46 protein-coding genes, 1 tRNA gene and 1 pseudogene (1 of these 48 only partly in view) are annotated in these 43,510 nt (G+C 69.0%); 31 read left to right on the forward strand and 17 right to left on the reverse strand.

Annotated elements, in window-relative coordinates:
- A protein-coding gene (locus tag NZH93_RS19560; RefSeq protein WP_259624551.1) for a DUF5919 domain-containing protein crosses the window boundary here: on the reverse strand, positions 1–255 show its beginning. The gene continues 489 nt to the left of window position 1, outside the view; the window shows 255 of its 744 coding nt (coding positions 1–255); it begins with the start codon at positions 253–255; the stop codon falls past the left edge of the window.
- Between the two features lie 160 nt (positions 256–415).
- On the opposite strand from NZH93_RS19560, the gene NZH93_RS19565 reads away from it, so the two are divergent.
- The 12 genes and pseudogenes from NZH93_RS19565 to NZH93_RS19615 all read left to right on the forward strand — a co-directional run bounded on the left by NZH93_RS19565 (position 416) and on the right by NZH93_RS19615 (position 8,723).
- Complete coding sequence (locus NZH93_RS19565) at positions 416–868, forward strand: hypothetical protein (RefSeq protein ID WP_259624552.1); 453 nt, start codon at positions 416–418, stop codon at positions 866–868.
- A gap of 15 nt (positions 869–883) precedes the next feature.
- Positions 884–1,081 carry a hypothetical protein gene (locus NZH93_RS19570; protein ID WP_259624553.1) on the forward strand — a complete coding sequence of 66 codons (198 nt, stop codon included), beginning with the start codon at positions 884–886 and terminating at the stop codon, positions 1,079–1,081.
- Positions 1,081–1,338: a hypothetical protein gene (locus tag NZH93_RS19575; RefSeq protein ID WP_259624554.1), complete on the forward strand. Its 258-nt coding sequence runs from the start codon at positions 1,081–1,083 to the stop codon at positions 1,336–1,338. The genes NZH93_RS19570 and NZH93_RS19575 overlap by 1 nt, the downstream gene beginning before the upstream one ends.
- Positions 1,335–1,745 (forward strand): helix-turn-helix domain-containing protein, encoded by a 411-nt coding sequence (locus NZH93_RS19580; RefSeq protein ID WP_259624555.1) that lies wholly within the window; start codon positions 1,335–1,337, stop codon positions 1,743–1,745. The genes NZH93_RS19575 and NZH93_RS19580 overlap by 4 nt, the downstream gene beginning before the upstream one ends.
- 693 nt (positions 1,746–2,438) lie before the next feature.
- Entirely contained in the window at positions 2,439–2,678 is a 240-nt protein-coding gene (locus NZH93_RS19585) for a hypothetical protein (protein ID WP_259624556.1), read from the forward strand.
- Positions 2,679–2,721: 43 nt separating this feature from the next.
- A pseudogene (locus NZH93_RS51465) lies at positions 2,722–2,880 on the forward strand (FtsK/SpoIIIE domain-containing protein); the annotation flags it as partial.
- A 126-nt stretch (positions 2,881–3,006) separates the two neighbouring features.
- Entirely contained in the window at positions 3,007–3,819 is an 813-nt protein-coding gene (locus NZH93_RS19590; protein ID WP_259624557.1) for an FtsK/SpoIIIE domain-containing protein, read from the forward strand.
- Positions 3,816–5,420, forward strand: coding sequence for a replication initiator (locus NZH93_RS19595; RefSeq protein ID WP_259624558.1), 1,605 nt, complete (start codon positions 3,816–3,818; stop codon positions 5,418–5,420). The genes NZH93_RS19590 and NZH93_RS19595 overlap by 4 nt, the downstream gene beginning before the upstream one ends.
- 14 nt (positions 5,421–5,434) lie before the next feature.
- Positions 5,435–5,641 (forward strand): helix-turn-helix transcriptional regulator, encoded by a 207-nt coding sequence (locus tag NZH93_RS19600; RefSeq protein ID WP_259624559.1) that lies wholly within the window; start codon positions 5,435–5,437, stop codon positions 5,639–5,641.
- Positions 5,638–7,008 (forward strand): tyrosine-type recombinase/integrase, encoded by a 1,371-nt coding sequence (locus NZH93_RS19605; RefSeq protein ID WP_259624560.1) that lies wholly within the window; start codon positions 5,638–5,640, stop codon positions 7,006–7,008. The genes NZH93_RS19600 and NZH93_RS19605 overlap by 4 nt, the downstream gene beginning before the upstream one ends.
- Before the next feature lie 83 nt (positions 7,009–7,091).
- Positions 7,092–7,646, forward strand: coding sequence for a hypothetical protein (locus tag NZH93_RS19610; protein WP_259624561.1), 555 nt, complete (start codon positions 7,092–7,094; stop codon positions 7,644–7,646).
- Between the two features lie 42 nt (positions 7,647–7,688).
- Positions 7,689–8,723, forward strand: a complete 1,035-nt coding sequence (locus tag NZH93_RS19615; RefSeq protein WP_259624562.1) for a hypothetical protein — start codon at positions 7,689–7,691, stop codon at positions 8,721–8,723.
- A gap of 207 nt (positions 8,724–8,930) precedes the next feature.
- Here the strand turns inward: NZH93_RS19615 and NZH93_RS19620 are convergent.
- Positions 8,931–9,003 (reverse strand) — tRNA-Arg (locus NZH93_RS19620).
- Between the two features lie 91 nt (positions 9,004–9,094).
- Here NZH93_RS19620 and NZH93_RS19625 point away from each other — a divergent pair.
- A complete protein-coding gene (locus tag NZH93_RS19625; RefSeq protein WP_259624563.1) occupies positions 9,095–9,841 on the forward strand; it encodes an FkbM family methyltransferase in 747 nt (248 codons plus the stop codon).
- A gap of 61 nt (positions 9,842–9,902) precedes the next feature.
- Here the strand turns inward: NZH93_RS19625 and NZH93_RS19630 are convergent, their stop codons facing one another.
- Positions 9,903–13,094 carry a penicillin acylase family protein gene (locus tag NZH93_RS19630; RefSeq protein WP_259624564.1) on the reverse strand — a complete coding sequence of 1,064 codons (3,192 nt, stop codon included), beginning with the start codon at positions 13,092–13,094 and terminating at the stop codon, positions 9,903–9,905.
- Positions 13,095–13,244: 150 nt separating this feature from the next.
- On the opposite strand from NZH93_RS19630, the gene NZH93_RS19635 reads away from it, so the two are divergent.
- Positions 13,245–13,877, forward strand: coding sequence for a peptidoglycan recognition protein family protein (locus NZH93_RS19635; RefSeq protein WP_259624565.1), 633 nt, complete (start codon positions 13,245–13,247; stop codon positions 13,875–13,877).
- A 172-nt stretch (positions 13,878–14,049) separates the two neighbouring features.
- Positions 14,050–14,697, forward strand: a complete 648-nt coding sequence (locus tag NZH93_RS19640) for a response regulator (protein WP_106185564.1) — start codon at positions 14,050–14,052, stop codon at positions 14,695–14,697.
- A gap of 53 nt (positions 14,698–14,750) precedes the next feature.
- On the opposite strand, the gene NZH93_RS19645 is transcribed toward NZH93_RS19640, so the two are convergent.
- The 4 genes from NZH93_RS19645 to rpmB all read right to left on the reverse strand — a co-directional run bounded on the left by NZH93_RS19645 (position 14,751) and on the right by rpmB (position 17,564).
- On the reverse strand, positions 14,751–16,193 hold the full coding sequence (locus tag NZH93_RS19645; protein ID WP_259624566.1) for a diguanylate cyclase: 1,443 nt from the start codon (positions 16,191–16,193) through the stop codon (positions 14,751–14,753).
- A 117-nt stretch (positions 16,194–16,310) separates the two neighbouring features.
- A complete protein-coding gene (bluB, locus tag NZH93_RS19650; RefSeq protein ID WP_259624567.1) occupies positions 16,311–16,964 on the reverse strand; it encodes a 5,6-dimethylbenzimidazole synthase in 654 nt (217 codons plus the stop codon).
- A 71-nt stretch (positions 16,965–17,035) separates the two neighbouring features.
- The gene (gene rpsR / locus NZH93_RS19655) at positions 17,036–17,272 is read right to left on the reverse strand and encodes a 30S ribosomal protein S18 (RefSeq protein ID WP_259624568.1); all 237 of its coding nucleotides are present in this window, start codon (positions 17,270–17,272) and stop codon (positions 17,036–17,038) included.
- Between the two features lie 52 nt (positions 17,273–17,324).
- Positions 17,325–17,564 carry a 50S ribosomal protein L28 gene (rpmB, locus tag NZH93_RS19660; protein ID WP_259624569.1) on the reverse strand — a complete coding sequence of 80 codons (240 nt, stop codon included), beginning with the start codon at positions 17,562–17,564 and terminating at the stop codon, positions 17,325–17,327.
- 46 nt (positions 17,565–17,610) lie between these two features.
- On the opposite strand from rpmB, the gene NZH93_RS19665 reads away from it, so the two are divergent.
- The 3 genes from NZH93_RS19665 to rpmF are packed head-to-tail and all read left to right on the forward strand — an operon-like array spanning position 17,611 to position 19,093.
- Positions 17,611–18,681, forward strand: a complete 1,071-nt coding sequence (locus NZH93_RS19665) for a CobW family GTP-binding protein (RefSeq protein ID WP_259624570.1) — start codon at positions 17,611–17,613, stop codon at positions 18,679–18,681.
- Positions 18,678–18,929: a type B 50S ribosomal protein L31 gene (locus NZH93_RS19670; RefSeq protein WP_259624571.1), complete on the forward strand. Its 252-nt coding sequence runs from the start codon at positions 18,678–18,680 to the stop codon at positions 18,927–18,929. The genes NZH93_RS19665 and NZH93_RS19670 overlap by 4 nt, the downstream gene beginning before the upstream one ends.
- The gene (gene rpmF, locus NZH93_RS19675) at positions 18,929–19,093 is read left to right on the forward strand and encodes a 50S ribosomal protein L32 (RefSeq protein ID WP_259624572.1); all 165 of its coding nucleotides are present in this window, start codon (positions 18,929–18,931) and stop codon (positions 19,091–19,093) included. The genes NZH93_RS19670 and rpmF overlap by 1 nt, the downstream gene beginning before the upstream one ends.
- On the opposite strand, the gene NZH93_RS19680 is transcribed toward rpmF, so the two are convergent.
- Together NZH93_RS19680 and NZH93_RS19685 are read right to left on the reverse strand one after the other, a co-directional pair.
- The gene (locus NZH93_RS19680; RefSeq protein WP_259624573.1) at positions 19,090–21,738 is read right to left on the reverse strand and encodes a tetratricopeptide repeat protein; all 2,649 of its coding nucleotides are present in this window, start codon (positions 21,736–21,738) and stop codon (positions 19,090–19,092) included. The genes rpmF and NZH93_RS19680 overlap by 4 nt on opposite strands.
- A 52-nt stretch (positions 21,739–21,790) precedes the next feature.
- Complete coding sequence (locus tag NZH93_RS19685; protein ID WP_259624574.1) at positions 21,791–22,456, reverse strand: histidine phosphatase family protein; 666 nt, start codon at positions 22,454–22,456, stop codon at positions 21,791–21,793.
- Positions 22,457–22,547: 91 nt separating this feature from the next.
- On the opposite strand from NZH93_RS19685, the gene NZH93_RS19690 reads away from it, so the two are divergent.
- The 6 genes from NZH93_RS19690 to NZH93_RS19715 all read left to right on the forward strand — a co-directional run bounded on the left by NZH93_RS19690 (position 22,548) and on the right by NZH93_RS19715 (position 27,657).
- Positions 22,548–22,868 carry an EthD family reductase gene (locus NZH93_RS19690; RefSeq protein ID WP_259624575.1) on the forward strand — a complete coding sequence of 107 codons (321 nt, stop codon included), beginning with the start codon at positions 22,548–22,550 and terminating at the stop codon, positions 22,866–22,868.
- Positions 22,865–23,695: a 3-hydroxyacyl-CoA dehydrogenase family protein gene (locus tag NZH93_RS19695; RefSeq protein WP_259624576.1), complete on the forward strand. Its 831-nt coding sequence runs from the start codon at positions 22,865–22,867 to the stop codon at positions 23,693–23,695. The genes NZH93_RS19690 and NZH93_RS19695 overlap by 4 nt, the downstream gene beginning before the upstream one ends.
- 10 nt (positions 23,696–23,705) lie before the next feature.
- Positions 23,706–24,857, forward strand: coding sequence for a GNAT family N-acetyltransferase (locus tag NZH93_RS50725; RefSeq protein WP_259624577.1), 1,152 nt, complete (start codon positions 23,706–23,708; stop codon positions 24,855–24,857).
- Between the two features lie 20 nt (positions 24,858–24,877).
- Positions 24,878–25,489 carry a trimeric intracellular cation channel family protein gene (locus tag NZH93_RS19705; RefSeq protein ID WP_259624578.1) on the forward strand — a complete coding sequence of 204 codons (612 nt, stop codon included), beginning with the start codon at positions 24,878–24,880 and terminating at the stop codon, positions 25,487–25,489.
- 63 nt (positions 25,490–25,552) lie between these two features.
- On the forward strand, positions 25,553–26,248 hold the full coding sequence (locus NZH93_RS19710) for a response regulator transcription factor (protein ID WP_259624579.1): 696 nt from the start codon (positions 25,553–25,555) through the stop codon (positions 26,246–26,248).
- Positions 26,249–26,250: 2 nt separating this feature from the next.
- Positions 26,251–27,657 carry an ATP-binding protein gene (locus NZH93_RS19715; RefSeq protein WP_372506709.1) on the forward strand — a complete coding sequence of 469 codons (1,407 nt, stop codon included), beginning with the start codon at positions 26,251–26,253 and terminating at the stop codon, positions 27,655–27,657.
- A gap of 251 nt (positions 27,658–27,908) precedes the next feature.
- Here the strand turns inward: NZH93_RS19715 and NZH93_RS19720 are convergent, their stop codons facing one another.
- From NZH93_RS19720 to NZH93_RS19730, 3 genes are read right to left on the reverse strand one after another with little or no spacing between them, the layout of a single operon-like run.
- Positions 27,909–28,793, reverse strand: a complete 885-nt coding sequence (locus NZH93_RS19720) for a carbohydrate ABC transporter permease (RefSeq protein WP_259624581.1) — start codon at positions 28,791–28,793, stop codon at positions 27,909–27,911.
- Positions 28,790–29,755 carry a carbohydrate ABC transporter permease gene (locus tag NZH93_RS19725; RefSeq protein ID WP_259624582.1) on the reverse strand — a complete coding sequence of 322 codons (966 nt, stop codon included), beginning with the start codon at positions 29,753–29,755 and terminating at the stop codon, positions 28,790–28,792. The genes NZH93_RS19720 and NZH93_RS19725 overlap by 4 nt, the downstream gene beginning before the upstream one ends.
- Before the next feature lie 4 nt (positions 29,756–29,759).
- Positions 29,760–31,061 carry an ABC transporter substrate-binding protein gene (locus tag NZH93_RS19730; protein WP_259624583.1) on the reverse strand — a complete coding sequence of 434 codons (1,302 nt, stop codon included), beginning with the start codon at positions 31,059–31,061 and terminating at the stop codon, positions 29,760–29,762.
- 272 nt (positions 31,062–31,333) lie between these two features.
- Here NZH93_RS19730 and NZH93_RS19735 point away from each other — a divergent pair, with 272 nt between their 5' ends.
- The 4 genes from NZH93_RS19735 (at position 31,334) to NZH93_RS19750 (ending at position 36,770) form a co-directional block, all read left to right on the forward strand.
- The gene (locus NZH93_RS19735) at positions 31,334–33,331 is read left to right on the forward strand and encodes a beta-galactosidase (RefSeq protein WP_259624584.1); all 1,998 of its coding nucleotides are present in this window, start codon (positions 31,334–31,336) and stop codon (positions 33,329–33,331) included.
- Between the two features lies 1 nt (position 33,332).
- Positions 33,333–34,130, forward strand: a complete 798-nt coding sequence (locus NZH93_RS19740) for a DeoR/GlpR family DNA-binding transcription regulator (protein WP_259624585.1) — start codon at positions 33,333–33,335, stop codon at positions 34,128–34,130.
- A gap of 8 nt (positions 34,131–34,138) precedes the next feature.
- Complete coding sequence (gene galT / locus NZH93_RS19745) at positions 34,139–35,227, forward strand: galactose-1-phosphate uridylyltransferase (protein ID WP_259624614.1); 1,089 nt, start codon at positions 34,139–34,141, stop codon at positions 35,225–35,227.
- A 70-nt stretch (positions 35,228–35,297) separates the two neighbouring features.
- Complete coding sequence (locus NZH93_RS19750; RefSeq protein WP_259624586.1) at positions 35,298–36,770, forward strand: S1C family serine protease; 1,473 nt, start codon at positions 35,298–35,300, stop codon at positions 36,768–36,770.
- A 141-nt stretch (positions 36,771–36,911) separates the two neighbouring features.
- On the opposite strand, the gene NZH93_RS19755 is transcribed toward NZH93_RS19750, so the two are convergent.
- Genes NZH93_RS19755 through NZH93_RS19775 form a run of 5 tightly spaced genes read right to left on the reverse strand, consistent with a single transcriptional unit; the run spans position 36,912 to position 40,324 of the window.
- Positions 36,912–37,316: a hypothetical protein gene (locus NZH93_RS19755; protein ID WP_259624587.1), complete on the reverse strand. Its 405-nt coding sequence runs from the start codon at positions 37,314–37,316 to the stop codon at positions 36,912–36,914.
- Entirely contained in the window at positions 37,316–38,410 is a 1,095-nt protein-coding gene (locus tag NZH93_RS19760) for a molybdopterin-dependent oxidoreductase (RefSeq protein ID WP_259624588.1), read from the reverse strand. The genes NZH93_RS19755 and NZH93_RS19760 overlap by 1 nt, the downstream gene beginning before the upstream one ends.
- A complete protein-coding gene (locus NZH93_RS19765) occupies positions 38,407–39,021 on the reverse strand; it encodes a methyltransferase domain-containing protein (protein WP_259624589.1) in 615 nt (204 codons plus the stop codon). Before NZH93_RS19765 ends, NZH93_RS19760 begins: the two co-directional genes overlap by 4 nt.
- Positions 39,018–39,686 (reverse strand): TIGR04282 family arsenosugar biosynthesis glycosyltransferase, encoded by a 669-nt coding sequence (locus tag NZH93_RS19770; protein ID WP_259624590.1) that lies wholly within the window; start codon positions 39,684–39,686, stop codon positions 39,018–39,020. Before NZH93_RS19770 ends, NZH93_RS19765 begins: the two co-directional genes overlap by 4 nt.
- Positions 39,683–40,324, reverse strand: a complete 642-nt coding sequence (locus tag NZH93_RS19775) for a glycosyltransferase family 2 protein (protein ID WP_259624615.1) — start codon at positions 40,322–40,324, stop codon at positions 39,683–39,685. The genes NZH93_RS19770 and NZH93_RS19775 overlap by 4 nt, the downstream gene beginning before the upstream one ends.
- A gap of 152 nt (positions 40,325–40,476) precedes the next feature.
- Here NZH93_RS19775 and NZH93_RS19780 point away from each other — a divergent pair, with 152 nt between their 5' ends.
- Genes NZH93_RS19780 through NZH93_RS19790 form a run of 3 tightly spaced genes read left to right on the forward strand, consistent with a single transcriptional unit; the run spans position 40,477 to position 43,458 of the window.
- On the forward strand, positions 40,477–41,721 hold the full coding sequence (locus NZH93_RS19780) for a hypothetical protein (RefSeq protein ID WP_372506705.1): 1,245 nt from the start codon (positions 40,477–40,479) through the stop codon (positions 41,719–41,721).
- A 4-nt stretch (positions 41,722–41,725) separates the two neighbouring features.
- The gene (locus tag NZH93_RS19785) at positions 41,726–42,445 is read left to right on the forward strand and encodes a response regulator transcription factor (RefSeq protein WP_259624591.1); all 720 of its coding nucleotides are present in this window, start codon (positions 41,726–41,728) and stop codon (positions 42,443–42,445) included.
- Positions 42,445–43,458, forward strand: a complete 1,014-nt coding sequence (locus tag NZH93_RS19790) for a sensor histidine kinase (protein ID WP_259624592.1) — start codon at positions 42,445–42,447, stop codon at positions 43,456–43,458. Before NZH93_RS19785 ends, NZH93_RS19790 begins: the two co-directional genes overlap by 1 nt.
- Positions 43,459–43,510: the final 52 nt, after the last annotated feature.

The following is a 43,510-nucleotide window of genomic DNA, read 5'->3' on the forward strand; positions in this document are numbered from 1 at the left end:
CCGGTGTGCGTAGACCTGCACCACCTCGGACTCGTTGATCTCCTTCTTGGTGTCTGGCGCGACGGCGTCCGGCCACAAGTAGGTCTCCGTCTCCCTCACGAGGGACGCGATGGCGTGCCGGTGGCGCGGGTAAGGGGTCCTGTCCCTGGTGACCCAGCGTTCGACCGTCTTGGGGTCCACGCCGGTGGCTTTGGCCACGTGGTCGAAGTCCAAACCGTTGCGCAGCAACGAATCCCGTAGGCGTTGGTTCGGCATGGCCACCCCTTCGTGACAGTTTGGGACGTCTTCAAGGTAGCAAGGACGTCTGTAGTTGTCCTGCTATGCGGTGCTGACGTCCCTCCAAATGGACGAATGTCATAGGGGTCGAGAACGTCTGACCGCAGGTCAGGCCGACGCGGATGGCAGGAGACAGCCGATGGCGATCACAGGTGGGAGCAGGCTTCCGGCGGGGCATGACTTCGTGTTCCCTCGCGGGGCGCTCGTGATGGGTGTGGAGCCCGTGCTCAAGTTTCAGTCTGCGGATGAGCGGGCTAAGGGGCTGCCGGTCGAGCAGGAGAAGGACAAGGAGAACGGGCTCCTGGTGTGGTCGGTGCTGGTCATCGATCAGGCAGCGGAGCGCAAGACGGACGCCGTGGTCACGGTGAAGATCGCGGCTCCTCATCAGCCGGTGCCGCCGAAGGCGATTCCCGGCACGGATGTGCGGCCGGTGCTGTTCGAGGGGCTGACGGTTACGCCGTGGATCGATGACAAGGGCTGCCGGGCGGGTGCTGCTGGGGAGCGTCATCGGTGCCGGGCGAAGCTCGGGTACAGCCTGCGGGCTACCGGGATGAAGCCTGCTGTTGCCAAGAGCGCTGCCAAGGCTGCGTGAGTCGTGGCGGACTTAGTGCGGGTGCACGTGACCGCGAATCTTCCCATCCGAGTCGAGCCGATGGTGTTCGCCGACCGCGTGGAGATCCGGCTCGGCAACGCATTCCCGGCGGTTCTGGTCGTGGACCGTGAGGCGCTGCCTCGGCTGGCTGGCGCGATCAGTGAAGGGCTGGCGGCGTTCGATGCCCCGGCCAAGAAGAAAGGGCTGGGCTGATGGGGTTCAACGTGACGTGTTCGCCGGGGCGGGATGCGGCGGCGGGGATGGTTCACATCACCGAGGAACTGCCCGCGTTGGTGATCTACCTCGACCCGGTCAACGTGGCTATCCAGCTCCCGCCGTTCGCTGGTGGGTCTGAGGTGTTGGCGAAGTTCTGCCGGGAGTTGTCGCGGGAGGCGGGCAAGCTCGCTGATCACCTCGACAGCCGGGAAGGGCGTCATGCGCTCGTGGAGAACCCGGCGGTGCAGGGATGAGCGGGGCGGTTGGTCGGCCGCAGCCTCGGCGGGCTGAGTACGACCGGATTGTGGGTGCTCATCTGCGGGCGCTGCGGAAGGAAGCGGGCGTTCTGCCTGGGGTGATGGTGGAGGAGTTCGGGGTTTCGACCGCATTGATCTCGAAGGTTGAGCGTGGGAGTCGGGGGCTGTCTTCGCAAGGGTTGGGGATCTACTGCGACGTGCTCGACGTCAGTCCGCTTGATCTGCTCGTGGACGTGGCGGAGCAGTACCGGGCGCAGTGCGACCCGTATCAGCCTGCTCGCTATCGGTCGGTCCGTAGCTCGGTGCGGGTGCTTGACGGCCTGGCGCTCTACGCCGATCTGCCTGAGCGGTACTTGCCCGCGGGAGCTTTGCGGTTGGCGACGTCGGCTCTGAACGGGGTCTGAAGCCTGGTCCGGGGTGGGATCGCCTGCCCTGGGCCTCCCATCGAGGGGAGGTGAGTGATGAGGCTGCTTGAGCGCTTGATGTCGTGTGACCCGGCTGAGCGTCGGATGGCCGAGATGCGGTCGGTGCGGGTGCGGGTCGAGAACAAGCGGTGCTTTGGCAAGTGTGGGCGGTGCACGTGGATTCGGGCGACCGCCGACTACTGCGGGGACTGTGCGGCCTGGCTGGTTGAGAAGCGTCTTGTGCCTCGGCGGTGTCGCTGGAGGCGGCGCTAGAAAGTCCTGTTAGGACAGAGCGTGTGATCTTGTTGGGTCACGCGGTGATGCCGCACGTCTTGTTGCGGCGTAACGAGAACGTAAGACGCAGGAGCGGAACACGGCTACCAACCTCGCCGCTCCTGCGCTGTCCACCACGCGTAACGGAGTGAACGAGATGAGCGTAAAGCCTAGGCGTATTGCTGCGCCAGAGGGGGTCTCGCGGGGCCGGTGTGCGACGTGCAAGCGCTTCGCCCGGTTGCTGCCCGGCCAGACCGAATGTGACTCGTGTGCCGGTGTGTTGGGGCTGGATTTCGGCGGCTCTGTTCGGCGGGGCGGTGACGTTCGATGAGGGGGAGCAAGTGGGTTGATCCGGCTCCGTTCGAGGGCTACCGGCCTAGGGTTCCGTGGTGGGCTTACCTGCCTGGGTGGACCAAGGTCGTGGCGGCACCGTTCGCGTTGGCGTGGGTAGCGCTGTGGCTGATCGTGCGCCTGGTGCTCGTTGCTGTTCGGTACCCGGTCACGGTCGTGACGTCGGTGGCGGGCTACTGGATGTACGCGACGTGGGGCCTGTCGCCGTTGGTGCTGGCTCTGCTGTCGTTGATCGCGGGCTCGTTCATCTGGGCGGGTCTGGATCTGCCCTCGTTTTCTGCGGCACGGCTGGTACCGCGTCCTCACTGAATGGCGGCGGGCCACGATCTACGTGCCGCAGTGGCGGACCGTGATGCGGTTGTCGGATCTTGCGAAAGACAAGCGGGGCAAGGAGTTCCGGCCTCGGCTGCGTCGTGTGCGGTCCGAGGGATGGCGGGACCGGGTTCGGGTGCGGATGATTCCGGCGCAGTCTCCGGAGCAGTGGGAAGCGCGGCGGGAGAACCTGGCGCACTCGTTCAACGCCCGGTCCTGTCGAGTGCGGGTGCTGCGGCCTCGGTTGCTTGAGTTGGACTTCATCCACTCTGACCCGCTGTCTCGTCCGGTGCCCGTACCAGCGCTTTCGGTGGATGAGTCCGCGGTGAACCTCAAGAAGATCGTGGTTGGCCGTACGGAGACCGGTCGGGCCTGGACACTGCGGCTGCTCGGCGCTCAGCTCCTCGTCGTGGGCGTGCCCGGTGCGGGTAAGGGCTCGGTGTTGTGGTCGATCGTGTGGCAGCTCGCGCCTGCCGTTCGTGCTGGGCTGGTGCGCCTGGTGGGCATCGATCCCAAGGGTGGGATGGAGCTGGGACAGTGCCCGGACGCCTTCGACAAGGTCGTCTACGACAACGGTCCGGACGCGGTCGCGTTGCTGGAGGAGATCGCGGCTGAGGTCAAGGAACGGGCGGTGCGGTATCGGGGCGTTCGTCGGCTGTGGGCGCGGTCGACGGGGGAGCCCTTCACGGTCCTGATCGTGGATGAGCTGGCCGACTTGATCGCCTACCAGCCGGACAAGCAGCTGCGGGAGCGCGCTTCGCGGGCCATCCAGACGATCACCTCCCAAGGGCGTGCACCTGGCTATGCGCTCGTGGGCCTGGTCCAAGACCCGCGTAAGGAGGTCGTGTCGTTCCGGCACCTGTTCAGCACCCGTGTGGCGCTCCGGCTCGATGAGCCACAGCAGGTGGACATGGTCCTAGGGGATGGCGTTCGGCAACGGGGTGCGGCGGCTCACGAGATCAGCGAGAACACGCCCGGTGTCGCGTGGCTGAAGACCGATGGACAGAGGGAACCGGAGCGGGCGAGGGCCTTCCACGTCACCGACGCGGACCTGATCGAGCTGGGCGCGTACTTCACACGGGCCACTGTCCACGACTTCCCCGGCCTGCCTGCCGGTGAAGGGAGCGCGGCGGCATGAGCGAGTACCTGACCCGCGCCGACCGGATGAAACAGCCTGCGGCGCTCGATGTGGCTCGTGCTGTGGCTGAGCAGCACGGCGTCTGTGTCCGTCCGCTGGCCAAGGAACGGATCGACCTGGACACCGGTCGTGTGGAGATCATCCCGATTCCGTGCGGCTCAACCGTGGCCAGTGCGTGTCCGACCTGCGCGGAGAAGAACCGGCGACTGCGGATGGCCCAGTGCCGTGAAGGGTGGCACCTGACCGAAGAACCCGACTTCACCCCGAACGAACCGACCGCCGATCAGAAGCAGCTCACGGAGTACCGGGCGGACCTGGTCAAGGTCTACCGCCAGGTGATGGAGGAGGACGACGAAACCGGCGCGGAGGAGGTCCGGCAAGAGGTCGAGCGCGTCGACGCGGAACTTCGGCAACTCGGAGTGCGTGGGAACCTTCCGTCACTGGAACCGCGTCCTCGGGCTGCTCGGAAGCGGTCCACCAGGCGGCGGCAGGATGCGGCGAATTTGCCTCGGCGGCCCGTGCAGAAACGCACCGTGGGCAAGGTCTTCGGCGAGAAGTACCAGCCCTCGACGTTCCTCACGCTGACCCTCGACAGCTACGGCAAGGTCCGCTCGGACGGCACTCCCGTTGACCCCGACCGGTATGACTACCGGCGGGCCGCTCGGGACGCTGTGCACTTCGCCGCGCTGCTGGACCGGTTCGTGCAGAACCTCCGTCGATGCGTCGGCTGGGAGGTTCAGTACTTCTCGACGGTGGAGCCTCAGCGGAGGCTGGCGCCGCACTGGCACGCGGCCATCCGGGGCAGCATCTCCCGCGCTGAACTGCGGGCGGTCGCCGAAGCCACCTATCACCAGGTCTGGTGGCCTGCGCACGACGAGATCAAGTACAGCGGCGAACACCTCCCGGTCTGGGACGTGCGAGCCAAGGGCTTCGTTGATCCCCAGACGCGCACGGCCCTGCCTACCTGGGAGGAAGCCCTAGACCAGGTGGAGGAGCCCGCTCACCTCGCGCGCTTCGGGGTCCAGGTGCATTCCAAGGGCATCCTTGGCGGCACCCCGGAGGCTGGGCGGCACATCGGCTACCTCACGAAGTACCTGACCAAGAGCATCAACGAGTGCCACGAGGCGGGGACGGCTCGACAGGAACGGCATACCGAACGGCTTTGCGACGAGTTGGCCGTGACGCCGTGTTCCCCGCAGTGCGCGGTGTGGCTGCTCTACGGCGTCCAGCCTCGGAGTGCTCGGCTCTCGATGAATCCGGGGCTGTGCAAGGGAAAGGCGCACAAGCGGACCACGCTCGGCGTCGCGGGGAGGCGTGTCCTGGTGTCCCGGAAGTGGTCTGGGAAGTCGCTCGCTGACCACAGGCACGACCGGAAGACGTTCGTTCGGCAACTGCTCGCGGACGTCGGGATCACGCAGGACGACCAGCCCACGCGGGTCGTGTGGAACAACGTCCAGCCCGGTGATCCGAACGTGCCGCCGCGACAGCACATGTTGTTGCGGGCTGTGTCTGAGCGCATCCGGTGGAAGGCCGAGTACACGGCGGCGTTACTCGCGTCCGCTGGTCCGCCAGATCCTTCGGCAACTCCGCACGCTGCGTAAACGAGGGGGGAACCATGTCCGGCAAGGTTCGACAGATCGCAGAGTTGATGTCCGTTCCGGAGATCTTGGAGGCCCTGGGAGGGGTCTCGCGGGACACGTTCTACAAGTGGCGGCAGACCGGTAAGGGGCCGCGTTGCTTCTCGCTGCCCAACGGTGAGCTGCGGTGCAAGCGCGTGGATTTCCTTACCTGGCTTGACGATCTCTACGGGGCGGCGGCATGACTACCACGTTCAAGGTCAAGTTCTGGGAGATCAAGCGGCGTGAGGGGCGGAAGCGGCCGTACCCGGTGCGGTGGTTGACGGACAAGGTCGAGCACTCGGAGTGGTACGCCGCGAAGGCGCTGGCTGTCAGCCGGCTGTCCGATCTGACTCGGGCCGCGCGCAACGGTGAGCCGTTCGACATCGAGAGTGGCTTGCCGGTTGGTGAGCTTCGGCGGCGGAACTCGTTGTCGTTCCTGGAGTTCGCACAGTCCTATATGGATCTCAAGTGGAGTGACGCGGCTGCGACGACGCGGGCCAGCACCGTGGAAGCCCTCGCTACTGCGGCGGCTTCGTTCGTCCGCGATGGCGCTGGTAGGCCGGAGGTCGTGGAGCTTCGAGGTGTGTTGGTCCGGACGCTGTTGCCTCCGACCACGCGGGATCGGGACGTGTCCGGCTCCGACCTGGAGGTGATCGACTGGCTGAGGCGCAACTCTCGGCCGTTGTACGACCTGACGGACTCGGTAGCTGTGCGGGCGGTGTTGGACGCCCTGGCGGCGAAGCTGGACGGCAAGGCGGCGGCTGCCTCGGTGTACCAGCGCAAGCGGGCGGTTCTGTTCAACCTGCTGTCCTACGCCGTTGAGCGGGAGTTGATCCCGGACAATCCGCTGAGTCGAATCAAGCGGAAGGTCTCCAAGGTCGTCGACCAGGTGGACCCTCGGGTGGTGGCGAATCCTCGCCAGGTTGAGCAACTGCTGACGGCCGTGACTTACGTGGGCAAGCGCAATAAGGACCGGGGTGCTCACCTGGCGGCGTTCTTCGCAGTCGGCTATTACGCGGCGGCTCGTCCGGCTGAGGGGCTGGGGCTGCGTGAGGACGATTGCACGCTGCCTGACAGCGGTTGGGGTGCTCTGGCGTTGAGGGAGTCGCGACCGGCGGCGGGGAAGCGGTGGACGGACTTGGGGGAGGTGCACGACCGGCGGGGGTTGAAGCATCGGGCGCGCAAGGAAGTCCGAATTGTGCCGATTCCGCCGGTGCTGGTCCGCATCCTGCGTGATCACCTCGAGCGGTACGGAGTCGGTCCTGACGGGCGGCTGTTCCGGTCTCCGAACGGTGGGGTGGTGTCGTCCTCGACGTACTACCGGGTCTGGGACGACGCTCGTCAGTACGCGCTCGCGCCTCCTCAGACGGCCTCGCCGTTGGCTGGCCGGCCGTATGACCTGCGGCACGCTGCGGTCTCGCTCTGGCTGAACGGCGGGGTACCAGCTACCGAGGTAGCTGAGCGAGCTGGTCACTCGGTGGAGGTCCTGTTGAAGGTCTACGCAAAATGCGTAGACGGGCAACGTGAGACCGTCAATACCACGATCGAGGGACTTTATACAGATAGGTGACCCGATCTATTTCGGGTAAGCTGTGGCAGAAGAGACAAGTTGTCTCGAATCATGTTGAGGAAACTGTTTGAGCTTTTTTGAAAGTGGGTTTTGTGGTGACTTATGGCATGTCTACTGGATTGAGCGAAAATAGCGATGGGTCGGTGATGGCAAATGTTCAGTCGGAAGTCCTTGCATCATCTGGTCCCGGTACTATCCTGCTGCTTCCGGACAAGATTTCTGGCGGATATGCACTTTATCGAGATGATGTTGCCGGTGTAGTGAAGACGGCGCGATCGAATGGTATCGACGTCGAGTTTGCATATACGCAGGAGCGGCGCAAGTATCTAAGCGAATTCAGTGCGAGTGAAGTTGTTTCGGCAATTTTTCTTGGGGTTGCCGGGAATTTGACTACTGACGTCACTAAGAGTATTTATTACTTGGTTAATCTGCGCGCAATGGCCGCTCTTCGCTCGTTCGGAGGGCACGGTCCTGTTGAGTCTGAGCATGTCCACCTGCATATGGATAGGTTTGAACAAGACGGAGAGTGGAGGGTTATTGAAGGGTTTGACTTCAAGGGGCCGGTGGGTGATGTGGAAAACGTTCTCAGGGAGCTGATGTCTCGCGGGGATAAGGTAGATGACTCTAGGTCAATCTAGGGTAATGAAGAATAGTCTTGAGGGGCTCGGCTAGGGGTCGTTGTGCGTATCAGATCTCGTGTAATCAGCTACTCCGTACCGCTTCCGCCTGCTGCTGGCACGCCGCGGGCTGAGTTTCTTCGCTGGCAGGGCGGCAAAGAGCTGATGCAGTCGTTGCATGAGTATGGGAAGTCGCTACTATTGCTTGGTATCGATCTGATGGGCGATATTGGCAAAATTCCACTTCCCCGAGGTATTGAAGGCCTGCCTGTAACTGTTCATCTCAATGGTAAAACCCATCAGGACTCTTGGAGGCTTGCTGGAATTTCCGTAAATAATTGTGGTCGGATGCATCTATCGTTTCGATTCCTCGGAATTTCTGCGCTTGAACCTAATGAGAATTCTTATTTTGGATCCCTTCGTGATCTGCCAGTCTGGAAGGCTGCCGAATCGGCGGCAAGGAATTCATTAAACCTTGCGGTCGATGCATATAACTGCTTGGAAGATAGTGATATTGCCGACCCTGCCCATCAGCATGTGCATAATATTGCCGCATTTGTATCCGGCTACTTCGGATGTAAAATTAGATTTGATGAAGATGTATACCTGGATACCTGTGCCTTGTCGCTTGTGCATCACCGGTGGGGGAATTCTGTCGGATTCACTAGTCGAAGAGTTTGCTCCATTTGCCGTGAAGACTTGGATGAGTGTGCACATCTTTTGGATGTAGAGTATCCAGTATTGGTTCAAAAATTGGAAGGAATCTGCAATGTTTGCGGCACTGAAGGATGTTCGCATGTAAACGGGGAAACTGTTGAGTCCTATCCAAGCCCTGTGATCGATGCTATGGATCTTCGAGAGGTAAGTGTTGTGCCTCGGCCTCGTGATCCGCACGCCAGGCCCGTTGGTATAGAAATAGACCTTGAATTTCTGGAGCGACTTTTGGGGCATGATCCATCTGGTCGCGATGTCAAATGCACCAGATGTCTGTACCAATGTGACGGCTTCTATGACCCATGGCTTAACGACTCTGGAGACGCAGTCCTGGCTACGCCGTACTCCCAGGGGCTGGTGAGGCGGAGGGGGCGTCGCCAGTGATGGCTCCCGAGCCTGGTTGCGTAAGCGGGTTGGCCTAGGGGAGGGCCTTGCTGTTCCGAGCGTGGATCCCAGTCCGTGGTGAGTCCGTAAACGGTGGCAAACCGGGGCATATTCCGGCCGACAGTGGCATACGGCTCACCCGCTAAAAGATCAAGCCCCGAGCGCGTTGCCGCTGCTCAGGGCCTGATTCACCCGGCGAAAGGTGAGTGCCCCCGGCAGGATTCGAACCTGCGACACACGGTTTAGGAAACCGATGCTCTATCCCCTGAGCTACGAGGGCGGGGCTGTGATCGGGGTCAGTTTAGCGGTCAGATGTTGATCGACTGTGGTGGGGGGCCCGGTGTGGGGGTGGGGTGCCTAGTCTTGGGTGGGTGACGCAGAAACTTACTGATGTGCGGGGGGCGGCTGTTGCTGCCGGTCTTCGTGTGCTGGCCAAGGTGACGCCGTTCGTCGAGCCCGAGTTGGTGGGGTTGCGCGGGGTGGTCGGGGTTGGGGATGTGTGCATCGACATCGGGGCCGCGTTGGGGTTGTACACGGTCACGCTCTCGCAGCTCGTTGGTCCACAGGGGACTGTCCACAGCGTCGAGCCGCTCGTCTTCGCGCATCCGGCGCTGTCCTACGTGCTCCGGCCGCGGGAGGGGCGGAACGTGGTGCGGCACTCGGTTGCGCTGGGGGTCGAGGAGGGGCGGGAGGTGATGAGCGTTCCGGTTCGGCACGGGGTGCCGGTGACCGGGCGGTCGTTCCTCACGGCCGGGGCGAACGGGTTGGGGTCGAACGTGGAGTTCGCGGAGCACCTGGAGGTCGTGGTGCGGACGCAGACGTTGGACGCGTTCGTGGCCGAGCAGGGGATCAAGCGCCTGAACTTCGTGAAGGCCGACGTGGAGGGGGCGGAGCTGCGGGTGCTCGAAGGCGGGGCGTGGGTGGTGGAGACGCTCCGGCCGAAGGTCCTGCTGGAGATCGAGGAACGGCACGTGGCGCGGTTCGGGTACTCGGCGCGGGACGTGGTGGCGTGGCTCGCCGAGCGGGACTACGACATGAGGGTCTGGCGGCAGGGCGGGTGGCGGTCGGTGTCCCGAATCGTGCCCGACGTGCGCAACTACCTGTTCGTACCGCGCTGACCTGCGAAAAGCGGAAGACCCCGGTCCCTGGGGGTGGACCGGGGTCTTCCTCGGAAGTGGTCTACTGCGGGTAGACCTCGAGTTCGTAGAGCGAGTATCCGTAATTAGTGCCGCGTTGGGTACCCGTCATTCGTACGAACCGCGCGTCGGTTGGGGTGAAGGACACGTTGTCCGTCACGCCGTTTCCTTCCGCGGTAACGAAAACCTGCCGCCACGCCACCCCGTCGGTGGACACCTCGATCCGGTACGCCTTCCCGTAGGACGCCTCCCACCGCAGGAACGCGCGCCCGACCCGCTGGACCGAACCCAGGTCGACCTGGAGCCACTGGGAGTCGCTCCAGTCGCTCGCCCACCGGGTGGCGGGGTTGCCGTCGACGGCGTTGGCGGGCGGGGAGTTGTACGCGCCCCGCTCGTAGCTGCTGGCCGTGGCGGTCCCGCCCCGCGCCGCGTTGGCCAGCGCGGTGCCGCGGCGGGCCGGGAACTGGACGACCTGCTGGTACGTCGGCCGGTTCTGCCACTGGATCTTGTCCTGGGTGATGCCGCCCATCGCGCGGTGGATCACCGAGTCGGCGCACCACTGGTCGCCCGCCGCGCAGTCCGCGTCACCGGGGTAGACCTGGTTGGCGGGCACGGCCGCCGCGGCGCGCAGGCTGTCCAGCAGCACGGTGCGGCACGCGGTCACGTCACCGCCGCCGCAGTACGTGCCGGTCAACGGGCCCGCGACCTGGTCGCCCAGCACGCGCCTGATGTCCTTGTCGACGAAGCTCCACCAGCCGTACTGGAACGACGAGCCCTTGTGCGGCGCGGCGCCGTGGGCGTCGGACGGGGCCTCGTCGACCTGGACGGCCCTGACCAGCTCGGCGTACAGGTCGGCGCCCAGACCGGGCTGGAACTCGGCCTGGACCAGTCGGGGCCACCACGCGTCGAGCACGCGGATCGCCTCGGCGTGGGCGTAGACCTTGCTGCCCCTGGTCGTCTCGCGGCGCAGCGAACCGGACTGCTGCCACGCCCTGAGCTTCTGCACGGTCGCCGCCAGCGCCGGGTCGGTGACCGCGGCCTTGTCGATCACCCGCAGCAGGTCGGGGAGCACCTGCTCGGCGCGCAGGTCGGCGCCCGCGGCCTCGGCCATGACCTTGGTGAGGGACGCCCTGGTGGCCTTGCCGCCGTTGGCGATCAGCGCCTTGACGCGGCCATCGAGCAGGTCGCCGCGGTGCACCGAGCCGTTGCCGAAGCCGGACGACGTGAAGTCCAGCGCCTGCTTGTTGTTCCAGCTTATGTAGTAGTCCTGGTTGAGGGACTGGGGGTGCTCCGCCGTCGGCGTGTAGCGGGCGCTGTTGGTGTTCGGGTCCCAGTCCTGCCACTCGTACTGCTGGGACGCCTTGATCGGCAGGTTCGGGTCGACGCCCGCCTTGCGCACCGGGTTCGAGCCGGAGTTGAAGTACGCGGTGTCCTTGGAGTCGACGTAGAACCAGTTGAACGCGTACCCGATGTGGTCCGCGGCCTTCTGGAAGTCCTGCGCGGACCGGATGGCGCTCGGGTCGTTGAACTCCTGGAACCCGATGATCGGGTCCACCTCGTGCAGGTACGTGGACCGCAGCGCGGTGTACGCGACGGGTTTGCCGCCGACCGCCGCGCGGCTCTGCACCAGGCCGTACTTCGTGCGGTACACGACGAGCGTGTACGACCCGGCGGCCGTGCCGTCGGCGACCGTGGGCTTCCAGGCGTTCTTGCGCTCCAACCGCTCCATCGCGACGCACTGGCCGCGCAGCAGGTAGTGGTTGGACGCCTTGGTGGCGGGCCTGCCGTCGGGCTCGCACAGGTCGACGGCGAACGTGTCGACGATGTCCTGGGACGCCGAGGTGGCGCTCCACGAGTAGTCCTGGCCGCGGCCGAGCTGCACGTACATGCCGACACCGGCGAAGGACACGCCGCGCGCGCTGATGCCGGGGCCGTTCAGCTCCTGGAGCATCAGGAGCTGCGGCGCGAAGTAGCCGGTCTGCGGGCCGAACACGGCGATCGGGTTGCCGGTGTCGGTGTGCGCGCCGGACACGACGAGCGCGTTGGACATGCCGTGCTTCTTGTTCAGCAGGTCCGCGGGCAGCACGCCGTCGGAGAAGATCCCCTTGGCGGGGGCCAGATCACCGGCGGGAACGTCCACAGTGGACGCCACCCCGGTCTGGTCGTACACCATCGGCTCCGGCGTCACCGAGCCCGCGTCGGGCATCGCCACGCCGACGGGGTTGGCCGGGCTCGCGGAGTACGGGAACCGCTGGCCGTCGTGCAGGGTCAGCACGGCCTCCGGGTCGTTCTGCTCCCGGAACGACTTCCACACCTGCTCGCCGACGGTGGCGCCGTACTTGTTCTGCGCCGCCAGGCGGACCAGCGCGGACTGGACCTCACCGCCGCCGCCCGCGCCGAACAGGCCGCCGACGACGGCCGCGATGGCGACCATGTCGGTGGGCTTGAACGGCTGGATGTCGTTCCAGTTGGTGATCGCGTCGGCGTGCGCGGTGAGCACGTACTCGCCGGGGAAGTTCCGCGCGGCGATCGACTGCGCCAGGTAGGCGTTGATGCCCGCGATGTAGTCGTTGACGTCCTGGTTCGCCTGCGCGCCACGGGGTCCGCTCGCCGCGACCCGGTCGATCTGGGCCTGGAGGTCGGCCTCGGTGTAGGCGATCTGGCCGTAGAAGCTCTGCTCCAGCACGCGGTTGCCCTGCGCGCCGCCCGCGAACCCGGTGAGCTGGCTGCGGCCCAGGTGGCGGAACACGTCCATCAGCCACAGCCGGTCCTGCGCGGCGGCGTAGCCCGCGCCGAACTCGGTGCCGGACCTGGTGGTGCCGTAGATGTGCGGCATGCCGATGGCCTTGTCGCGGATGATCGTCACGTCCGCGCGCGGCTTGATCGTGCTCTCGACCTGGTCCGGCGCGACGCCGAAGGAGGCGTCGTTGAAGAACGTGCTCAGTTGTTCGTTGGTCAGCCCCTGGTAGCCGGTGGAGAGCGCGTCGTACTTCGGCAACTGGTCGGCCGCGTGGGCGGGCCGGGTCCCGAAGACCTTGTGGCCGAGGATGTCGGCGAGGGTGGCGTTGCCGTTGTTGCCCGGCGGGAGGATGTCGTTGCACTGCCCGAGGCAGTAGTCGTCCGGGGCGAACGCGGTGGTGGTGAGCGGCTCGGGAGCCGCTTGCGCTGGTGCGGTGATGACGGAGGCGGTCGCGAGCAGGGCGACCACCACCACGGGTAGGGCGGCTCTCCGCATGACGCGAAGCTCCTTCCATGCAGGGCTGGTGTGGCGCACGTTACTTTTTCCGCAACTTTTCTGAAAGGGTTTCACGTTCTTTTGCCCCAATCGGCTGGTAGTCGCTGTTACCACTTGACCGACTAGGCCGATACTGGGAAAAACTTGTACATGGTGCGACGACGAACGCTGCTGGGCGGAGTGGCCGCCTCCGGGCTGCTCCTCGGCTTCGGCGCCATTCCCGCGAGGGCGTCCCTGCTGCCCGTCCGCACCTGCGCCGACTGGGGCGCCCGCCCGCCGTCGAGCCCGACGACCGTGCTCCGCCAACGGCCGGTGCGCATCCTCGTGCACCACACGGCGACCGAGAACGTCACGGACTACTCGGAGGCGCACGCCTACGCGCACGCCAGGTGGATCCAGGACCACCACATGGACGACAACGGCTGGCTCGACTCCGGCCAGCACTTCACGAACAGCCGCGGCGGCTTCCTGATGGAGGGGCGGCACGGCAGCCTCGACGCGCTGCACGCGGGCGACCGCATCGTCGAGGGCGCGCACTGCCCCGGCCAGAACTCGATCGCGATCGGCATCGAGAACGAGGGTTTGTACACCACCGAGGAGCCCCGACCCGACCAGTGGGATTCCCTCGTGTCGTTCTGCGTCTACACGTGCGAGCAGTACGGAATCGCGCCGACGGAGATCGACGGCCACCGCGACCACTACGCGGACACGCAGTGCCCTGGCGACAAGCTCTACGCCGCTCTCCCGAGGCTGCGGCAGGAAGTCGCGCGTGTGCTGGGCTGACCGTGTTTCTTCCTGGCAACTGTGAACGCGGTGGTGAGAGCCTTTCCACGGCCGCGAACGCTGGGCAAACGTCCTACCACATGGTGAGATAACGTCGAATTAACGCCAGCTTGCGCAATGGTGCGCGATGCTGGGCCTGTATGAACACGAAACGCCAACTCGGGGAGGCGTCGTGATCAAGGTGATGCTGGCCGACGACGAGGACCTCGTCCGGTCCGGGCTTCGCATGATCCTGAGCAGCGCCGGTGACATCGAAGTAGTGGCCGAGTGCGACGACGGGCACCTGGTGGCCGACCTGGCCCGCCAGCACCGTCCGCACGTGGTCCTGCTGGACATCCGCATGCGGTCCAACGACGGGCTGGTCGCGTTGCGCAGGCTGCGCACGCTGCCCGATCCGCCGAGGATCGCCATGCTCACCACGTTCGACGTGGACGAGTACGTCAGCGAGGCCTTGCGCCTGGGCGCCAGCGGCTTCCTGCTGAAGGACACCGAGCCGGAACAACTGGTGAAGGCGGTGCGCGACCTCGCACGGGGTGGCGCGGTGCTCGATCCCGGTGTGGCGGCACGGGTTCTCGCGGCGGTGGCCGACGGTGAACGGGCGGCGGAGCCCGCTCGGCGGCTGCTGGCCATGCTGTCCGAACGGGAGCGCGAGGTGCTCGTGCTGATCGGCCAGGGGATGTCCAACGCCGAGATCGGTGGCACGTTGCACCTGTCCGAGGCCACGGTGAAGGGCTACGTGTCCTCGGTGCTCGGCAAGATCGGTGCGGTGAACCGCGTGCAGGCCGCGCTCGTGGCCTTCCGCGGTGGGTTGATCGCCTAGGAGGACGTGGACCTGGTCGGGGGCTCCGACGACGGACGAGACGAGCCCCCGACCTAGTTCACGTTGATCGTCGGCTCGACCTCCACGCGGTTGCGGCCGTGCCGCTTCGCCCGGTACAGGGCCATGTCCGCCGCCGCGAAGAGCTGGTCCAGCTTCGCCGGGCCTGCGGCCACGCCGATGCTGACCGTCGGGCGCCGGGTCGTGCCCAGCACCATCGACCAGTCGTGCCCGTCGACGGCCGCGCGGATCCGCTCCGCCACGGTCGGCCCGACCTCGTGCTCCGAGTTGCCGTTGTCGCCGAGCAGCACCACGAACTCGTCACCGGCCCAGCGGGCGACGAGGTCGTCCGTCCGGCATTCGCGGCGCAGCAACTGGGCGATCTCCCGCAGGGCGGCGTCGCCCGCGGCATGACCCGCGTCGTCGTTCACGCCCTTGAACCAGTCGACGTCCACCAGCACCAGCCACGGCACCCGGCCGCGCGACGCCGTTCCCTCCAGCAGCCTCGCGGCCGCCGCCTCCAGGCCGAGCCGGTTCGCCAGCCCCGTCAACGGGTCGCGCGCCGCCGCCTCCTGCGCCGCCGCGGCGAGCTGCTGCGCGCGCAACGCGGCCTGGCGGTGCTCCAGCGCCTGCCCCAGGCCCTCCTGGAGCGTCTCGGACGCCTTCTGGCCCGCGGCGACGCTGCACCGCAGCGCGGCGGACTCGCCGACGGCGTCGTCCATCTCGGAGCAGATGTCCGCCAGGTCCAGCGAGAACCGCAGCATCAGCGACGTGTCGTGGATGGACTGGGCGGACGCGACGGACCGGCTGGCCAGCGTGCGGGCCCGCACCAGTTCACCGCGCGCGCGGTGGACCGTGGACAGCACCCAGTTCCCGACGGCCATGCCCCAGTGGTCGCTGATCTCCGACGCCATCTCCAGCGTCTTGCGACCGGCCTTCTCCGCGTCGTCCAGCTCCCCGATCCCGGCGAGCGCGCGGCCGTACGCGCCGAGCAGGCCGCGCTGCACGTGCCCGTCCACGGTGTCGAGGGTCAGGCCCTCGGCGAGGTAGCCCCTGGCCTCCTCGAAGATCGCGGGCGCCGCGGCGGCCGGACCCGAGGCCGCGCGGAAGTTCAGCGTGCCGCCGAGCCGTTGCAGGCACTGCGCCAACGTGTCCGGCCCGTTCGCCCGGCGCGCGACCTCCACGGCCCTGCGCACCATGTCCAGCGCGGCGTGCCGGTGCCCGATGCCTTCGAGCAAATAGCCCAACGTGCCCATGGTCTGCGCGGCGGCGGGGCTGTCGGTCGTCTCCGAGTCGACGTCGAGCCAGCCCTCAGCGGCCAGTTCCAACGCCAGTGGGATCCGACCCAGTCGCCACGCCATCACGGCCCTGTGCACCAGAACGGCCGAGCGCACCCAGCGGTCCGTGCTCGGAGGGGCCTTGGTGACCACCTCGTCGAAGACGGCGTTCGCCTCGGGTAAGCGCCCAGCGTTCAACAGCACGCGGACCCTGAGGTCCATGTGCGTCACGTGTCCCGCTGTCAGCGGATCGCGCTGCTCCACTCGTGCTCGACACTCCATTCCGACTCGCCGAGCGGGAACACGAGGTTCCGCCCCTGCCGGCACGGCCCCAACAGGCTACCGGGAGGAACGCTCCCTGTACCGCTCGTGGTGCACAACGTCTTCGACAGGTATGCGGTTGCGCCATCCGGCGCGTTCCAGATCGGGTTGATCGGGCAACCCTGCCACGGGTCCGACGCAAAGCCACGCAACTGGCCGCAATCCGGCTGGAATGTGCAGCAATCGACGCAGGACGTCCTCGCGGTAGAAGCTCACCCACCCCACTCCCAGACCTTCGGCGGTAGCGGCGAGCCACAGGTTCTGGATGGCGAGGCAGACGGAGTAGAGGCCCGCGTCCGCGATGGCGTGGCGGCCCAGCACGGCCGGTGAGCCGCGGTCCGGGTCGTAGGTGACGACCACGCCGAGGCTCGACTCCAGGATCCCCTCGACCTTGATGCGGCTGAAGACCTCCGCGCGCTCGGGGTCCAACTGGGCGTTGAACATGCTCCGTTCGGCGTGCACGTGGTCGCGGAACGCCCGCCGCGTCGTCCCGTCGCGCACGAGGATGAAGTCCCACGGCTGGGACAGCCCGACGCTGGGCGCCGCGTGCGCGGCCGTCAGCACGCGGTGCAGCGCGTCCGGTGGGATCGGCGCACCGGTGAACTCGCGCCGGGTGTCACGGCGCCGGTGCAGCACCTCGTAGAGGCCCGCCACCTGTTCTTCGATGCTCATTCGGACGATCGTGCCCGGCGCCGGGAGCGACCACCACCGCGATCAGGTGCGGTGATGGTCACTCCGGGGTGCTACTTCCCCTGGGACGGGTAGGGGAGCAGTGCCATCTCGCGGGCGTTCTTGATCGCCGCGGCGACCTGCCGCTGCTCCTGCGGCGTCAACCCGGTGACCCGCCGTGAACGGATCTTGCCCCGGTCGGACACGAACTTCCGCAGCAGCGTCGTGTCCTTCCAGTCGACCTGGGTCACGCCTTCGCGCTTCAGCACGTTCACGCGCTTCTTGGGCGCCGCACGACGTTCCTTCTTCACGGCGCTCACCAGCTCGACCCGCTGACACCGGGCAGTTCGCCCCGGTGCGCCATCAGACCTTCTCCCCGTTGGCGCGCAACGACGCGACGACGGCTTCGACGCCGCGCTTGTCGACCGTCCTGATCCCCTTGACGGACAGGGTCAGCACGACGTGGCGGTTCTCGGACGGCAGCCAGTACCGGCGGCGCTGGGTGTTCGGCAGCCAGCGCCGCGAGGTGCGCCGGTTGGAGTGCGAGACCTGCTTGCCGAACCCCGGTTTGCGGCCCGTCAACTGGCAGTGGCGTGACGACACGCGACCTCCTTTGAAATGACATCCATTTCCATCTACAGTAACCCACATGAAAACCGTTGTCGTCATGGTGGCCGGAGTCGCGGAGCACCCGGTGGCCGAGGAGGTCTGGCGCGCACTGGAGGGCTCGGTCCTCGTGCGCCACGACCTGAGCCGCGTCGCCGAGGGCGTCGTCAGCCGCTGGGTCGACGGCCACCTCACCGTGCTGGACCTCGCGCACGGCTGCGTCTCCTGCACCCTGCGCGAGGACCTCGTGCCGCTGCTGCTGTCGTTGGCGGGCCGAACGGTCGTCCTGCACCTCGACCCCGCGCTGGAGCCCGAGGCCGTCCGAGTCGCGCTGCCCGCCGACGCGGTGCACGTGCGGTCGGTCGTCGCGGTGCTCGACCGCGAGACGTGGCTGGCCGACGCGACCGGCGAGATGAGCCTGGCCGAGCGCGGACTGGGAGCCGCCGACGGCGACGAGCGGACGATCGCCCAGGTGGTCGTGGGCCACGCGGAGTTCGCCGACGCGCTGGTCCTCATGGGTGAACCGGGTGACGTCCGCACCGCCGCGGTGCTCGACCGCGTGGCACCGGGCGTGCCGCGGCAGGAACTGTCCTCATTGGACGTCCGCGCGCTGCTGGCCGCGCCGGAGAACCGCCCCTACGACGCCTTCGGGCCGCTGTTGCGCGGTTTGCCGCTGGAGCCGGACGGGCCCGTCGCCACGGTCCACTTCGCCGACCGCAGGCCCTTCCACCCGGAACGGCTGCACGAGGCGCTGGACGTCCTGCTCGAAGGCGTGGTGCGCACGCGCGGCCGGGTGTGGGTCGCCACGCAGCCGGACATGGCCCTGTGGGTGGAGTCCGCGGGCGGTGGGCTCCGCATCGGCGACGCGGGCAACTGGCTCGCGGCGGAGGACGACTGGTCCGACGTCGACCCCGAACGGCAGGTCAAGGCCTCGCTCGACTGGGACCCGCGCTACGGCGACCGGTCGCAGGAACTGGTGGTCATCGTGCACGAGGCGTCGACGGCGGAGATCGAGTCGACCCTGCGGGCCGCGCTGGCCACCGACGAAGAACTGGCGGGAGGAGCGGAGTTCGCCCTGGACCCGTTCGCCCACAACACGAGGGAAGTGTCGTGAAACCTGGTATCCACCCCGACTACCACCCGGTCGTCTTCCGGGACAGCTCGACGGGGAAGCAGTTCCTGACCCGCTCGACGGCCACGTCGGACAGGACGGTCGAGTGGGAGGACGGTCGCACCTACCCGCTGCTGACCGTCGACATCACCTCCGACTCGCACCCGTTCTGGACCGGCACCCAGCGCCTGATCGACACGGCGGGCCGGATCGAGAAGTTCAACCAGCGCTACGGAAAGCGGCAGAAGTAATGGCGGTCCCGAAGAGGAAGACGTCCCGCTCCAACACCCGGCACCGGCGGGCGCGCTGGAAGGCCGTGGTGCCGGACCTCGTGGAGGTCACGGCGCTGGACGGCCGGAAGCTCCGGGTGCCGAGGCGGCTGGTGGCGGCGTACCAGCGGGGACTGTTGAGCTAGCCGGTCAGCTCGCGCAGCCGGGCCTGTGCGGCCGCGAAGGACGGCTCGTACCGGCCCGGTTCGCGGTCGACGCAGGACTTCCAGACCGCCACGCACTCGCGGTGGACCTGTTCGGCCTCGGCGACCCTGCCGGATTCCCGGAGCATCCCGCCGAGGTTGGTCAACGCCTGGGCGAGGACGGGACCGTGGCGTGCGGGCTCGGTGTCCGCCAGGGTTCGGAAGGTGTCCGCGGCCTCGGTGATCGTGTCGAGCGCCTCCTGGTGGCGGTTCGCCATCCAGGAGGCGATGGCCACGTTGACCAGGAGACTGGCGAGATCGCCCCGGAGCGGCCGGTGCGAGGCGGCCAGTGCCCGCCACAGGGGCACGGCCTCCTCGAACACGGCGAGCGCTTCCCCGACCCGACCGAGCTGGAGCAGGCTCGTGCCGTGCGACCCCAGGGCCGTGGCCAGGCCCGTCCGGCGGTCGCCCGAGCGGCGCTCGGCACCCACCGCCGCGAGGCTCGCGGCGTGCGCCTCCTGGAAGCGGCCCAGGTCCCGCAGGACACCGGAGTGGTTGAGCAGCGCGCCTGCGAGGGCCGCGTCGTAGCGGTCGGGTTCCGCAGCCGCCAAGCCGGTGAGGATCGACGTGGCCTCCGCGGTCGCGGCCAGCGCTTCCGGGAACCTGCCGAGCTGCCAGAGGCCGTTGCCGAGGTTCTTCGACGCGGTGGCCAGGTGCAGGGGGTCCCCGCCGGGACCTCGGAAGGTCTCCACGGCCTCCTCGGTCACCGCGATCCCCTCCCGGACGTGCCCGGTGCGGAGCAGGCACGTGCCGTGGTTCTCCAACGCGATGGCGAACCGGTGGTCGTCGATGTCGGGCAGGCGCCTGCCGATGGCCACGGCCTCGCTCGACGCGGCCAGCGCTTCGTCGAGCCGCCCGAGGTCCTCCAGCGCGACCGCCAGGTTGCCCAGTGCGAAGACGAGTTCCCCGCCGCCCGCAGCCCGTCGGATCGCGACGACCTCCTGCAGCGCGGCGAGGGGGAGGTCGAAGTCGCCGAGTTGCTGGGCGCTCCTGCCGAGGCGGGTCAGCGCGGCGGCCAGGTCCGGTGGATCGGCGGACAGGTCGCGCAGGATCACCACGGCCTCCTGGTGGGCTCCGAGGGCTTCGGGGAAGCGGCCCACGGCGTGCAACCGGTCACCGAGGTCGTCCAGCGCGGCGGCGAGCGCGTGGCGACCACCGGGCACGAGGCGGAGGGAGGCGACGGCGAGGCTGCCCACCGCGCAACCCAGGTGAGGGAAGGACTGGGGGACCACGAGCGCCGCCAGGTCGGGGAGGGTCTTGGTGTTCGCCGACACGCGGGCGGCCAGGCCGTGGTCCAGGTCGCGGCCGGTGACGCCGGTGGCGAAGAGTTCCGCGAGCCTGACCGGGGTCAGGTCCGGTGCGTTCGTCACGGCGGTGAGCAGCGGGTCGAGTGCGTCGGGGAAGGTGTCGTACGCGTGGGCGAGCGGGGAGACCGCGGCCTGGTCGTGGAACAGTTCCGGGGTTCGGGTCAGGGTGTCCACGAGGAGCCGCTCACCGACCAGGTGCGGTAGTTCGCGGTGGCGCTGGGCCCAGCGGGCCACCACCGCCCGTGACTCGTGGGAGCTGTCGTGGGCGAGCTGCGGCACGTGGCGCAGCGCCTCCGCCGGTGTCCCCGTTGGTGTCAGCGCCAGCACGGTGATCGCTTCGGCCAGCACTTCGGTGTCGTGGCCAGGCAGGTCCCAGGTGCGCTGTTCGAGGGTGACCAGCTCGGTGGCCAGTTCCCGCAGCGACCAGCTCCGGCTGCCGGACCGGCCCAGCGCGGCGAGCAGCGCCCTGGCGTGCAGGAGGAGCAGGGTGTCCCCGTCGTCGCCCACCGGCCGGGCGGGCAGGTCCGGGGACGGAACGCCCAGGGTCTTCGCGTAGGCGCGGACGGCTTCGGCGAACCAGCGTTCGCGGTCCGACGGTTCGCCGATCGGGGTCAGCGGCACCTCGACCAGGTGGGGCAGCACCACGTCCGGCACGGGGCGCAGGTCCTTCAGGTCGCGCGTCAGCAACACCAGCCGCACCAGGTCGGGGTGGCGGACGGCCTGCGTGAGCAGCACGTCGAGGCCTGCCACGCGGTCGGCGTCGTCCACGACCACCAGCGTCGGCTCGCCCGCCGCCGCGATCCGCTCCACGAGCGAGCCCACCGCGAGCAGCCGTCCGGCCACCCACCCTTCGGGCAGGGCTTCGGCCACCGCGAGCGCCAAGCGGCTCTTGCCGACCCCGGCGGGACCGGTGATCACCCGCGCCGCGCCCGCCGCGCCGCCGGTGCACCAGGCCACCAGCCGGTCCCGGTCGGCGCCGCGCCCCCACAGCCGGGTGGGGCTGTACGGGGAGGTCAGCCGGAACACCAGACCGGGCGCGCCGTCGGGCACCTCGGGCCGCAGCGGGCCCAGCAGTTCGTCGCGCGCGGCCCGCCGGTCGTGCTGGTCTTGGCGGCCCTGCCACAGCGACAGGGCGGCCTGGGCGGCCACGAGCCCGACGACGACGGCGGCCATGGTCCAGGTGAACCCGTCGGTGACCAGGTTGATCACCACGCCCACCGCGGCGGCCACCGCCACCGTCACGACCCCGTGCCACGCCCTGAACCCCAGTGATCGACCCACGGCCGCCAGTGAAACCCACGGTCCACCGACCGCGTCGGCGTTTCGGCGGAAACTACCCGCGTGGCCCCGCCTGGACCTGCGTCTCGCCGTCCGGCGACTCCCGCCACTGCTCGAACGGCCGGTCCATCCGCCACCCCGTCCCGTCGTGCTCCAGCACCCGGTGGCCGCAGGTGTCCAGGTTGGACAGGGACTCGAACAGCTCCACGCTCCACGAGAACAACCGGCGGCACAGCAGGCGGATCGTCAGGCCGTGCGACACCACCAGCACGGTCCGCGGGTGCTCGGCGTCCTTGAGCATGTGCAGTTCCAGCTCGCCCAGGTACGCCGCCAGCCGGTCGTCCACGTCCGCGCCCGACTCCCCGTTGGGCAGCCTGAAGAAAAAGTGGCCGAACGCGTGCCGCTGGTGCTTGAGGACCTCCTGCTGCACCGGGTCCTGGAGGTTGCCCCAGTCCTGCTCCCGCAACCGCGGCTCCGCGATCACCCGCTCGACGAGGTCCCCGAGTTCCAGTCCGGCCAACGTCTTCCGCGTCCGCAGGTACGGGCTGACGTACACGGCGACGGGCCCGGCGCCGATCAGCTCGCGCACCACCGGACCCGCGGCGCGCGCCTGCTGTTCGCCCAGTGTGGTGAGGGGCAGGGAGTGGTCGGGTACTCGGCAGTAGGCCGACTCGTCCACGTTCCCGAGGCTCTGGCCGTGGCGCAGCAGGATGATCCTCACCCCTTCATCTTGGGGGAGACTCCCGTTCTGGCAACAAGCGGACCGGAATCCGCTGTTACAGTCCGAAGCAATCAGCGACAGGAAGTGTCACATGATCAAGTACATCGCGCTCTACCGGAAGCCCGCCGACCAGGCGGACTTCGACGAGAAGTACTTCGCCACGCACCTCCCGATCGTGCGGAAAACCCCTGGTCTGCTGCGCGCCGAGGTGGCCAAGGTCGATCGCGTCCTGGTCCCCGGCTTCCTCGGCGACACGGACCTGCACGTCATCGCGGAGATGTACTTCGAGTCGCAGGAGGTCCTGAGCGCGGCGTTCCAGTCACCCGAGTGGCACGCGGCCGGGGCGAACCTGTCCGAGATCGGCGGGCTCGAACTCGTGGCCATGTTCACGGCCGAGGTGGTCGCCGAATGATCGCCGGGGTGGTCGGTGGCGGCACGATGGGCGCGGGCATCGCGCACCTCCTCCTCGCGGGCGGGCACGACGTCGTGCTCGCGGAAGCCGGTGCGGACCGCGCCGAAGCCGCCCGCCTGGCCGTGACGAGATCGCTCGCCAAGGCCGCCGAGCGCGGCAAGCTGACCGGCACCCCGGACGCGCTGCTGGCCGGGTTGACGGTGGTGGAGGACCTGGCCGACCTGCCGAGCGCGGCGGAACTGGTCGTCGAGGCCGTCCCGGAGGACGCCGACCTCAAACGGCGGGTGCTCACGCAGGTCGCAAGCGTTTGCCCGACCGCTGTGCTGGCGTCCAACACGTCCTCGCTCTCGATCTCCGCGCTGGCCGACGGCCTGCCCGGCGAACGCCTGATCGGGATGCACTTCTTCAACCCCGTGCCGGTGCAGGAACTGGTCGAGCTCGTCCACCACGACGGCGTGGGCCCGGACGTGGTCGTGCGGGTCCGCGCGTGGGCCGAGGCGCTGGGCAAGACCGTCATCGAGGTGCGCGACTCGCCGGGGTTCGCCACGTCGAGGCTGGGCGTCGCGGTCGGCATGGAGGCCATCCGGATGCTGGAGGAGGGCGTGGCCAGCGCGGAGGACATCGACACCGGCATGCGCCTCGGCTACGGCTGGCCGATGGGGCCGTTGAAGCTGACCGACCTCGTCGGCCTCGACGTGCGGCTGGCCATCGCCAAGCACCTGGCCGCCGAACTGGGGCCGCGGTTCGAGCCGCCCGCGCTGCTGCGCGACAAGGTCGACCGCGGCGAGCTGGGGCGGAAGACCGGGCGCGGGTTCTTCGCCTGGTAGGCATGGGCACGTGGACATCCGGGAGTACACCGAGGACGACCGCGACACCGTGCTGCGGATGCGCAAGCTGGCCTTCGCGAGCGCGCAGCCGCCGCCGGAGAAGCTGGTCACGCCCGGCAGGCTCGGCCTGCTCGCCCACGACGGCGGAGAGCCGCTCGGGTCGCTGCTGATCAACGACTTCGCCCAGTTCTTCGGTGGCCGCGCGGTTCCCACGGGCGGCATCGGCGGCGTCGTGGTCGATCCGCACGCCCGCGGCCGGGGCGTCGCGTCGGCGCTGCTCGACACGGCGCTGCGCACGATGCGCGAGCAGGGCCAGTCGCTGTCCGCGCTGTACCCGACCGTGCCCTCCCTCTACCGCGGTCGCGGCTGGGAGCGCTCCGGCGTGCTCGAACGGCTCGTCTTCCCGATGGACCGGCTGCTCATGTCGCCCAGGGCGCCGCACCGGCTGGCGACCCGGCGCGCCACGAGGGCCGACCTGGCGGACGTCCACGCCTGCTACACGGACCTGGCGGCCACCGTGGACGGCCTGCTCGACCGGCACGCGCCGACGTTCCAGCCCGAGAAGCTGCTCGACCTGGACGTCGCGACGCTCGTGCACGACGCGGACGGCGTGCTGCGCGGCTACCTGACCGCCGACCGCGAACGCGACGGCCTGAAGGTCCACGACCTCGTCGCCGCCGACCTGGACGCGCAGCTCACCCTGCTGGCCGAACTCACGTCGTGGAGCGGCGTGCTGGACACCGTCGACGTGCGCGTGGTCGACCCCGCGTTCACCGGGCTGCTCACGGCGCAGGCCATGCGGATCGAGATGTCGGTGAGCCTGTGGTTCCTGCGGGTCGTCGACCTGCCTGCCGCCGTCGCCGCGCGCGGCTGGCCCGCCGCGGCCGGGCTGAAGGCGGGCGCGGTCGACCTGGACGTGGTCGACGAGCACGCGCCGTGGCACGCGGGCAGGCAACGGCTCGTCGTGGACGACGGCGGGGTGCGGGTCGAACCCGGTGGCAGCGGGGCGGTCCAGGTCCACGCCAGGGCGCTCGGACCGTGGTTCTCCGGCGCGCAGGGCACCGCCGCGCTGCGCCGCGCCGGGCTCCTGTCCGGCGAGGCCCCGCTGCTGGACCAGCTCGTCGCGGCACCCGGAAACCCGCGCCTCGCCGACTTCTTCTAGCGCACCTACCCTGACCCCTCGTGGTGCTCATCGTCCTGGAACTGGTCGGCATCGCCGTGTTCGCGGCGTCCGGCGCGCTCGCCGCGGTCCGGACCCGGCTGGACGTGTTCGGCGTGATCGTGCTGGCGCTGACGACCGCGTTGGGCGGCGGCGTGATCCGGGACGTGCTGCTCGGCGTGCACCCGCCGAGCAGCCTCACGAAGTGGCCGTACCTGCTGGTCCCGGCCGTGACGGGGCTGCTGGTGTTCTGGTTCCACCCGCAGGTCGCGAAGCTCCGCCGGGCCGTGCTGCTGCTGGACGCGATCGGGCTCGGCCTGTTCGTCACCGGCGGCACGTCGACCGCGCTCGCGCTGGGCGCCCCGCCGTACACGGCGTGCCTGATCGGCATGACCACGGGCATCGGCGGCGGTGCCCTGCGCGACGTGCTGCTGCGCGAGATCCCGCTGGTGCTGCGGCGCGAGATCTACGCCGTGGCCGCACTGCTGGGTGGTCTTGTCGTCGCGGGCGGCAGCGTGCTCGGCCTCCCGGAGGAACCGGTCGCCCTGGCCGGATCGGCGCTGGTCGTGGTCGTGAGGCTGCTGGCGCTCTGGCGGAAGTGGAACGCCCCGCTGGCCCACGGACTTGACGCGTAGTTCACACGGATTGTTGGGCTCCCTCTCAGGCGCCTCTCAGGACGAGGGGCAACACTTACCCCCATGCGCATCCTTGTTGTCGACGACGACCGGGCCGTGCGTGAGTCGCTTCGCCGCTCACTGCAATTCAACGGCTACCAGGTGGACACTGCCGGCGACGGCCAGCAAGCGCTGGAATCGGTGACGACAGCGCGTCCGGACGCGATGGTCCTGGACGTCATGATGCCCAGGCTCGACGGGCTGGAGGTGTGCCGCAGGCTGCGGAGCACCGGTGACGACCTGCCCATCCTCGTCCTCACGGCGCGCGACGCGGTGTCCGACCGGGTGTCCGGGCTGGACGCCGGAGCCGACGACTACCTGCCGAAGCCGTTCGCGCTGGAGGAGCTGCTCGCCAGGCTCCGGGCACTGCTGCGGCGGTCGTCGAACGAGCAGGACGACGCGGACCGGGCGCGCGCCACGCTGAAGTTCTCCGACCTCGAACTGGACCCCGGCACCCGCGACGTGCGGCGCGGCGAGCGGGCGATCAGCCTGACGCGCACCGAGTTCGCCCTGCTGGAGCTGTTCCTCGCCCACCCGAAGCAGGTGCTGACCCGCGGTCGCATCCTGGAGGACGTGTGGGGCTACGACTTCCCGACGTCCGGGAACGCGCTCGAGGTCTACGTCGGCTACCTGCGGCGCAAGACCGAGCTGGAGGGTGAATCCAGGTTGCTGCACACGGTGCGTGGCGTCGGCTACGTGCTGCGGGAGACGCCTCCGTGATCATCACCTCCGCGCCGTCGGACGGCCCGGCCACCACCGGGCGGTTCCAGCGGGTCTCGCTGCGCGCCCGCGTGACCCTGCTCGCGGCGTTCTGCGTCGCGGGTGTGGTGGCGGTGGTGTCGCTCGGCGCGTACATGACCGTGAGCCAGAACCTGTACACCCAGCTCGACGAGACGTTGCGGCAGCGGGTCACCGACGCCATCCAGACGCCTTCGGTGCAGGGCGGGCAGGACCTCCAGTCGTTCCCCGGCGCGTTCCTGGTGGCCGGGGACATCCGGATCGGGCTGCTGGACGAGTCGGGGCAGATCTACTACGCGAAGGGCGCGACTCCTCCGCCCACCAACGGCAACGACCTGAAGGTCGCCAAGGGGGAGCTGGGGGAGAACATCTGGACGGACGACCGGACCGGGTTCCGGGTGATCTCGAAGCCGTACAGCGACGACGGCCAGGCGATGGTGATCGCGCAGTCGATGAAACCGCTGCGGGCGACGTTGGGGAAGCTCAACGTGGTGCTGTTCGTGATCAGCGGGTTGGGCGTGCTGGTGGCGGCGTTGGCCGGGACCGCCGTGGCGCGGACCGGGTTGAGGCCGGTGCAGCGGCTGTCGGAGGCCACCGAGCGGGTGGCCATGACCGGGGACCTGCGGCCGATCCCGGTCACCGGGGACGACGAGCTGGCGCGGCTCACGCAGCGGTTCAACGCGATGCTGGGGGCTGTGGCGGAGTCCCAGGAGAGACAACGGCGGTTAGTGGCCGACGCGGGGCACGAGCTGCGTACGCCGTTGACGTCGATGCGGACGAACCTGGAGCTGTTGTTGGCTTCCGAGCGGCCGGATTCACCGACGTTGTCCGATGTGGACAAGGCTGAGATCAACGATGACGTGCGAGCTCAGTTGGACGAGCTGACCACGTTGATCGGGGATCTGGTGGAGTTGGCCCGTGAGGATGCTCCACAGGTGGTGCAGGAGCCGGTGGACCTGGTTGAAGTGGTCGAGCGGGCGTTGGATCGGGCTCGGAGGCGGGCCGTTACGCACGTGACGTTCGACGTTCGGTTGCAGTCTTGGTCGTTGCTGGGGGATTCGAGTTCGTTGGAGCGGGCGGTGTTGAACCTGCTCGACAACGCGGTGAAGTTTTCGCCGGATGATGGGGTGGTGCGGTTGGAGCTTCGGCAGATCGGGGATGGGAGTGCGGTGGTGGAGGTGGCGGATTCCGGGCCTGGGATCGGGGACGCTGATCTGCCGCATGTTTTTGAGCGGTTTTATCGGTCGTCGGAGGCTCGGACTTTGCCTGGGTCGGGGTTGGGGTTGGCGATTGTGAAGCAGGCTGCTGAGAGGCATGGGGGGATGGCTTATGTGGGGCGGGCTGTGGAGGGTGGGGCTTTGTTTGGGATTCGGTTGCCTGGGAGGCCTTGAGGGGGCCGGTGGGTTGGGTGGGGGGCGGGTTGGGTGCCGGGGTGCTGTTGGTGGGGTGGCCGATTTGACTTGGGGCCCCTAGATTTGCCCCTTCGTCGGACAATAAAGGGCAGAGGTGAAGCTGCCGTCCGACGCAAGTTTAAGGGGCAAATCCCCCAAGTAAAATCGGCCACGGTTGCGTAGGCGGCGTTGCGTGGGGTGCTTCTTGCTGGGGGCTGAAGTGTGGGGCGGGTGTTGGTCCTGTGTGGGGCCTAGCCTTTTGTGGAGCCTAGGGTTAGGCCGCTGACGAATTGGCGTTGTAGGGCGAAGAAGACTACTAGTGTTGGTAGTGCTACTAGTAGGGAGCCTGCTGCTACTAGGTTGTTGTCGGTGAAGAAAGAGCCGCGCAGGTTTTGCAGGGCTGAGGTGATGGGCATTTTTTCGCCGGTCTGGATCAGGACCAGGGCCCAGAGGAAGTCGTTGTAGATCCAGGTGAATTCCAGTGTTGCCAAGGCTGCTAGTGCTGGTCTGCACAGTGGGAGGATTACCTGCCAGTACTGGCGGAAGACGCTGGCGCCGTCTACCCGTGCTGCTTCGGTCAGTTCGTGGGGGATGGTCTTCATGTAGTTGCTCAGTACGAAGGTGCAGAAGCCGATCTGGAAGGCGATGTGGATCATTACCACGCCCAGTTGGCTGTCGATCAGGGTGCCGCTCTCGCTGATCCACTCCGGTACCTCGATCAACCTGTACAGGCGCCACAGGGGGGTGACGATCACCTGTTGTGGCAGGAGGTTGCCTGCGGTGAAGAGCATGAGCAGGCCCAGGTTGAACTTGAAGCTGAAGCGGGAGACGCCGAAGGCGACCATGGAGCTGAACAGGAGCGTCAGTAGTACTGCGGGGAGGGTGATGAGGAAGGTGTTGAGGTAGTAGTGCGGTAGGTCGCCGGTGGTCCACGCGTTGCTGAAGTTGTCCAGCGTGAGGCTTTCCGGCAGTGAGAAGTAGCCGTTGCGGGCGGTGTCGTCGTAGGTGCGGAGTGACGCGTACACGGCCCACAGCAGGGGAGCCAGGGTCATCAGGCACGTCAGCACCAGGAAGACGTGCAGCACGACCCGGCCGGGTCGGAGGGGTGCCTTGCGGGCCTTCACTGAGGTGGTCACGCCCGGTTCTCCTTGCTGAACTCCTGGTACAGGTACGTGATGATCACGCTCAGCGAGATGAGCAGCAGGATCACCGCGAGCGCCGAGCCCCAGCCGATGCGGCTCGACTCGCCGATGATGTTGTCGGTGACCAGTACCGACAGCAGTTCCAGGCCGTTGCGGCCCTTGTTGATGATGTAGACGATGTCGAACGCGCGCAGCGATTCGATGACGGTCACGACGAAGACGACGATGTTGACCGGCTTGAGCACCGGGAACGTCACCCTGGTGAACGTCTGGAAGGCGTTGGCGCCGTCGAGGGACGCCGCTTCCTTCAGCGCCGGGTCGACGGACTTCAGGCCGGCCAAGTACAGCAGCATGATGTAGCCGGTGTGCCGCCACGCCGCCGCGACCAGCACCGCGTACAGGTTGATGTCCGGGTCGCCCAGCCAGTTGGTCGGGTTGTTCTCGGTGGTGCCGAGGATGCTGTTCAGCAGCCCCTGCTCCGGCTGGTAGATCAACTGCCAGATGAAGCCGACCAGCGCGAGCGAGAGCACCATCGGCAGGTACAGCGCGCTCTGGTAGATCCGGCCGAACCGCAGCTTGCGGTCCAGGAGCACCGCGAGGAACAGGCCCGCCACCGTCGGCAGGACCATCAGGAAGACCAGCCAGATCACGTTGTGCCGGAACGCGGGCCAGAACCTGGGGTAACTGGTGAAGATGTCGACGTAGTTCTGGAACCCGACCCACTTGATGTCCTCGAAGCCGCCGATGCCGTCCCACGAACCGAACGACAGCGCCACCGACCCGAGCGTCGGCACCCACACCAGCAGCAGGTGGATCAGGGTCGGGATGCCCAGCATCAGGCCGAGCACCAGTTTGTCGCCGCCGCCCAGCGCGGTCGCCTTCTTGCGGCGGGCCCGCCCACGGGGCGCCGGGGAATCCGGCGCCCCGTGGGCGGTCTTCTCGCTCAACGCGGTCAACTCGTCACCCCGTGAAGATCGTCTTGGCCTGGTCGGCCATGCCCTTGAGCACGGTGTCGATGTCGTCCGGGTTCTGGATGAAGGCGTTCAGGCCGTTGGTCGCCGCGTCGCTCGCGAAGCGCGGGTCGGTGTCGCGGTCGAGGAACTGGGTGATGTGCTTGGCGTTCTTGATGACCTCGACGGCCTTCTTCTGGAGCGCCGTGTAACCGGAGGTGTCGGCCTTGGAGCTGGTGGCGATCGACGACGGGTCGGACTTGAGGTACTCCAACTGCGTCTCGGGCTTCGCCAGGTACTCCAGGAGCTTCTTCGCGCCCTCGGGGTTCTTCGGGTTCTTGGCCATCATGTAGCCGTCGATCGGCGCCTCGACCGTGTCCTGGCCGAACTCGGGGTTGATCTCCGGGAACGGGAAGAAGTCGAGGTCGTCCTCCTGGCCCTTGAACTGCTGGCCGACGAACGAGCCGAGCAGGTACATGCCGGACTTGCCCTGCTGGACGCTCTGCGCGGCTTCCTGCCACTCGCGGCCGAGCGCGTTCTCCTGGTGGAACGGCAGCAGGCGCTTCCAGGTGTCGAACACCGCGCGCACCTTGGCGCCCTGCCAGTCCTCCTTGCCCGCCATGAGGTCGACGTGGAACTGGTAGCCGTTGGTGCGGAAGTTCAACTGGTCGAACGTGCCCATGCCCGGCCAGCCCTGCTTCTGCGCGAAGGCGATCGGGGTGAGGCCGTCGGCCTTCATCTTCGTGGAGAGCGCGACGAACTGGTCGAGGGTCTTCGGGACCTCGTAGCCGCGTTGCGTCCACACGCTCTTCAGGTAGAAGACGCCCCACGGGTACTGGGTGAACGGCACGAAGTACTGCTTGCCGTCCTTGGCGGTCGACGCCTCCTTGAGCGAGGACGCGTAGTTGTCGCCGAGCCCGCCCCACAGGTCGGTGAGGTCCCCGGTGAGGCCCTTCTCCGAGAAGAAGCGCATCCGGTAGCCGGCGAACCAGGCGAGCACGTCGTCTGGCTTGCCCTGGAGGTAGTTGTTGATCTGCTCCTGGTACTGCTCGTGCTGCTTGGTGTTGATCGAGATCTTCAGGGCGTCGGTGTCGAAACCCTTGAGCGCCGCGGTGATCGCGGCCTTCGGCACCTCGTCGGACTGGTTGTTGCCGAAGGTGACCGTGCCGTTCGACGAGCCCGAGTCGCCACCGCCGCAGGCGGCCAGACCCGGCACCGCGGCGATGCCCGCGGTCATGAGCAGTCCTCGGAGCACGGCCCTGCGGCCGAGAAGGGGGTGCATGGACTGGGAACTGGGCGTGTACCGGACCATCGTTGCTCCTGAGGACACTCGACCAAACCAACTGAACACTGAGTCAAACAAAGTTGCGCATAATGTTGCGTCCAACACACGGGGTGTCAAGCCCCGTTACGAAGCCGTTAACCCAGTACAACGTTGTAAAAACAAGGCGACTACCTGGTACAACGTTGTAAAAATGAGCGAAGCTCAAGGTCGGGGCCTCGCCGAAGTTCCAACAGACCCGAACGGAGGATCTTGTTGGAGTGTGTTGACGTTGTGGGTATGTTTCAGCCACCCTTGCGGCTATGACCACTTGGCCCACGGGTATGGCCGGCTTGGCTTGGGGCGCCGACTACAACCCCGAGCAGTGGCCCGAAGACGTGTGGGCCGAGGACGTCGAGCTCATGCGCCGTGCGGGCGTGACCATGGTCAGCGTCGGGATCTTCTCCTGGGCGCTGCTGGAAACCTCCGAGGGCGAGTACGAGTTCGGCTGGCTGGACCGGGTGCTCGACCTGCTGCACGAGGGCGGTGTGCGGGTCGACCTGGCGACGGCGACGGCCTCGCCGCCACCGTGGCTGACCACGGCCTACCCCGACGTGCTCCCGGTGCGCGAGGACGGTGTCCGCTTCACCCACGGGTCGCGCCAGGAGTACTGCCCCAGCTCGCCGGTGTACCGCGAGAAGGCCGTCGCGCTCGCGACCGCGCTCGCCGAGCGGTACCGCGACCACCCCGCGCTGGCCGCGTGGCACGTCGGCAACGAGTACGGCTGCCACGTCGCCCGCTGCTACTGCGACCGCTGCGCCGAGGCGTTCCGCACCTGGCTGCGGCACCGCCACGGCGACCTGGACACGCTCAACGAGGCCTGGGCGACGGCGTTCTGGAGCCAGCGCTACTCGGCGTGGGACCAGGTCCTGCCGCCGCGCGTGACGCCGACGTTCGCCAATCCGGGGCACCTGCTGGACTTCGACCGGTTCTGCTCGGACGCGCTGCTGGAGCTGTACAAGGCTGAGCGCGACGCGCTGCGCGAACGCACCCCGGACGTGCCGATCACCACGAACTTCATGGTGGGCTGGACCTTCGACGCGCTGGACTACTGGGCGTGGGCGCGCGAGGTCGACTTCGTCTCCAACGACCACTACACCCGGTCCGAGAGCGACGACCGGCACGTCGAGCTGGCGATGGCCGCCGACCTGACCCGCGGCCTGGCGGGCGGGCGGCCGTGGCTGCTGATGGAGCACTCCACGTCCGCGGTGAACTGGCAGCCGCGCAACATCGCCAAGCAGCCCGGTGAGCTGCGGCGGCACTCGTTCGCGCACACCGCGCGCGGCGCCGACGGCACGCTGTTCTTCCAGTGGCGGCAGTCGCGGGCGGGCGCCGAGCGCTACCACTCCGCGATGGTCCCGCACGCGGGCACCGAGACCAAGGTGTACCGCGAGGTCTGCGAGGTCGGGGCCGAGTACGGGAAGCTCGCCGAACTCGTCGGGTCCACTGTGGACGCTTCCGTGGCGGTCGTCTACGACTGGCAGTCCCGCTGGCTCTCCGGCCAGCAGGCGCACCCCACCGAGGACTTCTCCTACCAGGAGACCGTGTTCGGGCTCTACCGGCAGTTCTGGGACGCCGGTGTCACGGTCGACTTCGTGCCGCCGTCCGCCGACCTCTCGTCGTACCGGCTGGTCGTCGTGCCCGCGCTGTACTCGGTGACCGACGCCGACGCCGCGCGGATCGCCGACTACGTCGACGGCGGCGGGCACGTGCTGGTCACGTACCTGTCCGGTGTCGCCGACGAGCGCGGCCACGTGCGGCTCGGCGGCTACCCCGGCGCGTTCCGCGACCTGCTCGGCGTGTGGACCGAGGAGTTCTTCCCGTTGCGCGAGAACGAACGCGTGCGGCTGGACGACGGCGGCGAGGCGGCCGTGTGGACCGAGTCGCTGCACGTCAGGGGTGCGGAGGTGGTGTCGTCGTACGTCGACGGCCCGCTGCCCGGCGTCCCAGCGGTCACCCGCCACCAGCACGGCGCGGGAACCGCCTGGTACGTCGCCTGCGGCCTGGTCGATGACGGTCTGCGACGGGTCGTCGACGCGGCGCTGGAGCGCGCGGGCGTAACACCCGCACCCGGATTGGAGATCGTTCGGCGAAGGGGTACTCGCAACGGCGAACCCGTATCGTGGCTGGTTGCGATCAACCACGCTGCGGAGGACGTCGCACTGCCCGCGTCCGGTGTCGAACTGCTGTCCGGCTCCCGAGTCGACGGCCTGCTGGTGGTTCCAGCCGGAGCGGTCGCTGTGCTGAGGGAGATGGTGTGAAGTGCTGGCTCGGCAACGACAAGCGGTGATCCTCGAGGAGATCCGCCGCACCGGGGCGGTCCGCGTGAGCGACCTGGTGGTGCGCCTCGGCGTCTCGGACATGACCATCCGCCGGGACCTGGACGTGCTGGCGGCGCGCGGAGTCATAGAGAAGGTCTATGGCGGCGCGACGTCCGTGGTCGGGCGCAGCACGGACGAACCGGGCTTCGAGGCGAAGTCGGTGCGGCAGCTCCCGGAGAAGGAGGCCATCGCCCGGCAGGCCGCCGCGCTGGTCCGCCCCGGCACCGCCATCGGGCTGTCCGCGGGCACGACGACGTGGACGCTCGCGCGGTTCCTGGAGGACATCCCGGACCTGACCGTCGTGACGAACTCGATCCGGGTCGCGGACGTGCTCCAGCAGGGCGGGCGGACCGACCGCACGGTCGTGCTGACCGGTGGCGTGCGGACGCCGTCGGACGCGCTCGTCGGGCCGGTCGCCGTGCAGGCGCTGCGGTCGCTGCACCTGGACGTGGTGTTCCTCGGCGTGCACGGCATGGCCGAGCGGTCCGGGTTCACCACGCCCAACCTGAACGAGAGCGAGACGGACCGCGCGCTGGTCGACGCGGCCGGTCGCGTGGTGGTCGTCGCCGACCACACCAAGTGGGGCACGGTCGGCATCTCCACCATCGCCGACCTCGACGAAGCGGATGTGCTGGTGACCGACGAGGGTCTGGCGGACGACGCCAAGGCGATCCTCGCGGAGCAGGTCGGGGAACTCGTGCTCTCGCACGTGCCCGGAAGGGGAGAGGAACTCGCGTGAAGGAAGCGTTGCGGCGGACCGCGGCGAAACTGGCTGATGGTCGGGAGATCATCTACTTCGACGACACCCCGGACGCGCCTCCGCGCACGGCGGTGGACACGAGGGACCTGCCGGAGTCGCAGCCGCACTCGGAGGTCCGCCGCGACCCCCTGACCGGCGAGTGGGTGGCGATGGCGGCGCACCGCCAGACCCGCACCTACAAGCCACCGGCCGACCTGTGCCCGCTGTGCCCGACGTCGCCGGGCAAGCCGACGGAGATCCCCGAGTCGAGCTACGACGTGGCGGTCTTCGAGAACCGCTTCCCGTCGTTCGCCGAGGACGTCCCCGACGTGCAGTCCACTGTGGACGGCATGTCGATGGTGCACCGCGCCGCGGGCCGCGGCCGTTGCGAGGTCGTCTGCTTCACCTCCGACCACAACACGTCGTTCGGCGAGCTGACCCCGCACCGGGTGCGGACCGTGGTCGACGTGTGGGCCGACCGGACCGAGGCGTTCGCCGAGATCCCCGGTGTGGCGCAGGTGTTCCCGTTCGAGAACCGCGGCGAAGAGATCGGCGTGACGCTGCACCACCCGCACGGCCAGATCTACGGGTACCCCTTCGTCACGCCCAAGACCGAGCGGATGCTGAGCGTCGCGGGCGAGTACTTCGCCGAGCACGGCACGCACGTGATGGGTGACGTGCTGGCCGCCGAGCGCGCGGCGGGGACCCGGATCGTCGCCGAGGGCGAGCACTGGACGGCGTTCGTGCCCGCCGCGGCTCGCTGGCCCGTCGAGGTCCACGTGGTGCCGCACCGCCAGGTGCCGGACCTGCCCGCGCTGACCGACGCCGAACGCGACGACTTCGCGCACCTCTACCTGCGCGTGCTGCACCTGATGGACGCGCTGTACGACCGGCCGCTGCCCTACATCGCGGCCTGGCACCAGGCACCCGTGCGGACCGGCCGCGACCTCTCCTGGCTGCACCTGGAGGTGTTCTCCGTGCTCCGCACGAAGGACAAGCTGAAGTACCTGGCGGGGTCCGAGTCCGGCATGGGTGTGTGGATCAACGACGTGACGCCGGAGCAGATCGCTGAGCGGTTGCGGGGCTCTTCAGCCTGAAACAACACTCACACGTGATGCCCAGGTCCGTTTAAGGCTCCTCTCAGGCGGGCACCGCAGAGTTATGGGCATGACCGAGAGCAACCACGGTGCCGCTGAGGACAAGCCTCAGCCCGAGGCGCCGCAGACGCCGCAGCAGACTCCCACTGCCGTGCCGAGCGAGCAGCCCAGCCCGTGGGCCGCCAACGCTCCTGCGACCCCTCAGCAGGAGTGGCAGCCCGTTCCCGGTCCCGCCCACCCCGGTTTCCAGCAGCAGGGTGCTGGACAGCCGGACCCCGGCCAGCCAGGCGCTTTGCAGGGGGCGTCTGGCCAGCCGGGGACTTCTACCCAGGGAACCGCCGCACCGGAACCCGCCCAGGTCGGCCAGCCGGGATCGCCCCAGTTCGGCCTCCCCGGCACTCCGCCGCCGCAAACCGGTCCGTTCTACGCCCAGCCGGGTGTGTCGTACCCGATCCCGCCCCAGCAGCAGCGCAAGGCCGGTCGCGGCCGGGTCGTGGCGGGGGTGGCCGCGGCGGTGCTCGCCGTCGGCGCGCTGTCCGGCGGCATCGGCGGCTACATCGGCTACCAGGCGGCCGTGGACGCGCAGCCCGTCACGAACGCGCTCACCGCGCCGAGGCCCGTCCAGCAGAGCAGCAACGCGCCCGCCGGGTCCATCGAGAGCGTCGCCGAGAAGGTGCTGCCCTCCGTGGTGAAGCTCCAGCTCTCCGGCGGTGAGGGCTCCGGCATCGTGATCAGCTCGGACGGCTACGTCCTGACCAACAACCACGTGGTCGAGAGCGCGGCTGCGGGCGGTCAGATCCAGATCGTCTTCCAGGACGGCAAGACCACGACCGCCACCATCGTCGGCCGCGACCCGTCGTCCGACCTCGCGGTGGTGAAGGCGGCGAACGTGACCGGCCTGCCGACGGCGGAGCTGGGCAACTCGGGTGGCCTGAAGGTCGGCCAGCAGGTGGTGGCCGTCGGGTCGCCGTTCGACCTCCAGGGCACCGTCACGTCCGGCATCGTCAGCTCGCTGAACCGGCCGGTCCGGGCGGGTGGCGAGCAGGGCTCGCAGGCTTCGGTGCTGGACGCGATCCAGACCGACGCGGCGATCAACCCCGGCAACTCGGGCGGTCCGCTGGTGAACATGCAGGGCCAGGTCGTCGGCATCAACTCCGCCATCTACAGCCCGAACTCGACGTCGCAGTCGCAGGGCGGTTCGGTCGGCATCGGCTTCGCCATCCCGATCGACCAGGCCCGGCGCACGGCAAAGGAGATCACCGACACCGGCAAGTCGACCCAGACCGTGCTCGGCGTCTCGGTCAAGGACGGCGACAAGGGCGGTGCGGTGGTCAACGAGGTTACCGCGGGCGGCGCGGCCGAGAAGGCGGGCCTGAAGGCCGGTGACGTGATCACCAAGTTCGACGGCCGCAAGATCGACACGTCGGACGCGCTGGTCGCGGCCGTCCGTTCCAAGGCCCCCAACGACAAGGTGCAGCTCACGGTCGGCGAGGACAAGACGGTCGAGGTCACCCTCGGCAGCCAGGTCGTCGAACCGAAGTAGCCCCCAGGATTCCCGGCGCGATTGCCCCTCGCGCCGGGACGGGTTCCCGGCGCGGGAGCGGGTGACGCAGGGAGAGCGAAGCTTCTCGGCGACAGGAACCCTGAACACCTCGGCCACGCCAAGACAGGACCCCCTCACCTGTCACGGCGTGGCTGGGGTGTTTTCGCGTCTGACCAACCCGGTGATCACCACGGTGGTCCAGACGACGGCGAGCGCGATCAGCAGCCCGGCCAGGTACGGACGGTCGTGCAGGCCCGGCGTGACCGGACCGGAGAACGTCCGCCACAGGTAGGGGATCGACAGCACCACCAGTACCCCGCTGACCACGAGGCCCGCGCCGACCGGCGCCCGCCATCGAGGCGGCAGCACGCGGGAGACCACCACGCCGCCGACGGCCACGAGCGGAGCGAGCAGCGCGTCGTGCAGCACCGGCCCGCCCAGCAGCCAACCGCCCAGCGACAGCGGGCTGTCGAACACCACCGGCACCAGCTCCACGACGCCCCAGCCGAGCAGCCCGACACCGAGAACCCCGATCACCCAGCGCATCACCGCACCTCCAGTCGTGAAACCCACTTGGTCTGGAGCACGCCGGGCCTGCTGGGGGCGATCACCCGGCACGGGTAGCCGTGGTCCAGGGTCAGCACCTCGCCGTTCATCCGCAGCGCCAGCAGCGTCAGCGGGTCCGCGGTGTGCGTGCCGGGCAGCGTGCTCGACCGGTAGAGGCCGCCCTGCTCCAGCGACTCGACCCGGACGTCGCTGCCCGCGGGCACGCCCGCTCGTTCCAGCAGGTCCTTCACCGGCACACCCGTCCAGGTCGCGCTCGCGCTCCAGCCCTCGACGCACGCGATCGGCAGGTCGGCGGTCGTCTGCGGCATCGCCCGCAGCTCGGCCAGGGAGAACTCGACGTCACCGACGGTGAGCCGCCAGGATTCGTCCACAGTGGACACCTGGGCCGCCTCGGCGCGGCGGTTCACCGGCACGCCGGTCGCGGACCGCGAGGCGAACACCGAGACGTTCCGCAGCCACGGCACCGTTCCGCCGACGGTCGCGAGCACGGCCGCGCCCGTCGCCACACCCGTGGTGAGCAGGAAACCCCGACGGCTCAGCGCGCCGGTCGTGGGCCGCGGCTCTTCCTCCGAGCGGGTCAGGGCTTCGCGGATGACCGGCAGCTTCACCGCGATGTGCACCAGCAGTGCGCCCACGGCGATCCAGGCCACCGCGTAGTGCGCGGTGGGGAAGAAGAACGCCCACGGGTAGTTCTGGGCGACGTTGAACACGCCGGTCAGCAGCTCGAAGAACGACGCGCCGATCAGCACCAGGATCGACCCGCGCTCCAGGGCGTGCGGCACGGACTTGACCAGCGGCCTGCCGAACAGCTTCGGGTAGACGCTCCACAGCTTGGCCAGCAGCAACGGGATCGCGGCGACACCCGACGTGACGTGGACGCCCTGGGTGATCCGGTACAGGCTGACCGGCCGTGACGGCCAGGTGAACCACGCGGCCGGGTGCTGGATGCCGTGGCTGATCAGGCCGGTGATGAAGCACAGGCCGAACGCGATCCCCAGCCACAGCCCGATCCGCGCCGAGACCCGCGGCCCGTGCGTCGGACTGGCGAAGTCGGCTTCCTCCGGAATCCTCACGACCGCTCCAGTTCCGCGAACCAGCGGCCCGCGCGCTCGACCAGCCAGCGGACCCGGAACCCGGCGTCGTGCGCCGCGGTCTCCAGCGCCTCCGGGTCGAGCCACGCCCAGTCGAACCAGGCGCCCCAGGAGTCCTCGCCGCCGACGCGGGCGCGTTCCCGCCGCAACCCGCAGCCCGGCGGGTCGACCTCCAGCAGCACGGTTCCCCTGCTGTGCAACAACGTCCCGACCCGGCGCAGCAACGCCGTCGGGTCGCCGCCGATGCCGATGTTGCCGTCGGCCAGCAGCACGTGCGACCAGCGGCCCTCGCCGGGCAGCGGGGCGAACAGGTCGCGGAGCAGCGCCGGGACGCCGCGCGACCGGGTCAGCGAGACCGCGACCTCCGAGTGGTCGACGCCGAGCGCGACGATCCCGCGCTCCACCAGCGCGGCGACCAGCCTGCCGGGACCGCAGCCCAGGTCGATGGTCGGTCCCGCGCACGCGTCCACCAGCACCCGGTCCGCGGCGTCGGCGTCCTCGTGCCACCTGCTGATCGGCATGTCGACCCGCCTCCCGCCGCCGAGGTCCAGCCAGCACCGGGAGCCGCGCAGACCCACGTCGAACGCCGTCATCGCACGGCTCCCACGAGCAGCGCGTCGGCGAACCGGCTGCCCGGCAGCGAGGCCGCCACCTGCCACGCGGTCGCCATGTCGTCCACATCGGACAGTTCGGGGAGCAGGCCGATCCGCAGGCCGTCCCGCTTCAGCGCGACGGCCGTCAGCGCGCCGGTGTCGTCGCGGGACATGGGGACCGTCCGCAGCGCGCTCGCGCGGTGGCCGTCCCGCAGGCCGAGCGCCCACCAGCCGCCGTCGGTCGCCATCCCCAACGCGCCGTCGACGTGCCGCAGGGACCCGACGCACTCGTCCAGCAGTTCGGCGGTGACCTGCGGGGTGTCCATGCCGATCTGGAGCACCGGCAGGCCCGCGTTCAGGAACGCCGCGTCGGCGTGGGCGTTGACCAGCCGGGTCGCGAAGTCGGATCCCCGTTGCGGCACCAGGACCACGTGCCGGAGCAGGGACCGGATCTCCCGCGACCGCCTGGCCCGCGTCAGGTCCCCGGTCAGCGCCACGACCGGCACCACGTCCGGGGTGGCGAGCACGGCGTCGAGCGTGTCCAGCAGGGACGCGGCGGCGATGTCCGCGGCCTGCTCCGGCGAGACGGCCGGGCTGAGGCGGGTCTTGGCCAGTCCGGGCACGGGTGCCTTGGCCACCACCAGGATCGAGGCGCGGGCGCTCATCGGAGCACCCCCGCCATGTCGCGAACGGCGCGCACCGTGCCGCGCACCGACCCGGAGACCTTCGACTTCGTGCCCGCGGCGCGCGGCCCGTACGTGACGTCGCGCTCCTCGACGCGCCACCCCGCCTCACCAGCGCGCAGCAGCAGTTCCAGCGGGTAGCCGAAGGCGCGGTCCTGGATGCCGAGGTCCAGCAGGTCCTGGCGGCGGAACGCGCGCATCGGCGCGATGTCCCGCACCGGCAGGCCCTTCCCGCGCAGCAGGGCCGCGAGCACCGCGTTCCCCGCTCTCGCGTGCCACGGCCAGCTACCGCTCGTCGTCGGGACCCGCCTGCCGACCGCGAGGTGAGCGCCCGCGCGCACCAGGTCGACCAGGTCGGGGAGTTGTCGGGGGTCGAGCGAGCCGTCCGCGTCGAGCACGCAGACGATCTCCGACCGGGCCAGTTCCACACCGGTATGCGCGGCGGCGCCGTAACCCTTGCGCGGCTCGTGCACCACCCGCGCGCCCAGTTCGGCGGCCACTTCAGGGGAGCCGTCGCGGGAACCGTTGTCGACCACCAGCGCGCGGAAGCCCGGAGGCAGCGCGCGCAGCACGCCGGGCAGGGCCGCGGCTTCGTCCAAGCAGGGGAGCACCACGTCGATTTCGTCCACAGCGGACAGGGTGGGCCGGTTCACCGCACCGCGAAAGCCTTGGCGTGCTTACCGAATCGTGACGTGTGACGAGTTCTTACGGGTGTCTGACGGATCGGCTCCCCCGCCGGTGGGCGGCACCGGACTGCCCTACGGTCCAACCCGTGTCACGTGTCCGATGGGCGGTCTTGGGGGCCTCTCTCCTGGTGGTCCTCGCCGTTGTCGTCGGGGCGCTGCTCGGCGCGCGGCGGACGTTCGCAGGCTTCCCACCGCTGTTCGCCCAGTGGCTGCCGCACGTCGGCGTCGGCACGCCGCTCGCGCTGCTGGTCGCCGTGCTCGTCATCGCCAAGGGACCGGAGTTGGCCGCGCGGCTGCCGTGGCGCCGGGCGTTGGGGCTCGGTTACCTGACCGCGGTGGCGTGGACGGTCTCGCTGGCGCTGGTCGACGGCTGGGAGCGCGGGTTCGCGGGCAGGCTGACGACGTCCGACGAGTACCTGCACGAGGTCCCCGGCGTCACGGACGTCGGGGCGGTGCTGCGCGGGTTCACCGCGCGAATCCTGGATTACCAGCCGGACTCGTGGACGACGCACGTGTCCGGGCACCCGCCGGGGGCGCTGCTGGCGTTCGTCGGGCTCGACCGGATCGGGCTGTCCGGCGGGGCGTGGGCCGCGCTGCTGTGCGTGCTGGTCGGCGGTTTGACGGCGGTCGCGGTGCCGGTGACCCTGAAGGCCTGGGGGCACGACGAGGCGGCGGCCCGCGCGGTGCTGCCGTTCGCCGTGCTGTTCCCCGGCGCGGTGTGGATCGGGGTGTCGGCCGACGGCCTGTTCGCGGGCGTGACGGCGTGCGGGGTGGCGCTGCTCGCGCTCGGCAGGCCGCTGCTCGCGGGACTGCTGCTGGGACTGGGGATCTTCCTGTCCTACGGACTGGTGCTGGTCGGGGTGATCGCGCTGGTCGTGGCCTGGCGGCAGTGGCGGGCGCTGGCGCTGGCGGCGCTGGCGGCCGTGGCCGTCGCGGCGGCGTTCGCGCTCGCCGGGTTCTGGTGGCTCGACGGCTACCACCTGGTGGTCGAGCGGTACTACCAGGGCATCGCGGCCGAGCGGGTCTACTACTACTGGGTGTGGGCGAACCTGGCCGCCGCGCTGCTGGCCGCGGGGCTCGCGCCGATCGCCGGACTCGCGTCGGCGAAGCGCTCACCGGCGCTCTGGTTGGTCGGCGGGGCCCTCGCGGCGATCCTGTTCGCCGACGCGTCAGGCCTGAGCAAAGCGGAAGTGGAGCGGATATGGCTACCGTTCACCGTGTGGCTGACAGCCGCGACCGCGTTCCTGCCCGCGAGCCGCCGTAAGCACTGGCTGGCGGTCCAGGCGGGCACGGCGCTGCTGGTCAACCACCTCCTGCTGACGAACTGGTGAGGCGATGACGAACGAAGGCACGACGGTCGGTCGGGTGCTCGTCGTGGACGACGACATGACCGTCCGCGACGTGGTGCGCCGCTACCTGGAGCTGAACGGCCACCAGGTCCAGCTCGCGGGCGACGGCGAGACGGCGCTCAGGCTGTTCGCCGAGAACCCGCCCGACCTGGTCGTGCTCGACCTCATGCTGCCCGGCATCGACGGCCTGGAGGTGTGCAGGCGGCTGCGGCAGCGCAGCGCCGTGCCCGTCGTGATGCTGACGGCGCTCGGCGAGGAGGAGGACCGGATCGCGGGCCTGCAACTCGGCGCCGACGACTACGTGACGAAGCCGTTCAGCCCCCGCGAACTGGCGCTGCGCGTCACGTCCGTGCTCCGCCGGTCCCGCGCCGTCCAGACCCCTCCGCCCGTCCGGACGCTGGAGGACGGCGGCCTCAGCGTCGACCTCGGTGCCCGCACGGCCCGCCTCGGCGGCGCCGAACTGTCGTTGACCACCAGGGAGTTCGACCTCCTGACGTTCCTCATGTCCAACCCCGGCAGGGCGTTCAACCGCGCCGAACTGCTGGAACGCGTGTGGGGCTGGGAGTTCGGCGACCAGTCCACCGTGACCGTCCACGTGCGACGGTTGCGCGAGAAGATCGAGACCGACTCCGCGCGCCCGACGCGCATCGCCACGGTGTGGGGCGTCGGCTACCGCTACGACCCCGGATCGGGGGCTGGTCGCTGATGCTCGTCGAGATCTCCCACATCGCTCCGTTCGCGGTCCTGTTCTCCCTGCCGCTGGCGCTGTTCGGCGCGTGGCTGCTGCTCCGCAGGCTCATCCACGGCTCGCTGGCCACCGCGCTGTCCGTGCTGGCGACCGTGCCGGTCCTCGCCACCATCGGCGGCGTCCTCGCGGTCAGCCAGTTCATGTTCACGCCGATCATCACCACGATCCTGCTGATCAGCCTGCTGGTCGCGGTGGTCACGGTCCCGATCGCGATCATGCTCGGCCGAAGTCTCGCCCGCCGCAGCGTCTGGGAGCACGAGGCCAGGGCCCGCGAACGCGCCGCCGAAGCGTCCCGCCGCGAACTGGTCGCGTGGATCAGCCACGACCTCCGCACCCCGCTCGCGGGCATCCGCGCCATGGCCGAGGCACTGGCCGACGGCGTCGTCGCCCAACCGCGCGAGGTCTCCGACTACGCGGGCCGCATCAGCACCGAGGCCGACAAGCTCTCCGCGATGGTCGACGACCTGTTCGAACTGTCCCGCATCACCGCGGGCGCCCTGCGCCTCACCCTGTCCGACGTCCCGCTGGCCGACGTCGTCAGCGAGGTCGTCGCCGCCGCGGGCCCGGTCGCCCAGCGCAAGGGCGTCCACCTCACCGCCAGCGCCGCCACCTGGCCGGTGGTCCTCGGCAGCGACCCCGAACTCGCACGGGTCGTCCGCAACCTGCTCTCCAACGCCATCCGCCACACCCCGCCGGACGGCACGGTCGCCATCCACGTGGACGTCGACGGCCAGGAAGCCAGGCTCCAGGTCGACGACGCGTGCGGCGGCATCCCCGAACCGGACCTGCCACGGGTGTTTGAGGTGGCGTTCCGCGGCACCCCGAGCCGCCACCCGGTGGGCGGCGGCCTCGGCCTGGCCATCGCCCGCGGCCTCGTGGAAGCCCACAAGGGCACCATCGACGCCCAGAACCACGGCCCAGGCTGCCGCTTCGAGGTCCGCCTGCCCCTGTCCGCCGCGATGGCGGGCTGACGGTCCGCTGGTCAGCGGGTCGGGCCGACGTCGGCGCAGGGACCCCGGTGCG

Origin of the sequence: Umezawaea endophytica (genome assembly GCF_025061645.1) — a bacterium.
GTDB classification, from domain to species: Bacteria; Actinomycetota; Actinomycetes; order Mycobacteriales; family Pseudonocardiaceae; genus Umezawaea; species Umezawaea endophytica.

Excerpts from the sequence above, each read along its gene's own strand:
- NZH93_RS19565 (WP_259624552.1), top strand. The coding sequence starts at position 416 with ATGGCGATCACAGGTGGGAGCAGGCTTCCGGCGGGGCATGACTTCGTG.
- NZH93_RS19575 (WP_259624554.1), top strand. The coding sequence starts at position 1,081 with ATGGGGTTCAACGTGACGTGTTCGCCGGGGCGGGATGCGGCGGCGGGG.
- NZH93_RS19580 (WP_259624555.1), top strand. The coding sequence starts at position 1,335 with ATGAGCGGGGCGGTTGGTCGGCCGCAGCCTCGGCGGGCTGAGTACGAC.
- NZH93_RS19595 (WP_259624558.1), top strand. The coding sequence starts at position 3,816 with ATGAGCGAGTACCTGACCCGCGCCGACCGGATGAAACAGCCTGCGGCG.
- NZH93_RS19600 (WP_259624559.1), top strand. The coding sequence starts at position 5,435 with ATGTCCGGCAAGGTTCGACAGATCGCAGAGTTGATGTCCGTTCCGGAG.
- NZH93_RS19605 (WP_259624560.1), top strand. The coding sequence starts at position 5,638 with ATGACTACCACGTTCAAGGTCAAGTTCTGGGAGATCAAGCGGCGTGAG.
- NZH93_RS19630 (WP_259624564.1), bottom strand. The coding sequence starts at position 13,094 with ATGCGGAGAGCCGCCCTACCCGTGGTGGTGGTCGCCCTGCTCGCGACC.
- NZH93_RS19635 (WP_259624565.1), top strand. The coding sequence starts at position 13,245 with ATGGTGCGACGACGAACGCTGCTGGGCGGAGTGGCCGCCTCCGGGCTG.
- NZH93_RS19645 (WP_259624566.1), bottom strand. The coding sequence starts at position 16,193 with ATGGACCTCAGGGTCCGCGTGCTGTTGAACGCTGGGCGCTTACCCGAG.
- bluB (WP_259624567.1), bottom strand. The coding sequence starts at position 16,964 with ATGAGCATCGAAGAACAGGTGGCGGGCCTCTACGAGGTGCTGCACCGG.
- NZH93_RS19665 (WP_259624570.1), top strand. The coding sequence starts at position 17,611 with ATGAAAACCGTTGTCGTCATGGTGGCCGGAGTCGCGGAGCACCCGGTG.
- rpmF (WP_259624572.1), top strand. The coding sequence starts at position 18,929 with ATGGCGGTCCCGAAGAGGAAGACGTCCCGCTCCAACACCCGGCACCGG.
- NZH93_RS19690 (WP_259624575.1), top strand. The coding sequence starts at position 22,548 with ATGATCAAGTACATCGCGCTCTACCGGAAGCCCGCCGACCAGGCGGAC.
- NZH93_RS19695 (WP_259624576.1), top strand. The coding sequence starts at position 22,865 with ATGATCGCCGGGGTGGTCGGTGGCGGCACGATGGGCGCGGGCATCGCG.
- NZH93_RS19710 (WP_259624579.1), top strand. The coding sequence starts at position 25,553 with ATGCGCATCCTTGTTGTCGACGACGACCGGGCCGTGCGTGAGTCGCTT.
- NZH93_RS19730 (WP_259624583.1), bottom strand. The coding sequence starts at position 31,061 with ATGGTCCGGTACACGCCCAGTTCCCAGTCCATGCACCCCCTTCTCGGC.
- NZH93_RS19735 (WP_259624584.1), top strand. The coding sequence starts at position 31,334 with ATGACCACTTGGCCCACGGGTATGGCCGGCTTGGCTTGGGGCGCCGAC.
- NZH93_RS19750 (WP_259624586.1), top strand. The coding sequence starts at position 35,298 with ATGACCGAGAGCAACCACGGTGCCGCTGAGGACAAGCCTCAGCCCGAG.
- NZH93_RS19755 (WP_259624587.1), bottom strand. The coding sequence starts at position 37,316 with ATGCGCTGGGTGATCGGGGTTCTCGGTGTCGGGCTGCTCGGCTGGGGC.
- NZH93_RS19765 (WP_259624589.1), bottom strand. The coding sequence starts at position 39,021 with ATGACGGCGTTCGACGTGGGTCTGCGCGGCTCCCGGTGCTGGCTGGAC.
- NZH93_RS19770 (WP_259624590.1), bottom strand. The coding sequence starts at position 39,686 with ATGAGCGCCCGCGCCTCGATCCTGGTGGTGGCCAAGGCACCCGTGCCC.
- NZH93_RS19785 (WP_259624591.1), top strand. The coding sequence starts at position 41,726 with ATGACGAACGAAGGCACGACGGTCGGTCGGGTGCTCGTCGTGGACGAC.
- NZH93_RS19790 (WP_259624592.1), top strand. The coding sequence starts at position 42,445 with ATGCTCGTCGAGATCTCCCACATCGCTCCGTTCGCGGTCCTGTTCTCC.